Raw genomic sequence first — 57,671 nt, forward strand, 5'->3', positions numbered from 1 at the left:
CCATCGTCCCAACATTCACATGCGGCTTATCCCGCACAAAACGCTCCTTAGCCATGACGATTCTCCCCTCGTGTAGCAAGTTGTTGACACATACGTTCGGCGGGCCGGCCATCCCGCGCAGGACGACCGACCGCTCGTAGCGGCGGGCAGACTTGAACTGCCGACCTCTCGATTATGAGTCGAGCGCTCTTACCGACTGAGCTACGCCGCCAGGCATCACGGCAGGCGCGGACCACGTCCATCCACTTGCCGAGCCCCCTTCCGGATTCGAACCGGAGACCTCCTCCTTACCATGGAGGCGCTCTGGCCTACTGAGCTAAGGGGGCCTGGTCGGGCGGACGACCAACCGTCCGCGCCGGTGCCGGGAGAAGGATTCGAACCTCCGAAGGCATCGCCGGCAGATTTACAGTCTGCTCCCTTTGGCCGCTCGGGCATCCCGGCACGGGTGGCAGACGCCACCGGTTTCTGGCGCAAGAATGCTAGTCGCTCCGATCCGCCGCGGAAACAAGCACGCGGCGCCCGCCAATCAGATCCGGTAGTACATGTTCTCGAGCCGGCGAACCCTCTCCTCGATGGGCGGATGGGTCGAGAACATCCGGCCGGCTCCGGCAGGACGCCTCCGGCCGAACGCCTTTAGCGGGTCGGCGATGAACAGCTGGCTGACTGCCGGATTCACGTCCATCGGTATCCGTCCCGATGCGCTTCCGATCTTCTGCAAGGCCCGCGCCAGGCTGAGCGGCTGGCCGGTCATCTCGGCGCCCGAGCGATCGGCCTGGTACTCGCGAGCCCGCGAGATCGCCATCCGGATCACCATGCCGGCCAGCGGCGCCAGGATCATTGCGGCCAGGGCCACCACCAGGCCGATCGCGTTGTTGTTGCGACGGCCTCCGCCCCCGAACCAGAAGGCCATCCGGGCGAAGATGGACAGGGCGGCGGCGAGCATGGCGGCGATCGAAGAGATCAGGATGTCGCGGTTGCGGACATGGGAAAGCTCGTGGGCGATGACACCCTCGAGCTCGTCGTCCCGCATGATCTCGAGGATGCCCGTGGTGACGGCCACGGCGGCGTTCTTGGGATTGCGACCGGTGGCGAAGGCATTGGGCTGGGCGGAATCGATCAAGTGGATGGAGGGAACGGGCATGTTCGACGAGGCGGCCAGGCGGCGCACCATGCCGTAGACCTTGGGCAACTCCTGCTCGGTCACGGGCCGGGCCCGGCTCATGGCGAGGGCCATCTTGGCGGAGAAGAAGTAGGCGCCGAGGTTGAGCAGGGCTGCGAATCCCAAGCCGATGTATATGCCCTGGGAGCCACCGAACAGCGCCCATCCGAGCATCCAGACGAGCGCGCTCATCAGGCTCAGCAACGCGACCGTCTTGAGGTTGTTCATGGTGATCGGATCATAACGGTGTCAAGACCGCAATCGGGTGGCCACCAGGACCCGGAAGTCGCCGAAACCTCGCGGGTGGAGCAGGGTCTCGATCTCCTTCACCCTCGACCGCAGACGGAGCCGCTCCATCGGGTCCCCATCCCGCGCCTCCGCCAGCTCCCGTCGGCGGAACTCGGCCCTCCTGGCGTCCAGCCCCAGCTCGGACAGGAACTCGTCCTGGCGGCAGAGCCTGGTCTGCATTCCCCGGTCAGACGCCACCCTGGCCAGGGCGGAGAAGTCGACGTCGGCGGTTATGTCCATAGAGCCCGGCTCGTCGAGCGGATGCTGGGAGAGGTGGTGCGCGCGATAGGTTCGCAGCGTCCCACCCCTGCGGCGGCGGGGCAGGAGTCCCTCCGAAGTGTCCCCGTAGTCGATGACCACGACCGTGCCGGCCTCGATCAGGTCGATCATCCGCCCCATCCAGTTGCTAGCGGCCAGCTGGCACTCCACCACCCCACCCTCGGGAACGTCTGCGGCGTGCGCCTCCAGCCAGGCCAGGACCTCGGGACGGACCGGCGCCTCGACCAGCACCAGATCGGCGCCGTCGGACCCGACGCGGTGCTCGATCCAGCCCCCGTCCTCCGCACGTACCGCGATTGCCACGGGAAGGTTGTCCACGACCTCGTTGGCAATGACCACGCCCCGGAAGCGATCCGGTTCCCGGAGGTCGGGTACCACCTCGACAACCGGGAGCGCCTGGCGGAGTGCCTGTCGGGCGGCGGGCGAGACCTCCAGCGCCACGGTACGGGGCGTCCAGTCCAGCGCCCCCAGCAGCGGAGACAGCAGGGTGCCCGACCCGGCGCCCACCTCCAGCAGGGTGAACCCGGCCGGGCGGCCCAGCCGCCGGAACTCCTGGTCCACGAAGCGGGCGAGCGTGGCACCGAACTCGCCGCTCGTCTCGGGGCTGGTCAGGAAGTCCCCCTCGGCCCGGGACCGCAGCGGCCCCGAGGCGAAGTACCCGCCGTCGGGGTCATAGAGCGCCATCTCCATGAAGCGGTCGAACGGGATCGGCCCCTCACGGCGGATCAGGCGGCGGATCCGCTCCTTGAGCCCGCTTCGCTTCACTACGAACCCTCTAGTTGCTAGTTAACATAAAATTATACTGACTAGAAACTATCAACTAGAGACTACAAACTAGGAAGCAGGGCGTCGAAGAGCGCCCGGAGGTCTCCTGCCGCCCGGCCGGCGGTCTCGATGACCTCCTCGCCGGTGATCTTGCGGCCTGCCAACCCGGCGGCCCGGTTGGTGCACAGCGATATCCCCAGCACCTCCGCGCCCATGTGGCGGGCGGCGATGGCTTCCGGCACGGTGGACATCCCGATCAGGTCGGCGCCCAGAGTGATGGCCATCCTGATCTCGGCCGGGGTCTCGAACATCGGCCCGCGCCACCACATGTAGACACCTTCGTGCAGCGTGATCCCCACCGATGCGGCCGCTTCCTCAGCCCTCCGGCGCATCGCCGGGGAGTAGACGTCGGTCATGTCGGGGAACCGGGTTCCGAGACGCTCATCGTTGTCTCCCCGCAAGGGGCCGAGGGCGGTCGGGTTGATGTGGTCGGTCAGGAGCACGAGATCGCCCGGATCGACGCCGGGCGTACACCCGCCCGAGGCGTTGGTGAGCACCACCTTGCGGGCACCGGACATGATGGCCGCTCGCACCGGAAAGACGATCTCGGCCGGGCTGTAGCCCTCGAAGTGATGAACCCGGCCCGAGTAGAGCAACACCCGGTTGCCACCCATCTCGAGGGAGTAGGCCGTGCCGGCGTGGCCGGGCGCGGAGGGTTGCGGGAAGCCCGGTATCTCCGAGTAAGGGACCGCAACCGCCGCGTCGAGGGTGTCGGGATAGCCGCCGAGACCCGAGCCCAGTACGGCCACCACATCGTGGCCGTCGCGTCCGGTGAGCCGGTTGAGGACCTCCGCCGCCTCGGCGAGACGCTGGTACAGATCGCCCATCACCACCTCCGTGTCCGCGACCGAACGGCCCGATCAGCCGTCGATGAGGGCATCCAGTCCGATGTCGATCATCGCCTCCACCGCGTCGTAGACCACCTGACGGTGGGGATCGTAACCCCCCTCCTCCCTGTGTAGGGGATTCCCGTCCGCCACCAGCACGGCCCCGGTGGTCACCGAGTTGAGCGAGCCGTTGATGAACAGGGCGGCACACTCCATCTCGACCGCGATAGCGCCCGCCCGGTGCCAGAACTCCAGGTCGCCCCCGAGCACCTCGCCGGGATAGAACAGCGAGTGGGTGAGCACCACGCCCTCGTGGGAGCGGCGCTCGCCGGCGGCCACCGCCCGGCGGATCGCGGTGACCACGTCCACCGAGGCGAGCGCAGGGAAGGGCGCGGGGACCATGGCGTCGGTGACACCGTCGGCACGGATGGCGCCGGTGACGATCACGAGATCGCCGTCCTCGACCTCGACGGCGAGACCACCGCAGGTTCCGGTCCGGATGATCCGGCGGACCCCGGCGCGGCTCAGTTCCTCGAACACGATGACTGCTCCCGGCGATCCCACCCCGTGCGAAGCCACGGCCACATCGACTCCCCGATGCGTCCCACCGTATGTCACGTACTCGCGGAAGCTGCCCAGCAGGCGACGACCCTCGAGGCGCCGGGAGGCCAGCTCCGCCCGGGCGGGATCGCCCATGACCAGAACCCGCTCGGGTACTTCATCCGGATCCACGCGAAGGATCGGGGTCAGTTCGGCCATCCAAACACCTCCTCGACCGGCAGCCTATTCAGACCACCCGTTCGTTGCCTCCGTCCACGGGGACCTGCGCCCCTGTGGTCACCGCGAAGGCATCCCCGCACAGTTCGACCACCACCCTGGCGACGGCGGCCGAGGTCACCTCGGCTAACAGGAGGTTCCGGGTCCGGTACTCGGCCTCGCTGAGCCCGTAGGCGGTAGCCCGCTGAGCGATCAACTCCTCGTCCCAGAGGCCGGTGTCGAACACCCCGTCCGGGTGGACCAGGTTGACCCGGATGCCGTCATCGGCCCACTCGAGAGCCGCCACCCGGGCCAGCTGGGTGACGGCCGCCTTGGAGGCGGAGTAAGCGGCCGCGCCGCGGCCGGGAGCGGCAACGTTCTTGGAAGCGATCACCACCACCCGGCCTCCCACCGGGGAGTAGGCCAGGAAGGGATGGACGGAGGCGAGGAGGGTGGCCACGGCATCCGTGTTGACGGCCAGCGTCGCCCGCCACCGGTCTTCCTCCAGTTCGCCGACCGGCTGGGCCTTGCCGAACACCCCGGCCGCCGGCACCACGATGTCGATACCTCCGAACCGCTCCACCGCCGCATCGATCGCTGCCTGCTGGGCAGAGCCGTCAGTGACGTCCACCGCTATCCCCAGCCAGGCCGGACCATCGAAGGCGTCCACGACCGACCCGTCCAGGTCCAGACCGGCCACCGCGCATCCTTTCGACAGCAGAGCCGAAGCACAGGCCCGGCCGATGCCGGAGGCCGCTCCGGTCACCACGGCCACCATGCCGGCGAACTCCGGCGGCTGCCCGGCCCGGCGCAGCTTGGCCTGCTCCAGATCCCAGTACTCGCAGTCGAACAGATGGCCCGCCTCCAGCGCCACGTACCCGCCCAGGTGATCCTCGGAGCGTTCGAGGACCGCCATCGTGTGGTGGTAGATGTCGGCGGCGACGCGGGAGGCCTTGGCGGTCTCACCCACGGTCAGCAGGCCCAACTCCCTGTCCAGCACCACTCGGGGCGCCGGATCGAGCATGGTCAACTCGGTCCGGGCTCGGTCCCGGTTCTCCTCGAAGTAGCGGCGATAACCGTCCACGTAGGCGTCCACATCGGCGCCGACCATGGGAAACCGCTTGGTACGGATGACGTGGTCGGGAGTGAGCGGACCCCGGGTCGCCAGGCTCTCCAGGTCTGACCTGCCCACGAAGCGGGCCGCGGCTGCGTCCGTGTGGCGGGTCATGATCATCGGCTTGCCCGCCGCGGCCGAGATACGGCTGCGGAGCCGGGCCAGAGCGACCGGCGCCGCCGGAGGGAGAGCCGCCCCATCCCGGACCGGCGGTACCGGAGCGCGGGCGTCGAGCCAATCCTCGGCCCTGGAGATCAGCTCGACGTGTCGGCCGTAGGCCTCCCTGGTGCTGTCCCCGAAGGTGAACAGGCCATGGTTGAGCAACACCATTCCGGTGGCGTCCTGATGGTGCTGCTCGCGCCAGATCTCCACCACGAGCCGGGCAAGGTCGAAACCGGGCATGATGTAGGGCACCACCAGCACGTCCCTTCCGAAGACCTCCCTGATGCGCCCCTCCCCGTCAGCCAGATTGGTGAGGGTGACGATCACGTCCGCATGGCTGTGCTGGACGGCCGGGAAGGGCAGGAAGGCGTGCAGCAGGGTCTCCACCGAGGGCTGCGGGGCCGCCGGGTCGAGGCGGGCGGCGGACAGCTCCCGCATCATGTCCGGATCGGAGAGCCGGTCGAGCGCCAGCAGGTCGTGCAGCCGGCCGATGGGAAGGGGCGTGAACCCCGGCGCCTCGATGGTGGCCAGGTCCCACCCCGAACCCTTCACGTAGAGGGCGTCGACGGTGCGCCCGGTTATGTCGCGAAACGAGGCCTTGACGGATGTGTTGCCGCCGCCGTGGAGCACGAGGAAGGGATCGCTCCCGAGCAGGCGGGATCCGTAGACGCACTCTCCCAGCGAACCCTCGAATCCCGCCGCCTCAGCGTCGTCCCACCTGTCTTCCATCAGAATCTCCCAGGCCGTGCGGAGGCAAGACTAGAGACCGAGACCGAGACCGGTTGGCGGTCGTAGTCAGGCGATGCGGGTCATCCGGGTGACCACCACGGACTCGGTATGGTCCGCGATGGCGGCCAGGCCATCGGCGATGTGGGGTTCGTCGAGGTGAGCGTCGAGGTCGGCTTCGCTACGCCAGAGGGCGACGAAGCAGAAGAGCCCGGGTTCGCTGCCGACCACATGTAGCCGGTAGTCGAGGCAACCCTCCTCCTCACGGGTGGGCGCGACCATCGCGATGAGCGCATCCCGCACGGTTTCCTCCGAGCCGGGAACGGCCCGCACCCGTGCTACGGCTGTGAGAGCGACCGCCATGGATTTCAACTGTACCGCCCTTCCCGCCGGCGGACCGGGGTCGAACGAACAGGGTTCAATACCAGGTGTCGCCGCCGTCCACGTTGATGGCCTGTCCCCGGATTATGTGCGCTGCGTCCGACAGCAGGAAGGCGATCACCCGGCCCACCTCCAGCGGCGTGATGCGCCTACCCAACTGCGCCGGGCCCATCGATCCCAGCAACTCGTCGGCCGGGATGTCGAGCCGTGGCGAGAGCCACTCTGCCACCCCGGCCAGCATGGGGGTGTCGACCCCGCCCGGGCAGACCGCGTTGACGTTGATGCCGTGCTCGGCCCACTCCATCGACAGGGACCTGGTGAGGCCCAGGACCGCCGACTTGGAGGCGTTGTAGGCGGCCATGTTGCGGTAACCCACCTTGCCGCAGTTGGACGCCACGTTGACGATGCTGCCCCCACCACGGGCCTTGAGCCGCTTCCCCACAGCCTGCGCGACCAGGAACGACCCCGTGACGTTGATCTCGAGCTGGCGGTTCCAGTCCGGGCCGGTCGCCTCCCAGGCCTCGTCAAGGGTCACCACCCCGGCGTTGTTGACCGCGCCGTCGATGCGGCCGAAGTGCTCCACAGCGCCGTCCACCGCCCGTTCGACCTCGCCCGCATCGGAGACGTCCGCCCGGAAGGCGGCGATCGATGTCCCGGCCAACCCGACCCGGCGGGCCACCGCTCCGGCGCCATCCAGGTCGACATCCACCAGCGCCGGCATCCCGCCGGCTTCGAGGATGGCTCGAGTGATCCCTTCCCCGATCCCGCCGGCGGCCCCGGTCACCAGGAAGACGCGTCCCTCGAGCCTGGTCGCGCTCACGGGGATCGCCTCACCAGGTGGGATTGGCCATCACGCCGCCGTCCACCACCAGCTCCGCTCCGGTGATCCACCGGGCCAGGTCGGAGCAGAGGAAGACGCAGGCGTCCCCGATGTCCTCGGGGGTGCCGAGGCGCCCCAGCGGGCAGGCCGTCCCCCAGCGCCCCACCCCTTCGGGCCAGGCGTCTTCGATGCCGGGACGCGAGATCAGGCCGGGAGAGACCACGTTGACCCGAACCCCGGCGCTGCCGTAGGCCTGGGCCGCGGCCCGCGCATGCATGATCATCCCGGCCTTGGAAACGGAGTAGTGCCCGTGCCCGGGCGCCGGGTAGCTCCCCTCTATGGATGCAATGTGGACGATGGCGCCTCCCGAATCCTGGGCGGCCATGGCGGCCGCCGCGGCCTGTGTCAGCCGATGGGTGGCGGTGAGGTTGGTGTCGATCATCTCCGACCACTCGGGATCGGTCAGTTCGGCGAATCCGGCCACGGTCTGGACGGCGGCGTTGTTGACGAGGCCGTCGAGGCGGCCGTATCGCTCCAGGGTCATGTCCACGACCCGCCGGGGCCCGTCTGGGGTGGTCAGGTCGGCGGTCACCACCAGCGCGGGCTGTCCCGATCGGCCCTTGATGGGCTCGACCTGCGATGACCGTGTATGGGAGACCACCGTGGCGCCGGCCGCGGCCATCCTCGCGGCTATGCCGGCCCCGATGTTCCCCCCGGCGCCGGTCACGGCCACCACCCGGCCTTCCAGGGCGATCAGCTCGGCCGGCGACCGGCGATCCGAAGCCTGGGGGCCGGAGCTACTCCCTGACATAGCGGGCGATGAGGTAGGCGGCTTCCGGGTACAGATCTACCAGCTCGTCGAAGCTACCCAACTCGAATCCATCCTCACGGTAGGGCGGCGCCATGGTAGTTCCCACCAGCGACCAGTCTCCGGTGGTGCCGGCGCCCATCCACACTCCTCCGGGAACCGCCACGAAAGGACGCTCCCCCGCTTCCAGGTCGTCCCCGAGCAACAGGCGCCTCGCTCCACCGTCCGGTTCGAGCAGCAGCATCTCCACCGGATGTCCTGCGTAGTGGTGCCAGAGTTCCGGCCCGTCCAGGCGATGGAGGGCCGAGAAGTCCCCCGGCTGCATCAGGTAGTAGATGGCGGTGCCGTTCTCGTCCCGCCAGGTCTGGGCCCACATTCCCCCCTCGGAAAGCAACGGCGCCAGACCCAGCAGCTCGGCTACTTCGGGGCCGGTCATACGACACTTCTCACTTGGCCAGCCGCCGGGCGCGCTCCGTCACCTCCGCCCTCACCTCGTCAACGTCCACGGTGAGCACCCGGCCCTCGTCGACCACCTGCTCCCCGCCCACCCAGACGGAGCGGACCGCCCTGGGCGATCCCGACCACACCAGCCGCGATACCGGATCGTCCTCGTCGGGCACCACCGGATGCAGAGCCGACTCCGACGGCGAGATCTGCACCATGTCGGCCCGGCAACCCGGCTCGATCCGGCCCAGGTCGGAGCGCCCGATGGCGTCGGCGGCCCCGGCCGTGGTCATGTGGAGCGCCTCGTGGGGTGGCATGAAGGCTGCATCCCCCCGGTCCAGCCGGGCCAGCCGGATGGCGGTGCGCATCTCCTCGAACAGATCGAGCCGGTGGTGCGAGGCCGGACCGTCCGTGGCGATCCCCACCTTCATCCCGGCCCGGATCATCGCGTCCACCCTGGCCAGGCCCGAGCCGTGCTTGGTGTTGGAACACGGGCAATGCGCCGCCCCCACCCCGTGGCGGCCGAAGATCTCCATGTCCTCGTCCGACAGCCAGACGCAATGGGCGGCCAGCAACCTGGCCTCCAACATGCCGAGCGACTCCAGGTAGGCGGGCGCCGACCTGCCCCCGGACAGCTCCCGCACCGCCTTGTCCTCCCACTCCTGCTCGGCGACGTGGATGTGAACCAGCATGCCGTGCTCGCGGGCCAGCCGGGCCACCATCTCCAGGCATTCCCTCGACACCGACCAGGCGGCGTGAGGACCCAGGCCCACCTCGATCAACTCGCTGGAAGCCCACCGCTCACGGGTGGCGACCATCTCCTCCAGCTGTTCCTGCCAGGTGCCCATCCGGCCCAACTGGGCGTCCTCGATCACCGGAGCGGCCACCACACACCTGAGCCCCGCCTCGGCAGCCCCCCGAGCGACCGAATCCCCGAAGAAGTACATCTCCGATGACGTGGTGATGCCGTTGGAGAGAAGCTCGGCGGCGCCCATCAGCATGCCCACCCTCACGTCATCCGGGGTCAGGCGCCCCTCCCGGGGCCACATCACCTCGTGAAGCCACCTGTCCACCGGCAGCCTCTCTCCGGCGCCGCGCAGCAGGATCATCGGCGTATGGGCATGGAGGTTGACGAATCCGGGCATCAGGATGCCGTCTATCCGGTGTACCGGGGTCCCGGCCCGGTCGGGCGCATCCGAGGCGGCGCCGGCCCAGACCACCCATCCCCCCTCCACGTCCACCACGCCTTGCGAGATGGGGGTCCGGCCCTCGGACATGGTGATCAGCAGATCAGCTTGGTAGCGGTCCATCTACTCGCCCCCCGGTCAGCTGGGCTTGGCTGGTGGTCCGTCTGCGAAACATCCCGGCCACTCCGCACACGGACCACCCAGTAGCATAAATGTCATGCAGCTACTCGGTGACCGTCCGCTCGATTGGATCGACGACGGGGTCTCGATGGTCGATCAGACCAGACTCCCCGACTCGTACGAGGTGATGCGGATCGAGTCGGTCCCCGACATGGTGGCCGCCATCCGCCGCCTGTCGGTGCGGGGCGCCCCCGCCATCGGCGTAGCCGGGGCTCTCGGGGTGGCGCTGGCCATCAACGCCCACGGGACCTCCGGACCCGACTTCGACCGGGCGATCCACTCGCTACGGGAAGCCCGACCCACCGCAGTGAACCTGGCCCGGATGGTGGACAGGGTGGCCCCCCTCGCCGAGCAAGGTCTGGACCGCGTGCTCGACGAGGCGCTCGCCATACGCGACGAGGAGATCGCCGCATCCGTATCCATGGGAGAGTACGGGGCCGATCTCGTGACCGGGCTGGTCACCGAGCGGGCAGCAGCCCGGGCGATGACGATCTGCAACACCGGGGGGTTGGCGACCATCGAGCGCGGTACCGCACTGGCGGTGATACAGACCTTGCACGAGCGGGGCACGCTGGCGGAGGCTCTAGCGCTCGAGACCCGGCCGCTCCTCCAGGGCGCCCGCCTCACCGCCTGGGAGTTGGCCCGCATGGGCGCTCCCCACCGGATCCTGGTCGACTCGGCCGCCAACTTCATGCTGGCCCGGCGTCAAGCCGACGTGGTCCTCACCGGCGCCGACCGGATCGCCGCCAACGGCGACACGGCCAACAAGATCGGAACCTTCTCCCTGGCTCTCGGCGCCCGGTACGCCGGGGTCCCCTTCATCGTGGTCGCCCCGGAGTCGACCGTGGACATGGACACTCCCGGGGGGGACGCCATCCCCATCGAGGACCGGGACGCCGGAGAGGTGGTGTCCGTCCGGGATCGTGCTACCGCTCCTGCGAATACCGACGCCGCCAACCCGGCCTTCGACATCACGCCGCACGCCCTGATCACCGCGATCGTGACCGATCGGCGGGTGGTCAGGATTGATCGAGGTGATAGCCTCCGGTCGGTGCCGCTCGGGGAGCTTCGCCGACCGGCCACTGAGTAGTCATCACCGTGACAGACACACCAGCGGAACGTCCGCTCTGAGGGAGGAGAAACCCATGTCCAGACCCCTGAAGATCCTGGTGCTCATACTGGCGCTGGCCGTAGTGGGGGCCGCGTGCGGGGACTCCGGCGACGACGCGCCCGCCACCACAGCCGCGACCGCCACCACAGCCGCGCCGACCACCACGGCCGCGCCGACCACCACGATGGCGCCCGAGGATCCGATCAGCCTGATCTACGTGACCCCCAACCCGATGGGCGTCAACAGCTTCCTGATCCTGGGCGAGGTCGGTACCAGGCGGGCGGCGGAGCGCCACGGTGGTACCTGGAAGACCTTCGAATCGGTGGACGACACCACCCGGCGGGCCAACATAGAGGCGGCCATCGACGAGGCTCCGGACGTGATCGTGCTCACTACCTTCACGCTGACCGAGATGGCGGACGAGTACTCCAAGGCCAACCCGGACCAGCAGTTCATTCTCATCGACTCCTGCCCCGACGAACCGGCCCCCAACCTCCACTGCGGCGTGTTCCGCGAGCACGAGGGCGCCTACCTGCTAGGCGTTATGGCCGGCCACCTGTCGGAGGCGAAGAAGATCGGCTCCGTAGTGGCCCTCGATATCCCATTCTTCAAGCGCTGGTGGGAGAGCTTCTGGGTCGGCGCCCAGTCGGTGGATCCCTCGATCGAGAACTCGGCCGTGTTCATCGCCGGCGACAACCCGTTCTCCGACCCGGCCCGGGCCAAGGAACTGGCCCTCTCGCTGGCCGCGCAAGGACTGGACCACATCTTTGCCGTGGGCGCCGGTTCCAACGGTGGTGTGTTCGAAGCGGCGGCGGAAGCCGGATTCGTGTCCTACGGCGTGGACATAAACCAGTGTCCGGAAGCCCCCGGGTACATAGTCGACAACAACATGAAACTCGTGGACGCGGTGGTCGACCAGCTCATCGAGCAGGTGCTGGCCGGTACCGCCGGACCGATGGTCGCCTTCGGTCTGGCCGAGGGTGGCACCGGCGTGATGGCCCTCCACCCCGACCTTGCCACCAGCGAGTGCCTGATTGCCGATCATCCGGACATCGTCGCGGAGGTTGAGAAGGTCGCGGCGGGGATCATTGACGGCTCGATCGTGGTAACCGATCCGTTGTTCGGCTGATACCGGGTCCTGACCAACAACTGAAATGAGCCTGGCCCTCGAGTTCCGAGGCATAACCAAGCGATTCCCCGGTGTCCTGGCGAACGACGCCATCGACATGAGGGTGGAGGCCGGACACATCCACGCCGTGGTGGGCGAGAACGGCGCCGGCAAGACCACGCTGATGTCGATCCTGTTCGGGCTGTATCCGGCCGACGCCGGGGAGATCCTGGTGAACGGTGAACCGGCCAGGTTCTCCTCGGCGCTCGAGGCCATCCGGGCCGGACTCGGAATGGTCCACCAGGCTTTCCGGCTCTTCCCCACGCTGAGCGTGGCGGACAACGTCGTGTTCCGGGAGGAGCCGACCCGGCGGGGCATGATCGACCGGGCCGCCGGCGTGGAGCGCGTAGGCGCCCTGGCGGAGCGGTACGGCCTGGCGGTCGACCCTAAGGCCGTGGTCGAGACGCTCCCGGTAGGGGTGCTGCAGCGGGTTGAGATCCTCAAGGCCCTCTACCGGGATGCCCGGATCCTGATCCTCGACGAGCCCACCGCCGTCCTCACCCCTCAGGAGCGGGACAAGCTCTTCGAGGTCATCCGGCGCCTGCGTGACGCCGGCCGCACCATCCTGTTTATCACCCACAAGCTCGGCGAGGTGATGGCCGTCTCCGACCGGGTGACAGTGCTCAGGGATGGCCGGTCGGTGGCGGACCTCGTGACCGCCGACACCAACCCCACCGAGATTGCCCGGCACATGACCGGGAGGCAGGTCGATCTGGATCGCCGGGCATCCGCCCGCGAGGCGGGAGCCGACGTGCTGACGGTGACCGATCTCACCGTGACGGGCCAGCACGGGCGGGACGCGGTCAAGAACGTGTCGCTGGAGGTGCGGTCCGGTGAGATCGTGGGCGTGGCAGGGATCGCCGGCAACGGCCAGAGCGAACTCATCGAGGCCGTGACCGGTCTCCGGGACGTGCCCGAGGGCTCGATCCACCTGAACGGGGACGACATGACCGCCTCCGAGGTATCGACGCGGCGTCTTTCCGGGATGGCGTACATACCGGAGGATCGGTACGGGGTAGGTACCAGCCACCGGGCCACCGTATCGAACAACCTTCTCCTGGGCCACCAGCGAAGGGACGGGTTCCAGAGCAGGGGGTGGTTCGACCGCAAGGTGGTACGGGATCACGCCAGACGCCTGATCGAGACCTACGGCATCCGATCCGGACCCATCAGCTCCCCGGTATCGAACCTCTCGGGAGGGAACCTCCAGAAGGTGGTGGTGGCCCGGGAGATGTCCCATGGCGCCCCGCTGCTCATCGCCGAGCAACCCACCCGGGGCGTCGACATAGCGGCCATCGAGTTCATCCATGATCGCCTGATCACCTTCCGTGACGGGGGCGGGGCCGTACTGCTCATTTCGGCCGAACTGTCAGAGATCCTGGCCCTGAGCACGCGAATCCTGGTGATGTTCGACGGGCGGATCGTGGCCGAACTGGATCCCGCGGAGGTCGACGAGGCCGGCATCGGCTACTACATGACCGGCGCCCACGAGGAGGGGCTCGGTGGCTGAGCAGGCGCCGGGCGCCCCGGTCGGCCTCGGCTCGAAGATCGGGAACGTGGCGGGGCATCCCGCCCTGTTCTCGCTGGTTTTCGCCTTCGCCCTGGGCTGGGTGATCGTATCCTTGACAGGTGGGGATGCCTGGTTCGCCTACCGGGAGATGTTCGACGGCGCGATCACGGGCTCGGGGCTGCGCAACACCCTGGCCAGGGCCATACCGATCGTAGGAATGGCCCTAGCCGTGTCGGTGGCATTCCGCTCGGGCGTCATCAACCTGGGTGGCGAGGGCCAGATGGTGGTGGGCGGCCTCGCCGGAACCGTCGTGGCCATCTACATGCCGGGACCGGGCCAACTGGTCATCCCGGTGGCCATGCTGGTCGGCGGCCTGGCCGGGGCCATTTGGGCCATGCTTCCCGCCCTGGGACAGACCCGGCTCCGACTACCCATCCTGATCACCAGCCTGCTGCTCAACTACGTGGCCCGGGCCATGACCGGCTACCTGGTGCGGTTCCGGCTCCTGGACGACAGCGTGACCCTCACCTCCACCGAGCAGGTTCCCGACACCGCCCGCATGCCCAAGATGCCCGTGTTCGGGGGCGTGAGCTACTCCCTCTTGCTGGTGGTGATCCTGGTCATCGTCATCTGGGTGGTGTACGGACGCAGCGTGTCGGGCTACGAAACCCGGATGGCCGGCCTGAACGGGCGCTTCGCCCGCTACGGCGGGATCCAGGTGGAGCGCCAGACGGTCTACGTGATGGTGGTGGCCGGCGCCATCGGCGGGGTGATCGGCACCCACATGATCCTGGGCGATGCCTACCGCTATATCGACGGAGAGCTGGTACTGAGCGGGCTGGCCTGGACGGGACTCCTGGTGGCGCTCCTGGCCAACAACCATCCACTCCTGATCCTGGCGGCCGGTCTCCTCTTCTCGGGCCTTCAGATCGGAGGACTGGCCATGCAACGCAACGCCGAAGTCTCCTGGCGCCTCGCCCAGGTACTCCAGGCCCTGGTGATCGTGGCGGTGGCCAGCCGGCTCACCTTCACGTGGTTCAAGCGAAGAACCGGCCGGGACGTATCCGTCGGCGAGGTCGAGCCGGCCGGAGTCGGAGAGGTCTAGATGTTCGACCAGCTCTTCGACGCCGCTCTCTTCGACTCTGTGATCCGAGCCATGATCCCGATCCTGCTGGCCGCGCTCGGAGGGATGATCTGCGAGCGGGCGGGCGTGTTCCAGATCGCGATGGAAGGGATGATGCTGTCCGGCGCCTTCGCGGCGGTGGCCGGCTCCTACCTGGCGGTCTACAGCGGCCTGGGAGTGGTGTTCGCGGTGGGCGCCGGGGTGCTGATCTCGCTCATGCTGGCCTTCGGTGCGGTGAGCAGGCGCGGCGACCCCATCGTGCTGGGTATCGCCCTGAACCTGATGGCCATCGGGCTGACCGGCTTCCTCCTTCCACAGATCTTCGGGGTGCGGGGAGTGTTCCAGCACGAACGCATCGACGGGTTGGAGCGGCTGGCCATCCCCGGACTGTCCGACATCCCCTGGATCGGGCCTGTCCTGTTCAACCAGACGATCCTGGCGTACGTGGCCTTCCTGCTGGTGCCCTTCCTCTGGCTGGTCCTGTTCCGCACTCCCATCGGGCTGCGGCTGCGCGGGGTCGGGGAGCGTCCGTTGGCGGCCGAGTCCCTCGGGGTGAGCCCCATCGCCTACAAGTACGGGGCGGTGATCGCCTCCGGCGTGCTGTCCGGCCTGGCGGGCGCCCAGCTGGCGCTCGGGAACGTGGTGCAGTTCGCCGAGAACATGTCCAGCGGGCGAGGCTGGGTGGCGGTGGTGGCGGTCATGCTGGGCCGCGCCCATCCGTTCGCCGTGTTCGGCGCCAGCCTGCTGTTCGCGTTCGCTGAAGGGCTCGGGTTCCGGCTCCAGGGCAACGGGCTCCCGGTCCAGATCACCGACGCCCTACCGTTCCTGGTGACCCTGATCGCCCTGATCGCCGCCCGCAAGCGCTTCGCCCGCCTCCTGGACCTCACCACCGGCGGCTAGCCCCGAGTTTTCCGCCGGATCAAAGCTCTCCCGTGGGTTGCCGCCCCTGACCAACTCGATCAGGCGGGCAGCACGAGGATCGAGGTCCTCTCCCGACCTCCACACCGCTTCGATCGGCCGGATGGCCACCAGCGGTCCTTCCGTCAGGCCTGAGTCGTCCCCCGCGGTCGCCACCTGCCGGGGAAGCACTGTCCGGGCGTAACCGAGAACCGCCATCTGGCGGAGCACGGTGGGGTGAGCCGATTCGAGAGCCACCTCGGGATGGATGCCCATTCTGGCCAACCCGTCGTCGATGAGTTGGCGGGTGCGCGAACCGGACGGGTAGAGCGCCCAGCCCGCAGGCGTGGCAGGCCCCGATCCTGAGTCCGGAGAGCCGGCCATGTCATCCGGCAGCGAGTAGGCACGCATCTCCTCCTCGGCAATGGCCTCCGAGTTGTAACGGGAACCGGCCGGGCCGACCACGAGAGCCAGATCCACCCTGTATCGATCCAGCATGGACAGCAGTTCCGCCGACTCGCCGACCACCAGCTGGAGTTCGATCCCGGGCCGCTCCCGCTGCAAGCGGGACAGGCCGGGGGGAAGGGTGTAGAGACCGACGGTATCGATCAGCCCCACCCGGAGGGAGCCGACCTCCCCCCGCTGCCAGCTATCCAGCCACCGGAGCAGATCCCCGGTCTGGCCGATCACCTGATCCGCATAGCGCAGCACCCGCTGCCCGGCCTCGGTGAGCACTCGCCGCCGCCCGTCCTTCCTGAACAACGGCACCCCCAGCCGTTTGGAGAGTTCGGCCAATGAATGGGAAAGGGCCGGCTGGCTGATGCCCAGCACCCAAGCCGCCTCCGTGAATGTTCCTTGGCGCTCCACCTCCTGGAGGTAGCGCAGGCTCCGGAAGTTCAGTACAGGCACATCCATAACTCTTACCTATGGATTGTAGGGCCATCATTTATTTGACTGAATCAATCCGCACGCGAGACTTCAAGGGGTTCGAGCCGAGAGGAACCCTGTGAGCAAGATTCGGGTAGCGATCGTCGGGGTGGGCAACTGTGCATCCTCCCTAGTACAGGGTGTCGAGTTCTACCGCGACGCGGCCGCGGACGAGACCATTCCCGGCCTGATGCATCCGGTGCTGGGCGACTACAGCATCGACGACATCCAGTTCGTGGCCGCCTTCGACGTGGATGCCACCAAGGTGGGTCAGGACCTGTCCAAGGCAATCTCCGCCGGAGAGAACAACACCACGGCCTTCGCCGAAGTCCCCCAGATGGACGTGACCGTGCAACGTGGACCGACCCTGGACGGGATCGGCGCCTACCTGACCGGCGTGGTGGAGGAATCGGCGGCGCCCGAGGTAGACGTGGCCGAGGAGCTACGCAAGGCCCGCGCCGACGTGGTGGTCTCGTACCTGCCGGTCGGATCGCAGGAAGCCACCGAGTTCTATGCCCGCCAGGCCCTGGAAGCCGGCTGCGCCTTCGTCAACTGCATCCCGGTGTTCATCGCGCGCACCGAGGAATGGGCGGAACGCTTCCGCCGGGCCGGACTGCCGATCGTGGGCGACGACATCAAGTCACAGGTCGGCGCCACCATCCTGCACCGCACTCTCGTCAACCTCTTCCAGGATCGCGGAGTGAAGGTCGACCGGACCTACCAGCTCAATTTCGGCGGGAACACCGACTTCCTGAACATGCTGGAGCGGAGCCGCCTCGTCTCGAAGAAGGAGTCCAAGACCAAGGCGGTCACCAGCCAGATGGAGACCCGGCTTCCCGTCGAGGACATCCACGTGGGTCCCTCGGACCACGTCCCCTGGCTCACCGACCGCAAGTGGGCGCACATCCGCCTCGAGGGGACCGCCTTCGGGAACACCCCCCTCAATGCCGAGGTGAAGCTGGAGGTGTGGGACAGTCCCAACTCGGCCGGCGTGGTGATCGACGCCCTCCGCTGCGCCAAGATCGGTCTGGACCGAGGTATGGCTGGTCCGCTCTACGAGGCCAGCGCCTACTTCATGAAGTCACCACCCCGCCAGATGCGGGACGAGGTCGCCCGCGAGGCCCTCGAAGCCTTCATCGAGGGATAGACCGCCGGGAGAGGGCATCCTCCTCTGCCTTCTCCCCGGTACCGCTCGATTCACCTGGTCCTAGGTGGCCGGTGGCCAGTCGTGTTCGGTCAAAAGGCATGCATAGCCAGGCAAATCCACCAGCCAATGTGTTGTCTCGGGTTCGATGCCGAGCGGTTCCCCACACCCTCAAGCGGTGGAATCCATCCAACATGGCCTATCCGCGCGGCCTCTTGGATTCGGTCGGAGTCGATCAGTTTCGGTATTAGACCGCAGTTCTCGTAGCCCGGTCATGCCGTTTCTGATACGGTATTTCACGAGGTTTCGGCGGCGGGCCGCTCGGACCCGCCTGATTCAAAGGGAGGGGAGAGACGATGACGTACCGGCCGGAGCAGGGGCGGAAGAGCATCGCCCGCAAGCTTTTCATTGGTCTGTCCGTTCTGTTACTGGTGGCAGTCGCGTGCGGGGAGAGCGAGCCTGAGGCCACATCGGCTGCCACTACCGCGGCGCCCGCCACCACCGCCGCTCCGGATACCACCGCGGCGCCCGATACCACCGCCGCTCCGGACACGACCGCGGCGCCCGATACCACTGCCGCTCCGGATACCACCGCGGCGCCCGATACCACCGCCGCTCCCCCGGAGCGGGCCACGGTCAGGATTGCCCTCGACTTCATACCCAACACCAACCACGCCGGCATCTTCATCGCCCGTTCGATGGGCCTGTTCGAGCGTGAGAACCTGGATGTCGAGGTCGTTCCGTGGGCATTCACGGTCACGGGTGTTCTCGTCGAGGCAGGGGACGCCGACCTAGGTATCGCGTACCCACCCGATCTGCTCCGAGAGGTGGCACTCGGTTCGTCGCTGAAGATCGTGGCGGCCATCATCCAGGAGAACAACGTGGCACTGGTCGTTCCTGCTGACTCTCCGTACCAGACAGCGGCCGACCTGGGCGCGGCCGAGTCGTACGGTGGCTATGGCACGCCGCACGAGAGGCCGCTCGTCACCGAGATGCTCACCGCGGCCGGAGCTGCTACGCCAGGGGACTTCCAAGAAGTAGTGCTGCAAGGTGGAGCGATCGAGGCCCTGATCGAGGACCGCGTCGACTTCAGCGCGGTGTTCCAGGGGTGGAGCGAGATCGCCGCCCGGTTGCGCGGTACCGAACTCCGTCTCTTCCCCTACGTCGACTTCATTCCGGAGATTGTCTATCCGGACGTCGTCTTCATCGCCCGATCCGAGATGATCGAGCAGCAACCCGACGTACTCGCTAGGGCCCTGAAAGCTCTGGGTGAGGCATACACGTTCGCGGCGGAGAACCCCGACCAAGCGGCCGACATTCTCATCGGCGAGGTTACGGACCTCCAGCAGAGCGAGCCGCTGGTGAGGGAAAGCGCCCATTACCGGGCCGCCCAGTATCTCAATGACGACGGGGTCTGGGGCTGCGTGCAGACGTCTCACTTCGCTGGAATAGGTGGTCTACTCGAGCGGTCCGGCGTGCTTCTGGACGAGGAGGGCGAAGTGGTGACGGCACCCGAGTTCTCGGTGTACGCAACCAACGAACTCCTACCCGATTGTTGAGACCTCGGCTGGGAGTGACGGTCCCGACCGGCAAAATGGGCTGACGTGTGCTGAAATCAGCGGGGAAGGGAGCGGATGAGCAGGTCTCGGAAGCGGCCGGCGCTTCTCAGGAGTTCGGGAGTTCCGGGTCACCTGATACCAGGCCCTCTCTTGTGCGAATGGGTTGGCCGCCTCTGGTTACCGTGCTGCTTGTCCTATCGGCATGGGAGTTCTTCGTTCGCTGGCAGGACATACGGCCGGCGGTCCTGCCGACCCCCACGGATGTTCTGGATGCGATGTGGGACGACCGTGCCAACCTGTGGGGCGCCACCTGGATCACGCTGCAGACGGTGTTTCTCGGATTCGGGTCTGCGCTGGTCTTAGCGGTCGTAATCGGGGTCCTAGTCGATAGCTTCGGCTGGGTGAGGCGCAGTATCTATCCGGTGATAGTGGTGTCCCAGACCCTGCCGATAGTCGCCATCGCGCCCCTCGTCGTGATCTGGTTCGGGTTCGGGATCTCGTCCCATGCATTCGTGGTCGCCATGTACACCTTCTTCCCGGTGGCCGTCGCCCTCGCCCAGGGCTTGGCGTCCACGGACCAGGACGCTATGAACCTGCTGAGAACGATGGGGGCAGGCCGGGTCCGTCTCCTTCTGAAGGTGCGTTTTCCTAGCGCGCTCTCACAGCTGTTTACGGGTGCCAGGGTGGCTATGTCGTTCGCGGTGATTGCGGCGGTGATCGCCCAGTTCGTCGGAGCGGTCGAAGGCCTCGGGATCTACATGCTCACCATGAAGAACGCGTTACGGACGGACCTCGTCTTCGGGGCGGTGACGGTCAGCTCGGCTGTCACCCTTCTCCTGTTCGGAGGGGTGGTGGTCCTGCAGCGGCTCGTCATGCCGTGGTACCGGCCCAAGACGCAGGGAGATGCCCGGTGACCTTGGGAGGGGCGGGACAGGGAGGCCTGACGATCGAGGGTCTGACCAAGACCTTCCGTCCCAAGTCGGGTCCGGTCTTCGCCCTCGACGGTGTCGACATGTTGGTCGAGCCAGGGGAGTTCGTGACCTTGATCGGGCCTAGCGGGTGCGGAAAGAGCACCCTCTTCAACATCGTTGCCGGCCTCGAAGCGTTCGACTCGGGCCACATCCGGCTTGACGGCACCCCCAGCCATGATCGGCTGGGCGAGATCGCCTACATGTTCCAGAAGGACCTCCTCTTCCAGTGGCGGACCGTCATGGGCAATGCCGTCCTAGGCCTCGAGATGGACGGCCTCTCCCGTAGGGAGGCGAGAGAGCGCATCGGCCCGTACCTCGAGCGCTTCGGGCTGTCCGAGTTCGCCGACGCCTACCCCGACCAACTGTCCGGAGGCATGCGGCAACGCGTCGCCTTCCTGCGGACGATGGTCCAGGAGAGGTCAATCATGCTGCTTGACGAGCCGTTCGGCGCGCTGGACAGCTACACGAGGACCAACCTGCAGCAATGGCTGATGGGGGTCTGGGAGGAGATCCGCACCACCGTGCTGTTCATAACCCACGACGTCGCCGAGGCCGTGTACCTGTCGGACCGGGTGTACGTCATGACACCCCGCCCAGGTCGGATCCAGGCCGTGCTCGACATCGAACTACCGCGTCCACGGGAGGCCGGGATCGAGATTACGGACGCGTTCCTTCGCCTGGAACGCAACCTCAAAGCCGAGCTGCATCTGCATGGGAAAGAGGATCATGACGGTTGAAGCTGTCCTTGGAACAGGCAATGACTCCGTCATCCTGATCAGGAACGCGGCGGTCGTGACTCTGAACGAAGCGGGAGACATATTCCATGACGGCCATGTCCTGGTAAGGGACGGAGTGGTGGAGTCCTGTGGCGCGGGGCCGGCCCCGGATGTCGACGGAACCCGAATAATCGACGCGATGGGCCTGGCGGTCATGCCGGGTCTCGTCGACCTACATTTCCACACCGACATCGAACGTGGTGGCTACTCAGAGTCTCTCGAAGTCGAGGAGGCCCTCTTCGAGCACTGGTACCCGATGATGCGGAGTCTGGACGCCGAGACCGCATACGCGGGTGCCCTCCACAGCTATGTCCGGGCCCTTCGGGGCGGCATCACCATGGTCAATGACATGTTCCGGCATGTCGAGTCGCTCGCCCGGGCGGCACGGGAGGTCGGCATCCGCGCCACCCTCAGCAGCCTGGTGGCCCGGCCTGAGGATGGGTTGGACGTCCTCGAGGACAACAGGGCTGCGTTCCATGCTTGCTCGGGCGACGTGGACGACCTGGTCCAGGTGGTCATGGGCATCGAGTGGATCCCCCTGGCCACGCCCGCCATGCTGCGCGAGGCGGCGAGCCTGGCCAGCGAACTCGATACCGGACTGCACCTCCATCTCAGCGAGTCGCAGGCAGAGGTCGAGACGTGCCTCAGCAAGTTCGGGGCCAGGCCGACCCAGGTTGCCTACGACCACGGGCTGCTGGGACCCCGGACTGTCGCGGCTCACTGCGTGTGGCTGACCGCCGACGACATCGCCTTGATCGCGGAGACCCGAACACATGTGTCCCACAATCCGGCTGCCAACTCGAAACTGGGAGAGGGGATCGCTCCTGCCGTCCGCCTACTGGAGGCGGGTGTCAACGTCGGGCTCGGACACGACTCGACAGAAGGCAACAACACCATGGACATGTTCGACGTAATGCGGACCGCGGCGTATCTGCAACGGGCCCGATATGCAAACCCAAAGCTCATGCCAGCGGACCAGATACTGAGAATGGGCACGGCCAACGGGGCGCGAGCCCTCGGGATCGACAGCGGCACCATCGAGCCGGGGCGCAAGGCGGATCTGATCCTCGTGGAGGCCGAGATGGAGTTCTTCGACAGCCGGTCCCCCGCATACAGGGCCAACCTGGAACCCAGGCTGGTCTTCGCCACAAACGGGAACATGGTCCGTACAGTGATCGTAGATGGGCGCATCGTGATGGAGGACCGGGTCATCAAGACCGTCGACGAAGCGAAAGTAGCGGAGCGAGCCCGCGAGGCGGTTGCGCGATTGACCCGGGACAGGGGATCGAAGGGATCATCGTGAGTTGGACCCGACACATGATGGAGGAGACCGCGCCGCTCTTCGAGCGCATCTACGAGCATCCGTTCTTGGCGGAGCTACGGGCGGGAACCCTCGGCAATGACAGGTTGGCCTTCTACTTCGAACAGAACGTCCACTACATAGACGCAGTCCTGCGCTGTCGTGCAATCGTCGCCGCCAAGGCACAGAACGACGAAATCAGGGACTTCTTCCTTCGGAACACGCAGCTGATCCTCGACGAGTACTACCACCAGGAGGAAATGCTTCGCAAGCTGGGAGGTACCTTCGAGGCGCCGGTCGCACCGACCCTCTACGCCTACTCGCGGCACCTCTTCTATCTGGCCTTCGCTCGTGACCCGGTCGAGTATCTGGGATCCTTCCTACCCTGCCCCCTGAGTTACGATGCCATCGGCTTCCAACTCGCAGACGCCCCGCTCACTGAGTTCCAGGCTGACTGGTGGGAGTTCTACATGAGCGAGTCCCACCACACGCTCTGCCGGGACTACCGGGACTTCGTCGACCGCTACTCGCAAGGCCTGTCAGATGAGCGGCGCGCTCAGATGTTGGACAGCTTCCGCATCGGCGTGAACTACGAGTTCATGTTCTGGGACATGGCCTACACAAAGGAACGCTGGCCGCTCGGATGAACCCGCCGAGTCCCAGCGGGATGTCGGGGAGTTCGCCGATGTCCGAGCGAGCGGGCCTCGGGGGATTCCCTACGCGCCTTGTCCGCTCTGTAGGACTTCGACCTTCATAGGGGTGATGTGGTAGCTGTTGGTAGGCGCGAGCACATCCATCGGGCAAGTACTCATCGCCGCGAGCAGGTCTGTTTCGGCCCGAAAGGATATGCTGTCGCCTGGCCGGGTAACGGGCTGGTGTATACGCATCACCCGGGTCTCCGGGTCGGGCTGCGTGTTCATGAACACTCCGAGAGGGTCCGGGATCTCGGAGGGGGCCACCCCGTGAGGTCCGAGAGCCTGCTGGAGCAGTTCGAAGCAACCGTCCTGGGGGGTGACGCCGTACATCTCGTACATTCCACGGTTGCACATCCTCCCGTAGAGGTCGTGTATCCCCTTAAGAGGTGAGGTGTCCTCGACGACGGTGGCGAGGACGCGGTATCCGGTGGACCAGATGGTGTTGCCCGGAGCCAGCCCAAGGGGGGGCTCGTACGTCGCGGTGTTGCGGATGTTCCTGGTACGGGTCCACGAGATCGAGTTCCGCTCGCGGAGGTCTTCCCGCGCGAACAGGACTAGGTCTCCTACCTGGCCGCCCTCGATGTCGGTTATACGGATGATCTGGCCGACGTCTACCGTCCAAGCCGTCGCGGCTTTGGCCGGGATCGTCTCCGAATAGATCAACCGTGTGCCGCTCATTCCTCCTCCGTGACCACGGGTGGGACGCCGATAGGAGTATACGAGACATCCCGCGCTCGCCCCCCTCGGGCTGGCTCAGGCTTCCTGCTACAACCGGCGGGCCTACTCGTCTAGAAGGGTGACGATCTCGGGAGCGTCGAAGGCGTGGTGCGCCGGGGGCGGTCCCGGCCATCGCTCCACCCGCACCAGGCAGGTCTGGGCGATAGGCCCCTGAGCCAGGCTCGAGGTTCCGACGTCGGCGGTGAGCACGTTGGGGTTGCCGTGCAGGCAGGTGCCCTCCAGGCCGGGTCCGGCCCCCGGCGAGTACCAGGCCCCGGTCGCCAGCTGGACCACCCGGCGCCGGATCCGGTCGGTGATCGTCACACCGGCCAGGCAGGCGCCCCGCTCGTTGAACACGCGGACCACGTCGCCGTCCTCGATACCCCTCCGGGCGGCGTCATCGGGATGCATCCATAGCGGTTCGAGACCCGCGACCTTCGCTCCGCGGCTGTTCGACCCGTGGTCCAGCTGGCTGTGGAGCCGGGTGGAAGGCTGGTTGGAGATCATGTGCAGATCGGCCTCGCCGGTCGCCTCTCCCAGCCACTCGCCGGGGGGCATCCAGGCCGGATGCGGCGGGCAGTCCTGGTATCCGAAACCGGCGATCCGCCCGGAATAGAGCTCGATCCGGCCGGACGGCGTACCGAGCGGGTACCGGTCGGGATCCTCGCGGAACTCCTCCAGCAACACGCGCTTCGCCTCCCCACCCCCCAGCCCGCGGTCTATGAATCCGGCCTCCCAGAACTCCTCGAAGGTGGGGCTCCCGGGCTCGCTCCGCCGGTATTCCTCGTACAGGAACCGCACCCAGCCGTCCGCAGTCCGGCCCTCAGAGAACGCATCCCCGGTGCCGAGGCGGGCGGCTAGGGCGCTGAAGATGTCGTGGTCGTTCCTGGCGCCGCCGACGGGCTCGATGATCTTCTTCATGGCGAAGAAGTACGGGTCGTTGGGTTTCCCGCCGATGTCGTTGCGCTCCAGGGTGGTTGTAGTGGGCAACACGATGTCGGCGTGCTTGGCGGTGGCGGTCCAGAAGGGCTCGTGAACGATCACCGTCTCGGGACGCTGCCAGGCCTCGCGTAGGCGGTTGAGGTCCTGGTGGTGATGGAAGGGGTTGCCGCCCGCCCAGTAGACCAGGCGGATGTCGGGATAGGTGCGGGTTCCACCGTCGTACTCGTACTCCTCCCCCGGACCGGCCAGCATGTCGGTGATCCGGGCCACCGGGATGAAGGAATCGGCGACCGGCCGCCCGGGCTTGAAGCGGGGTAGCCACGCCCTCTCGAACCCGCTGCCGATCGCCGCCACCGCCCCGTAACCGATGCCGAAGCCGCCCCCGGGAAGGCCGATCTGCCCGATGGCGGCGGCGAGGGCGACGGCCGCCCACATGGCGTGCTCGCCATGGTGAGCCCGCTGGAGCGACCAGCTGGCGTTGATCATGGTGCGCCCCGCTACCAGCGCACCGGCCAGCGACCTGATCCGCTCCGGCGGGATGGTGGTGATCGGGCCGGCCCATTCCGCGTCCTTGGGGACCCCATCAGTCTCGCCGGTGACGTAGGCGGCCAGGGTCTCCCAGCCCACGCAGTACCGTCGGACGAAGTCGCGGTCGTAGGAACCGTCCTCGATCAGGGTGTGGATGAGGGCCAGCATCAGGGCGACGTCGGTGCCCGGCCGGATCGGCACCCATTCCGGGTCCACGTCGGCCACGACATCGCTATCGATGGGCGACACGTTCACGAAGCGGGCGCCCCGCTCGGCACACCTCCGCAACCAGCCCCGCAGTTCATGGCGACCCACACCGCCGTAGTCCACCTGGCTGTTCTTCGCCGGAATGCCCCCGAACGCCACCATCAGGTCGGTCTCGGCGGCGATCACGTCCCACGAGGTGTGGGCCTTCTCGAGAGCCCACCACCGGCTCCCGACCACGTGGGGAAGGATGACCTCGGCAGCCGCCAGGCTGTAGCTGTTGACCGAGCGGGTGTAGCCGCTGATGGAGTTCAGGAAGCGGTGAAGCTGGCTCTGGGCATGGTGGAAGCGCCCGGCGCTGGCCCAGCCGTAGGAACCCGCGTAGATGGCCTCGTTGCCATGCTCGTTCCGCACCCGTTCGAGTTCTCCGGCCACCAGGTCAAGGGCGTGATCCCAGCCGACCTCCACGAAGCGCTCCCTGCCGCGCAGGTGAGTGGCGGCTCCCGGGCCGGCCGCCAGCCAACTCTCCCTGACCGACGGCATACCCACCCGGCACTGGTCGATGTCGGCCAGGGAGTTCCCTATCGGAGACGGATCGGGATCGTGGCGAAAGGGCCGTACCGCCTGGATCGCGCCGCCCGCGGCTTCGATCTCGTAGGCGCCCCAGTGGGTCACCGTCAGGCTCGAGGCGCCGCTATTCACGTCGGGTGTGATCATGACCCCTGTGATTGTACGAGGTGAGAAGACCCGGGCCACCAAGGAGCCCTCGCGGTCGGATTGACTCGAACGTCCACAGCTTCGTCGCCTGTACTAGGATTATACTCCGATATAACACTCGGAGGTGTGGATGCGCTCTGCTGTGCTGCGCCAGGTCGGTGGCTCGGTCATGCTCGCCGTGCCCCCGGCGCTTCTTGACGTGCTGGAGGTCCGCTCCGGCTCGACGGTGGACCTCGATGTCGATGGCGGACGTCTGATCGTCGTGCCCAGGCGTTCTCCGAGATACACGCTTGAAGATCTAATCGCGCAGTGCGACCAGACGGCCCCGCCCGACGATGAAGATCGGGCCTGGATTGACGGCGCCGCTCTGGGCAAAGAGCTGCTTTGACCCGACGTGGGGAGATATGGCTCGTAGACCTCAACCCGACAGCAGGTCACGAACAGCGCGGTACGCGACCAGTCATGGTCGTATCGCCCGCAGCCTTCAATGAACTGACCGGGACGCCCATCGTGGTGCCCATCACCACCGGCGGTCATTTCGCCCGAATGCGTGGATTCACAGTCTCTCTCGAGGACGCGGAGACGCGAACGCGTGGAGTTATCCGCTGTGACCAACCCCGCGTCCTCGACCTGAGTGCCCGAAACGGCAGATTCCTCGAGACCGCGCCCACCGACACGGTGCAGGAGGTGCTCGCCCGCCTCTGGGCGATTCTCGGCTAGCCGTCCTTCTCCGGTCAGGGTAGGTTCGGGGTATGAGCGGGTACGACACGATCGTGGTCGGGGCGGGGTCGGCGGGCGCCGTCGTGGCGGCCCGGCTGAGCGAGGACCCCGATCGCCAAGTGTTACTGCTGGAAGCCGGATCCGACTACCGGTCTGACGAGACGCCGTGGCACATCCGCAGTCCCAACCCGGCGCAGATCATCTCCGACCCCCGCTACCACTGGCCGGAGTTGGAGGCCCGCCGCACCTCGGGGCAGGGACCGTCCCTCTACTGGCGGGGACGGGGCGTGGGAGGCAGTTCCGCCATCAACGGGCAGATAGCCATCCAGGCCATGCCGGAGGACTACGACCGGTGGGGGATCCCCGGCTGGTCGAGTGCGGATCTCCTGCCTGCCATCCGGCGCATGGAGACCGATCTCGACTTCGGGGACGCCCCCTATCACGGTGACTCGGGTCCCATTCCGGTGTACCGCACTCCCCCGGAAGATTGGGGCGCCGTCGACCGGGCGCTGCGCGACGCGGCGCTGGCCATGGGGCATCCGTGGCACCCCGATCACAACGCGCCGGGCTCGACCGGCGTCTCACCGTACGCCATCAACAGCCGGGGCGGCAAGCGGGTCACGACCAACGACGCCTATCTGGAACCGGCCCGCGGGCGCCCCAACCTGACCATCCGCGGCCGTGCCCGCGTGGACCGGGTGCTGGTATCGGGAAGCAGGGCCACGGGTGTCCGGGCGCGTATCGGGGACGAGACCCTCGAGGTGGCTGCCGCGGAGGTGATCTTGTGCGCCGGTGCCATCCACACCCCGGCCATCCTGCAGCGCTCGGGAGTCGGACCCGCCCGCCTGTTGTCATCCCTGGGCGTCGACCTGGTGGCCGACCTGCCCGTCGGACTGGGGTTGCAGGAACACCCCGCCATCTGGTTGATGCTCGACCTGCGCCGGCACGCCCGAGCGGCCTCGCCGGACGCCCGTCACACGAACTGCTGCGTGCGGTACAGCTCCGGAGTGGCAGGCGGGGTACCAAACGACATGCTGCTCCTCTCGATGAATCTCAGCGGATACGGCGATGAGGGCTTCGAGACCGGGCTGCTGGAGTTGTGCGTGTTCGAGAGCGACTCCCGGGGAGAGGTGGCCATACGCAACTCCGATCCGGACATCCAACCGAGGGTCGACTTCCGGATGCTCTCGGAACCCGGTGACCTGGCCCGTCTCAGGGACGGGGTCCGGCTTCTCGTCGAGATGGCGCGGACGGACCCGATCCGCGCAGTCGCCTCGGAAACCTGGCTCGGGCCCGACAGGCTGGAGATCGACTCGGTGGGGGACGAGGCCGCCGTCGATGCCTGGCTGATGCGCTCCTGCCTCGACGCCCAGCACGCCAGCGGCAGCTGCCGCATGGGGCTCTCGAACCGCCCGGAGACGGTCGTGGACGAGCAATGCCGGGTACTGGGTGTCGATGGGCTGCGGGTGGTCGACGCGTCGATCATGCCCCAGACCCCCAGGGCCAACACCCACCTGCCCACCGTCACCATCGCCGAACAAGCGGCGTATCTGATCCGGAACGGGTGACGTCGGTCCGCAGCCCGGCGCGGCGACCACGCCCGTGATACCCTGTCGCAGGACGGGTCGCGCCCACCCGCCTCTGGCTGGATGTGGCCCCAATGATCCCCGTTGTGGCGAGAATCCGGACGCACGAGTCGAGCCGGGTGGGAGGGAGGTCCCGATGTCGGACACGGAAGGAATCCTGGACAGGCAGATCTCGAGGCGGCAATTCATGGCCTACAGCGGCAAGTTCGGTGTGGCGGCCATGCTCGCCTCTCCGATGGTCGCGGCGGCATGCGGAGGCGAGACGGCCTCCGGCGTGATGCGCTTCGGGCACCTCAACATCTTCGACACCCCGAACCCCGTGGTGACCGTGTCCACGCCCGACATGCACTGGCTCGTCTACGACCGCCTGATGGAGTTCGACAACAACCTGTCACCGCAGCTTTCTCTGGCCACCAGCCGGGACCTGTCGAACGGAGGCGCCACCGTCACCTACAAGATCCGCTCCGGGGTCGAGTTCCACGACGGCGAGCCCCTCACCTCGGCGGACATCAAGTACTCCTTCGAGCTGTACCGGGACACCAAGAAGGGCCTCTTCGGAGGGTTCTTCGAGCCGCTCGAGACGGTCGAGGCGCCTGATGACGAGACGGTCGTGCTCCACTTCTCAGGCCCTCCGGCCCTCGATCCGAGTGTCGGGGCGCCCATAATCCCGGCGCACATCTGGCAGGGCATGTCCCCCGAGGACATCGACATCTTCGGCAACGACGAGATGATCGGATCGGGAGCGTTCAAGCTGAACGAGTACACCCCGGATACCCGTCTGGTGCTGGACCGCAACAGCGACTGGTGGGGTTGGTCGTCCAACGACGGTCCCAAGACCGGCACCTTGGAGCAGATCATCAAGGTGCAGTTGGCGAACGAGGAGACCATCGCCAACTCGCTGCGTAACGACGAGATCGACGTGACGGGCACCCTCTCGTCGCCGGACATCTGGGCAGGCCTGCAGGGCGAGCCGAACGTCGTGGTGGAGGAGTATCCGGGACTCGTGCTGGACCACTTCGGGATCAACGTCTACGAGGATCCCGACAATCCGGGACAGCCGCATCCGAACTCCGGCGGCAACCCGCTGCTCCTCGATCCGGTGATCCGAGAGGCGATGTCATGGGCTATGGACCGTCAGCGCCTGGTGGATCTGGTTCTCGGTGGTCGGGGCGAAAAAGGAACGGTGGTCCTACCGCCCGGTCTCGGCGACGCGTTCCTTGAGATCCCCGAGGGCGAGCAGGCCAACGGGAACCCCGCCAAGGCGCGGGAGATACTCGACGCGGCCGGCTATGTCGATCGGGACGGCGACGGTGTCAGGGAGAGCCCGGACGGCGAGAAGCTGAGCTTCCGGCTGTTCGCCTCCACGGTGATCGACCGGCTGCCCCTCTACGCCGAGCTCATCAAGCCGATGCTCGAGGACGTCGGCATGGAGATACAGGGCGTGTTCGGCGAGGACGACCCGACGCTGATCCAGCGGGTGTTCGTCGACGCCGACTGGGACATGTACACGTGGGTGTGGCAAACCCCGCCCGATGCGACCTTCATGCTGTCGGTGCAGTCGTGCGATCAGTTCGGGAACCTCTCGGACACCTACTACTGCGACGCCGAGTACGAGGCTTTGTTCAAGGCGCAGCAGACCGAGGGGAATCCCGCCCAACGACTGGACATGGTCAAGCAGGCGCAGCAGATCTTCTACGACTCGTTCGCCTACTGCGTGATGGCCTATCCCACCAAGCTCCAGGCCTATCGGGACGACAATCTGACCGGTTGGCCGTTCGTGAACAACGGGATCACCACCAACTGGTCGACGGAGACCTTCCTGATCGTCAGCGAAGCCTGATCGTCCGGACCACCGCGCCGGAGGTGACCGCTCGAGACGGACGCGGATGTGACATCGTCACCTGAGCCGGGGACGGACACCGGCTCGGAACCGGTCGACGTCACGGCCTCGCGGACGGTTCGTTGGCGGTGGCTGCGCAGCTACCCGGCACGCCGCGTGCTGCAGGGGCTCATCACGCTGTTCGTGGTCGCCACCTTCAACTTCTGGCTCTTCCGGATGCTCCCCGGTGACCCGGCCCGGCTGATCGCCCGTGAGAGCCGGCTGAGCCCGGAGGCGTTCGAGCAGCTGCGGGAGTCGTTCGGCCTCAACGAACCGGCTTGGTCGCAGTACCTGACGTATCTCACCAAGATCGTCCGGTTCGACACGGGTATCTCGTTCAAGGCTCGCATGCCGGTGACCGACCTGCTGAAGCCCGCCCTCACCAACACGCTGATCCTGACCGGAGCCGCGCTGGTGCTGATATTCGTGTTCGGCCTGGCCTTCGGCATCGTCGCCGGCTGGCGGAGGGGAACCCGGACGGACACGTCCCTGACGCTGACCGCGTTGACGCTGTGGAGCCTTCCCACCTTCTGGGTCGGTCTGATGCTGGTGCTGCTTTTCAGCATCAGCCTCGGCCTGCTTCCAGTGGCCGGGATACGGTCGGTAGCGGCCATCTACCGGACCCCCTTCGACGAGGTACGGGACGTGCTGGAACACCTGGTGCTTCCCGCCGCCACCATCGCCATCGTCAGCGTGGGCTCGATCGCGCTCATCATGCGGAACTCGCTGGCCGAGGTGGCGGACGAGGACTACATGCTGGCGGCCCGGGCCCGGGGCCTGCGGCCACGGACCATCCTGTGGCGCTACGGCGTGCGAAACGCCTTCCTGCCCACGTTCACACTCATGGCCCTCACGCTGGGCCTGCTCATGGCGGGAACCATCCAGACCGAGGTGGTCTTCTCGTGGCCTGGTCTGGGGCTGCTCATGTACGAGGCGGTCCAGGACCGCGATCTGCCGGTGTTGGAGGCGGCCTTCTTCGTGATCGCGGTCATCGTGGTGATCGCCACCACCATCGCCGACCTGTTCTACTCACGCCTCGACCCGCGGATCAGGTCGTCATGAGCGCCGAAGGCATCGTGCCGGACGCAGCCCCGACCGCGCAGGACCGCCCTGCCAATCAGACGACCGCTGTCTTGGGACAGCTATGGAGAACCGGCCGGGGAAAGATCGGCCTTATCCTGCTCGCCGTCTTCCTCGTCTACGGGGTAGCCGGGTACCTCGCCTACGAGAACCCGCCGGTGGCCGGGCAGACCGTCGAGGACCGGTTCCGGGCGCCGTCGGTCGATTACCTGCTCGGAACCGACAATCTGGGCCGTTCCGTTTGGGAGCAGCTGGCGGTGGGCGCCGGCATCTCCCTGGCCGTCGGGGTGGCGGCCACCGCCATCGCAATCCTCATGGGGAGCATCGTCGGGATAACCAGCGGCTACATCGGCGGCCGGTTCGACCAGTTCGCCATGGGCATCACCGACATGTTCATCACCATCCCGGCGCTGCCGCTGATCATCGTCCTGGCCGCGGTGCTCTCCAGAGGACTGCCGACCATCATCGTGGTGATCGGGGTGACCAGCTGGGCGGTACCGGCCCGGCTCATCCGGGCAGAGGTCCTGAGCCAGCGGGAACGCACCTTCATCCTGCGGGCCAAGGCGATCGGGATGCGCCCGCTGCACATCATGTGGACCCACGTGCTGCCCAACGTGGCGGGGATCGTGCTGGCCAACGCCATCCTGCTGACCGCCGCCGCCATCCTCACGGAGGCGGTGCTGGCCTTCCTCGGCCTCGGGGATCCGTCACTGATCTCGTGGGGGAAGATGCTCCAGAATGCGTTCAGTTCCGGGGCGACCTCGCTCGGATACTGGTGGGTGCTGATCCCGCCCGGCCTGCTCATCACGCTGCTCGTCCTGTCGTTCACGCTCGTGGGCAACGCCCTGACCGATGTCATCGATCCCCGGCGCCGGGCGGAGTAGGAAGCCATGGCGCTCCTGAGCATCAGCGACCTCACCGTCGACTACCGGCGAGCGGGGCGGACCATAAGGGCCGCCGACGGGGTGAGCTTCGACATCGAGAGGGGCAGCGTGGTCGGCCTGGTCGGGGAGAGCGGCTCGGGCAAGTCGACCCTTGCCCTGGCGATGATGGGCCTGCTGCCGTCCAACGGCGCGGTGACCGGCGGATCGATCCGCTTCGACGGCGCCGAGATGACGGGGTTGGACGAGGTGCAGTGGCGCTCGGTTAGGGGCCGCCGGATGGGCATGGTGTTCCAGGGCGCGATGAACTCGCTGAACCCGGTGCGGAGGGTGCTGGACCAGGTCTCGGAGCCGATACGCACCCATGATCCCGGCATCGACAAGGCGAAGGCCTCCGACCAGGCTCACGACCTGCTTTCGCTGGTGGGTATCCCCGCCGATCGCCACAGGGCGTACCCGTACGAGTATTCCGGAGGAATGCGACAGCGGGCCGGGATCGCCATGGCCCTGAGCGGCGGGCCGGCGCTGCTGATCGCCGACGAGCCGGTCACAGCCCTCGACGTGATCGTCCAGGCCCGCATCCTCCGGTTGCTCGAGGACCTGCGCGAAGCCCTGGACCTCACGATCCTGTTCATCACCCACGACCTCGGTGTCGTGGCCCGCCTCTGTGACCGGGTGGTGGTGCTCTACGCGGCGCGGGCGGTGGAGGAGGGAACGGTCGACGAAATCTACGGACATCCGAAGCATCCGTACACGCGGGCCCTGCTCCAGTCGGTTCCCAACTTCGCGCGGGGCAGGGGAAAGTCCCGGGGGATTCCCGGGACCCCGCCATCTCTGGTGAGCCCTCCTTCGGGCTGCCGCTTCCATCCCCGATGCCCCGACGCCATGGAGATCTGCGCGACCCGGTCCCCCGGATGGACGCGGTTCGCGGGTGAGCAGGTGGCGACCTGCCATCTGTACGGCGAGGAGGGCCCCTCGAATGCCTGACGCCGGTAACGGTTCGCCCCTCGTAGCGGTCCGCGAGCTGAATGTGCATTTCAAGCGTTCCCGGCGGGCCGGCCAGCCGGTCAGGGCCGTTGACGGCGTCGATCTCGACGTCTTCGCCGGGGAAACGCTGTGCATCGTGGGTGAATCGGGCTCGGGAAAGACGACCCTCGTTAGGGCGATCGGCCATCTGGCGCCCATCACATCGGGTTCGGTCCGGTTCGGCGATGTCGACGTGGCTCACTTGCGCAGGAGTGAATTGCGGACCATGCGGCGCCGGGTGCAGTACGTGTTCCAGGATCCGTTCGAGTCGTTCGACCGCCGGCAGTCGATCTTCTCGATCGTGGCCCAACCGCTGCGGGTGCACCAGCTCGCCGGTTCCCAGTCCGAACTCGAGGCTCGGGTTCACGAAGCCTTGGAGGAGTGCGGCCTCGAGCCGGCGGGCGAGTTCGCCAGGCTCTACCCGCACCAGCTGTCGGGGGGCCAGCGGCAGAGGGTTTCGATAGCAGCGGCGTTGGTGCTGCGACCCGAGTTGCTGGTCGCCGACGAGCCGGTCTCCATGCTCGACGTATCGGTTCGTTCCGACATCCTCTCCCTGTTCGTGCGGCTCAAGCAGAGCCACCAGATGACGCTGCTGTTCGTCACCCACGACCTGTCCGTCGCCTGGGAGATAGCCGATCGTATCGCGGTCATGTATCTGGGCAAGGTGGTGGAGGAGGGCTCCGCCGACCAGGTGATAGGCCGTCCCGCCAACCCGTATACGCACGCATTGGTCGGCGCCATTCCGGTACCGGATCCTCACGACGTGGCGCCGGAGCCGGGCGTCCGGGGGGACATCGGGGACATCGTCGGCATCCCGGAGGGTTGCCGTTTCCATCCCCGCTGCCCGTACGCGGACGAGCGCTGTCCGGCGGTGATTCCACCCCTCAGCCGGGTGGGCGAGGGCCACAGGAGCGCATGCGTCCGCAACGACGAACTCGACCTGGTGGCGCCCCACCGCCTCGCCACCGGATCGACCGGCTGACGGGAGGTCGGTGTGGGATCGGATGCCAAGGCGCTGGCGCAGGGGGTGGTCAATGCCTCCCGGCAGGACCTGGTCGCCTTGAGCCACACCATCCACGGATACTCCGAGACGGCGTTCGAGGAGGCACGATCGGCGGCTCACGTGGCCGGATCCCTGGAAGAGGCAGGATTTGCCGTCGAGGTGGGCTACGGGGGGCTACCGACTGCGGTCCGGGCGGTGGCCGGTAGCGGACCGCTCCGGGTGGTGATCTGTGCCGAATACGACGCCTTGCCCGGGATCGGCCATGCATGCGGCCACAACGTGATCGCCGCGGCGGCGGTGGGCGCCGGATTGGGGCTGGCCCCGGTAGCGGACGACGTCGGGCTCGAGGTGACGATACTGGGGACCCCCGCCGAGGAGGCGGGAGGGGGCAAGGTGCTGCTACTGGACGCCGGCGCCTTCGACTCCGTACATCTGGCCATGATGGTCCATCCTGCTCCCTTCGATGTGGCTGCACCTCCCGTGGTTGCCATCGAGTGGCTGGAGGTCTCCTACCAGGGCAAGGAAGCTCACGCCTCCGCGTTCCCGGAACAGGGAGTCAACGCGGCCGATGCCCTGGTGGTGGCACAGGTGGCGATCGGGCTGCTCCGCCAGCACGTGGCCGCAACCGACCGGGTTCATGGAATCGTGACCGAGGCGGGCACCGCCGCCAACATCATCCCGGCCCGGGGCGTGGCTTCGTACATGGTCCGGACTCCCCACATCGGCCAACTGGAGGCGCTGCGCCGCCGGGTGGAGGCATGCTTCGAGGCGGGCGCTCTGGCGACCGGGGCGGAGCTGACCATCGCCCGGCCGAATCCGCCCTACAGCCACCTGGAGCATCACGCCGGGCTGGCCGAGCGCTACCGGCGCAATGCGGAACGCCTGGGTAGGACCTTCCACGACGGCGATGTCCCTCCCGTGTCGACCGACATGGGGAACGTATCGCTCGAGGTCCCGACCATCCATCCCTTCATAGGCATCGACTCGCTGCCCGCGGTGAACCATCAGCCGGGGTTCACGGACGCCGCCGCCCGCCCGCCTGCCGACCGGGCGGTGATCGACGGTGCCATCTCCCTCGCCTGGACGGCGATCGACGCGGCGACGGATGAGCAGTTGGCGGGAGAACTCATGGCTGCTGATGGCCGGCGATAGGTCGGCGGTCTTCTACCGGAGCCCCGGCGACGAGTACCCGCTGTTCGTCCGCGCCAGAGGTTGCCGGCTCTGGGACGACACCGGTCACGAGCTGGTGGACCTGACCAGCGGTGTCTCGGGAGCGGCCATCATCGGCCAGGGCCGGGAGGACGTCGCCCGAGCGATGGCCGAGCAGGTGAGGCGCGTCTCCTACATGCACACCGTGGCCGGGACCAACCTCGCGCAGGAGCAGCTGGCGGCCAGGCTGGCGGACCTGGCTCCCGAGGGCACGGACAGGGTCATGTTCAGTTCGGGGGGTAGCGAGGCCAACGAGATCGCCCTACGTATCGCCCGCCAGTATCACCTGGCGCGCGGCGAACCCTCCAGGTGGAAGGTCGTGAGCCTGGCGCCGAGCTATCACGGCGCCACCGCCGGCGCCCTGTCGATGACCGGTCGTTGGGACATCAGCCGGAGCTACGCGCCCTACCTGTTCAGGACCTGCAAGGTCCCCGCCCCGGTCACGTACCGGGGTCCCTACCGCGATCTGGCGCCCGAGGAGGCGGCGGCCCGGGCGGCCGGCGCGCTGGCCTCCGCCATCGAGAGCGAGGGACCCGACTCCGTCTCCGCCTTCATCGCCGAGCCGATCGCTCTCTCCACCGGAATGGCGGTCCCGCCGGACGGCTACTGGCACCTCGTCCGCGACGTGTGCGACCGCTACGGCGTCCTCTTCATCGCGGACGAGATCGTGACCGGCATGTGGCGCACCGGTCGCTTTCTGGCACTCGACCATGCCGGCGTGTCGGCAGACATCACCACCCTGGCCAAGGGCTTGGGAGGAGGCTACGCCCCGCTGGGCGCCACCCTGATCAAGGGCTCGGTTGCCGACACCATCGCTGCGGAGAACCGCCGGATGGCCGAGGTCCACACCTACAGCGGGAGCGCCCAGTCCTGCGCGGTGGGCCTGGCGGTACTGGACATCATCGAAGAGGACGGGTTGGTGGAGCAGGGCGCGAAGAAGGGCGGGCTGCTGGCGGACCTGCTGTCCGACGAGATTGAGGATCTCCCCTGGGTGGGTGACGTGCGCGGCCGCGGGCTCCTTCGGGGGATCGAACTGGTGGCTGACAGGCAACGGCGAACTCCCCTACAGGACCGGGCCGCGGTCGGCACGGCACTCCCGGAGGCCATGTGGCGGCGCGGATACCTCTCGCGGGCGATGCGACACGGAAGCGCCCTGGTCGGTGACGTGATCACCGTCGCGCCGGCGCTCACGATCGAAGTCGATGAACTCGAGAGGGGTATCCTCGCCCTACGCTCCTCGGTCCTGGAGCTCGGACCCACCTGGGATGATCTGGTCCCCGACGAATCATGAGCACCTTCGACAAGTCGGCTATCGACAAGGACGCACGGCAGTACGCCACCCGGATCAGGCGTGGAGACGTGGGCCGCTACGTGCTCCTACCGGGAGACCCGGCCCGGGTCGATCGGATCGCGAACCATCTCGACGATGTAGAACCGGTGGCGGACAGCCGGGAGTTCCGGACGATCACGGGCAGGTACCGGGACATCAAGGTCAGCGCCACCTCCACCGGCGTCGGGTGCCCCTCCGCCTCCATTGCCGTCGAAGAACTGGTGAACGTCGGGGCCACCCACTTGATCAGGGTGGGCAGCACCGCAGGTATCCAGCCCGGAATCAGGACGGGAGGCATCGTCATCAACACCGGAGTGCTCCGCAACGACGGCACCTCTCGGGCCTACGTACCGGACACCTACCCGGCGATCGCCGACCACTTCCTGGTCCACGCTCTGATCGGGGCGGCGCAGGAGCGGCGGCAGCAGGCCGGTTTCGGGTTGCACATCGGCCTCGGCGCCTGTGACGACGCCTTCTACGCGGAGACACCCGAGTGGATCGAGCGCCACGCGAGGCTCGGGCTGCTGAACATCGAGATGGAGAGCTCCGCAATCCTCACGGTTGCCCAGCTCCGCGGGGTCCATGCGGCGATGGTGTGCGGCGTGTCCGGGAGCCTGGTGGAGGCCGACTTCGACTATGACCGGGGCGAGCACGGCAACCAGCGCCTCGTGGAGGCCTGGGAGAACGCGATCACTATCGCTCTGGAGGCGATCGTCCGCCACGACACGGAACACTCCGATCCGTCGACCGCAGGATGAACGAGGGACCGGCGTCCGGCCCCCTTGACCGCTTGATCGCGGGGATGCCCAAGGCCGAGTTGCACATCCACCTTGAGGGGTCCGTCCAACCGGCCACGGCTGTCGAGTTGGCCCGGCGCCACGACCTCGTCCACACGCTTCCTACCACCGACCCGGCCCGGCTCGCCGACTGGTTCGAGTTCACGGACTTCGCGGACTTCATCCGGGTGATCACGGCCGTCCAGAAACTGATCCGGACAGCCGATGACTTCGCGCTGGTCGCCTACCAGGCGGGCGCCGCAATGGCGGAACAGAACATCCGCTACAGCGAGTTGACGGTTTCCCCCTACAACCACACGCACATCTTCGACAAGGGACTGAGCATCGGCGCGATCCTCACCGGACTGGAGGAGGGGCGGAGGAGCGCCAAGGCGGACTTCGGCGTCGAGATGCGTTGGGTGTTCGACATCGCCAGGAACTTCTGCTTCTCCGGCCCGGGCGGCGTCTACGACCCCCATCCGGCCGAGACCACGCTCCGTTACGCGCTCGAGGGACAGGAAAACGGTGTGGTGGCGCTGGGAATCGGAGGCAACGAGGAGGGGCGCCCTCCGGAACCGTTCGCGCATGCCTTCCGCGAGGCCGGACGGCAGGGCCTCGGACGCGTCCCCCACGCCGGAGAGTCGCTGGCGCCCTGGGCTGCCGGACACGTTCGTGGATCGATCGAAGCACTCGGGGCGGATCGCATCGGTCATGGCATCGGGGTGATCAAGGACCCCCACCTCCTCGCCATGTTGCTGGACCGCGCCATACCACTCGAGGTATGTCCCACCAGCAACCTGAGAACCCGGGTCTGCGAGCGCCTCGCGCTACACCCCTTCCCGCACCTCGACGGGATGGGCTTGAAGATCACGCTCAACAGCGACGATCCGCCCATGTTCGGGAACACCCTGAACGACGAGTACCGGCTGTTGTCCACCGGATTCGGCTACGGACCGGCGGACCTGGCCCGGATCGCCCGCAACGCCTTCACGGCCGCCCTGCGCGAGCCCGCTCTACGCCGGTCGTTTCTCGATGAGTTCGACGCATGGGCCCGCACGCACGGCATCGAGGCAACCTCAGCAAGTTGATGGCCCGCGAGGCCCTATCAAGACAAGCGGTCGTTGACGAGGCGGGCCGTGTCCCGGGCTATCAGGGATTCCTCGTCGGTGGGGATCACCAGGATGTCAACAGGGCCGGCGTCGGTGGAGATGCGCCTCTCCCCCTCGCCACGGTTACGGGCGGGATCCACGACCAGGCCCAGCGTCTCCAGACCGCTCAGGATGAGGTGGCGAACCTCATGGCTGTTCTCCCCGATGCCGCCGGATAAGACCACCCCGTCGCACGGCGCCACCTGAACCAGGAAGGCGCCTAGGTACCGGCGGACCCGGTGGGCGAAGGTCTCCACGGCCAGAGCGGCAGCCGGATCGCCGGCCCGGGCGCGGCGGGCAACCCGGCGAAAGTCGGACGATGTCCCGCTCAGGCCGAGTAGACCTCCCTCCCTCTGGAGCCCTCGCCGGATCTCGGAGACAGGCAACCCGGCCTCCAGGAGGTGGAACACCACCGCCGGATCGATGTCGCCGCTCCGGGTGCCCATTACCAGCCCCTCCAACGGCGTCATCCCCATGGAAGTGTCGACTGCCTTCCCGTCCCGGATGGCGCATGCCGAGGCTCCGGCGCCGAGATGCAGGGTCACAAGGTTGGGTCGGGAGTTTTCCAGCAACCGGCCGGCTCGCTCCGCCAGGTACCGGTGGCTGATCCCGTGGAACCCGTAACGCCTCACCCCGAAGTCCCGCCACCAGCGCTCGGGGACCGCGTACCGGTAGGCGTGCGGGGGGAGCGTGGAGAAGAAGGCGGTGTCGAATACCGCCACGCCCACCGCTCCCGGCAGGAGCTCGCGGGCGGCCCGGATACCCGCCAGGTTGGCCGGGTTGTGGAGCGGGGCGAGTGTGCCCAGGGACTCGACCTCCGCGATGACCGAGCGGTCGATGACCACGGACTCGGCAAAACGGTCACCTCCGTGCACGACCCGGTGGCCCACCCCCACGATCTCGGCCGGGTCGCCGATCGCCGGTGGAGACCCCCACCCGGCCAGGGCCTCCACGATCGCCGCCACCCCCTGCCGGTAGTCCCCGACCTCCAGTTCGACCTCATACTCCCGGTCCCCCGCAGTGTGGAGGTGTCTCGGCAGATCCCCACCGACGCCATCGATGATCCCACCCGCGAGGAGATCCTCCGGCCCCTGCCCGTACAGCTTGTACTTGATCGACGAGCTACCGCAGTTGATAACCAGTACTGGCATCTGATTCCTTGCGGCGCTCCCTAGACGGGCGTCCTCAGGAGGGTTATCCGGCCGTCAACGCGTCGAGGATGGCGGGAAAGGCCGCTTCGGCGAGAGCCCCCATCTCCTCGTCGGTCCGCTGCTGGATCGGATGGTCGGTGAGCACCCGGAGGGGGTGCATGCCCAGAGCCTTGCCTTGCGCGTCGGCCGCCTGCGCGAAGCGGTCGGAAGCCACGAAAACGCCCGGCACGCCCAGGTCTTCCAGATCGACTATGTCGTGCACACTGCACGACGCGCAGGAGCCTCAGTCGGCCAGGGCTTCGATCACCGCCCCGCATTCGGCGGCGATCTGCCGGCGAAGGTCGAGCGGCGCCGGCTTGGAGAAGGTGGGCTTGCGATAGTGCCGCACCGCCACCCCCATCTCGGTCAGCAGTTCGTCCAGCCTCCTGAGGAACACGTCACCACGAGGCTTGGAGATATCCAGCAGGCCGACCGTTCCGGTCGCGATGTCGGCGGGACGAGGGCTGATGGGCCGCTCCCCGGTGGTTCTCTCGCTGGTCGGATCCAACAGTGTCGTCATGAAGCACCCCTAATGGTCGATCGCCACGGTGGTTATCTCCGAGCCGGCCCTGCCACCGACCCAGCCCGAGATTATCGCCGAGAATCCTCCCGCGTCCCCGCCCGCATGGACGAACCACAGACCTTCGGGGCCGAACTTCGGAATCTCCTCCCGCCGGTCCGCCAGCCAGGGCGGCATGCCCTCGGCTGCCCCGCCCGCCCCGGCCACCATCTCCGAGGTCGGCAGCGTGAGCAGCGAGTGGATCTCCTCGCCCAGACGGGCCTTCGTCCAACCCGCCCGCCGAAAGAGCCGGGCATGTTCGGGGGAGACTACGACGATCGCTTCGGACATTCCCGCCAGCTTCGGGTGCGCGACCATCCGCAGCTGCAGCGCCAGGGTCCTGGCGAGCGACTCGGGAGTGCGGGACTTCTGGTCGACCACCTCGATCGGTCCGTGGGCGGCGAAGAGCGTAACCGTGGACTCCTCGGGCGCGAAGCCCCGCTGGACGGCCAGAGACTCCCAGGGAGAGCCTTCCTCGTCCTCCGGGAAACAGAACGCGAGCTTGCTCGGGCTGCCGAAGGTCGCCTGATCGACTCCACCGGGACGGGCGCCGCCGACGTTGCGGACCACCAGGTTGAGAGCCCGCCCGATGGTGAGGTTGGCCCGGTTGCCCTGGCCGAGCACGTTGACTCCCGAGTTCATCCCGATCTGCCTCCGCACCGGCCCGTTGACGATCAGCACCGGCCCTGAGAAATAGGTGGTGGCCGACACCCCGTGGATGTTGAAACCGCGCCCGGCCGCCGCCTCCACCGCGGCCAGCACCACCGGCAGGTATTCGGGCCGGCAGCCGGCCATCACCGCGTTGATAGCCACCTTCTCCACCGTGCATTCGGCCAGATCGGGTGGGAGGGTGCATAGCACCTGGTCGGGAGGAAGATCGGTGCCCTCCAGCATCCGCGCCACCCGCTCCTCGGTCGGAGGAACGACAGGAAGGCCGTCCGTCCATCCCCGGGCGAAGGCGGCCTCCACGGGATCCTCGGCAGTCCCGAGTTCGATGCGCTGCGACAACATGGCATGGGGCGAATGGCGCCGGAGAAGCCTCTGGTAGTTGTCGGGCAGCATCGTGTCCGAGCCGCATCCAGGCCGCTGTTCCGGAAGTCCGGCCCCCAGGCCGATCGCTCCGGTTACGCGTTCCCATCCGGAGCGGTACCACCCGGCCTGCTCGTCGGCCACCTCACCGTCCTCGATCCGGTACACGGTGGGGGTCGTCTCGGTATCGAGACGCCACGAGATGTCCAACTCCCCGTCGTGGACCACCTCGAAACCCTCGGGAAAGCCGGCTTGATCCTGGGAGACGATCACCACGCCGTCCTCCCGCCCGGCGATTTCAGCCAGCACGGGCACCACCAGATGGCAGGTCTCGCAGTCATCCTTGACCACCACCAGCAATCCGTCAGCGATAGGCAGGCTCATAGATTATCCCGTGGGTTGCGATCAGCCCAGCGTACCCGCGCTCCCGGCAGCGGATACCTTGCCGGGGTCTGAGGCCGAGCGTCCCGTCCTTAGAATGGCCTACGGCTCAGGTTTCGAGATCGACCTCGTGGAGAGGAAGAGTCACCACCATGATGAAGCGAGCTATCCCACTCCTCAGCGTGCTGGTACTGGCGGTCCTTGCTTGCTCAGGCGACGGGGAAGCCACCACGACGCCGGCCGAGACCACAGCCACGTCCGCGGGAGAGGTGGCGACAACGGTCGCGGAGGTGACCGTGGCAACACCGCCCACCGGAGGCACCCTGGCCCGGGTTCAGAACCGCGGCGCCTTGCGTTGCGGGGTTGGCGACAGCGCGATCGGTTTCGCGGAGCCCCAGGAGGACGGCTCGTACAACGGCTTTGACGCCGACTTCTGCCGTACGGTAGCCGCCGCGATATTCGGCGACGCCGACGCCGTGGAGTTCGTCGGCACCACCTCCGCCGAGCGGTTCACCGTGCTGGCCGCCGGCGGGGTCGACGTGCTGTTCCGTACCACCACCTGGACCCAGAGCAGGGACACGGAGCTGGGCGGCGACTTCGGCCCCACCACCTTCTACGACGGCCAGCGGATCATGGGCAAGGCCGAACTCGGGTTCACCGACGCATCGACGGTGGCTGACGTGGACGGCGCCCGGGTCTGCGCCAACGCCGGTACGACAACCGAGAAGAACATCACCGAAGGCGCCCGGGTTGCCGGCGCCGAGATCGAGCTGGTGACCACCGAAGGAACTCCCGAGGCGATGGAACTGTTCCGCGGAGGTTCGTGCGACCTCATCACCTCGGACGGGTCACGGCTGTTCGGTGAGCGCTTCTCGGCCGTAGCGAACGGGGAGATCAGCGAGGGCGAATGGATCATCTTCCCGAAATCCCCGATCTCGAAGGAACCCCTCGGTCCCATGTACCGCCAGAACGACAGCCAGTGGGCGGACATCATCAACTGGACGGTGTACGCGCTGGTGATCGCCGACGAGAAGGGCATCACCTCGGCCAACGTCGAAGAGATGGTGGCGAATCCGCCCGATCCGGAGGCGGGCCGGCTACTCGGCGTGGGCGAGGACGAGCTGCAGACAAAGATGGGGCTTCCGGCCGATGCCTTCGCACAGGCCATTCGCGCGGTCGGCAACTACGACGAGATCCATGTGCGGAACCTGGGGCCTCTGGGCATCACCCGAGCCGGTTCGATCAATGCCCGGTGGACCGAGGGCGGCCTGATCTACGCACCGCCCGCCCGCTGAGGGCGTCTCTCTAACGGAGAACCATCGTCCGCCACGCGGTTGTCAGCAAATTATATCTGTAAAATCTGTATCAGTCTGTTTTATGTCACACTCATGCTATAGTATACGAACAAATATACGGATACCTACTCGACTTCGCGGACGACGACACAGCCCAACCCGCCGGGGCGCACATCGCCTCGCCAGGCAGGTCGCATGTCAGTGAGTTGATGTCGCGTTACCAGAGGGAGCGGCAACGCGTCTACGACCGCGCCGACCACATGCTCTCGAGCTCGCGCTACGCGCATGCGGAAGTCGAGTGTGCCAAGGCCGAGGCCGCACTTGTCCGCGGCGAGGCCCAGATTAGCCGGGCCCGGGGGGACCAGCTGCGGTGGCTCAAGGCCATGTTGTGGCGCCACGGCCCGGCCCGTTACGGGTACCGGAACCCGGTCGATATGGTGGTTTCCCGCCTGGATGTGCACCGTGACCTCGCCCGCGAACTGGTCTATCTGGCGCAGCGGTTGGACGATGAGCGCATTGAGCGGATGCGCCAGGGTGCGGTCTCCTTTGTGCGGGTGCTCGAAGAGACCCGGCTCCAGGATGCGGGAGCGTCTGTGGAGGAGATCGCCCGGACCCGGGACTTGGGACTCGACGAGGTCAGGCGCATCCTCCAGCAGTATCAGCGCACGACGAGCGCAGACGAGAAGCGAGTATTCGACAGCCAATACGTGGCGTTCCAACCTTCGCTCGACGGAACTCATGTGAGAATGAACGGACGGCTGGGCCCGATGGAGGCGGAGATCTGCCGCCAGGGTCTCGACCGCCGCGGCGAACGAGTCATACCTGCCGGGGCGGAGCGTCCTGACACAGGACAGCGGCGGGCGCTGGCCCTAACCACCCTCTGCCAGGACGAACTCGACCGGGAGCCCACCAGCACCGGGACCACCGCCGAGAAGGTCCGAGCGGCCCGCAACCGGCGCGAACCCGTCCTAATGGTCGTCGCCAACAACTCCCTCGCGGAGATGTCTGGCTTCGAGCAGGGCACAGCGATGCTGGCCGGTGGAAGGGTCGGACCGAGCACCGTCGACCTCGTCGGATGCGTCGGCCGCATCGAGGCCATCACCGTAGACGGACAAGACATCGTCCGGCACGGGTCGAGATCCGGTACCCCACCGGCGCTGCGCCGGGCTGTATTGGCCCGCGACAACGGATGCACCATCGACGCCTGCAACTCGGTCTACCGGCTGGAGGTTCATCACATCGTCCCGAAGTCCAAGGGCGGCGATAACACCCCCGAGAACCTCACCACCCTCTGCTGGTGGCACCACCACGTAGCCATCCACCGCCAAGGCATGCAGATCGACCCCCAATCCCCACCCCGACGCCGACGGCTCCTACCCACCCCCACCAGCTGCGGCCACCAACCACCCGAACCCGACCCCTATACGTTGGCGATACTGCGAGCCCTCCACGCCGCCACCAACCGAGCCCCTCCGTAATCCCGGTCCCCGTCCCAGGGACCGGACCCCGGTAAACCACCCCGAAAGCCCCGAAGGCCCGCCCCGCGGCGTGGCCAACGCACGTCGTCCTGGCCGGCTCCCCCCAGGCAGCCCGATCAGGTCGGTACGTCGCGCCGTGGACACCGGAAACACGGAGACGCCGCCCGATCTCGCCGCAGATCGGACAGAACCTCCCTGCTCGTTGACACAGATATGCCACACGGCTACGGTCATCCCATCCGATGGCAAACCCGCCTGGAAGGTCATTATCAATGGGTGATACCGAAACACGACTTATAAGCCTCGTAAACAGAAACATAGAGGTGGATGGCCAAGCCCTTGACATTCCAAGTGACCTGAAAGTCAGCCTTGTGAACGCCGGCGTATCGTCGATGGATATCATCGCTCTGGCCAAGCTTGTCTCCCTGGAGTTCAACGTTGAGTTCACCGTTGAGGAGTGCGTCTCGCTCAGGACGCTGAGAGAGGTTGTGGACTTCCTTGACAGCAAGGCAGCCTCAGCCACAAGTTCGTAATACTCGCGCTTGTGTGGGGTCATCGGGAAGTACCTCTCCGATAGCCGCTTGGGGGCGGCGCAACAGCGAGCAGCTTGCTGGTTCGTATCGGTAGTCGAATCGGCTTCTGACCGCTCTTCATTCGGTATCGGACTCGTACCAGGATGCTCTGAAACGCCCTGGTCGCAGTCCTAGCGGCGAGAAGTAGCCTCTGGCCGAGCGCTTGCCAGGGAGATAACGATCGAGCAGCCCGAGAACGAGCTCTATACCCACGGGTACCACGAGGCCATTGTCAGCACCTTTGCGCGCCGCACGGCCGAGGAGTGCGCCGCTTTCCTGCTACCGCACCTGCGTGCGGGCGCAGTGGTGCTCGACATGGGTTCGGGGCCGGGGACCATAACCGCCGGGCTGGCCCGACGGGTGGGGCGCGTGATCGGCTTGGACGCCTCCGAGGAGATGGTGGAGGCGGGCCGGAGCCTGGTGGAGGACCGAGGGATCGACAACGCCACCTTCCGGCTCGGTTCGGCCTATGACCTTCCCTGGAGGAACGGCTACTTCGACGTGGTCTACGCCCACCAGTTGCTCCAGCATCTGGCCGAACCCGTGCGGGCCTTGCGAGAGGCCCGGCGGGTCCTCAAGCCCGGAGGCCTGCTGGCGGTACGCGAGGCCGACTACGGAACGATGGTCCACTCCCCCACGGATCCGGTTCTCATCCGGTGGCGCGATCTGTATCACCAGGTGACCTCGGCCAACGGGGGCGAGGCCGACGCCGGGCGCTTCCTGCTGTCCTGGGTCATGAGGGCGGGGTTCGCCGACCCGGTCGTCACGACGCGGACCACGACCTACGCCACTCCTGACGAACGCATCGCCTGGGGCGGCCTGTGGGAGGTGCGAATCATCGAGAGCGACTTCGCCGAGCACGCAACCAGACACGGGTTGGCGACGCGCGCCGAACTGGTCGAGATATCCGCCGCGTTCCGGCGCTGGACCGGCCGACCGGACGCCTTCTGGGCATTCCTCCACGCCGAGGTGCTGGCCGGCAACCCGTGACCATCCTCGTGTAGGGCGGGATCGGGACTCTCCTAACCCGTATCGCCGAAGAGTTCTCGCTCGAGGTGGTCAAGGAACCCGGCCGGATCCTTGCGCAGGGAGGCGATCAACTTCCTGTCCGCGGCCACGCGCCAGGTTCCCTCATCCCCCACCAGCACGGCCGGTAGGGACCCGGCCGTAGCCAGCTGTGACTCGGTCGCCACGTCCCGGTGGATCAACTCGATCGGCACGGCGCTCGACCGGCAGGCTTCGCGCCATGATCGCTTGCCGAAGGCGTTCCAACCGTGGGTCAGCTCGCACAATCCGCAGTCGCTCCGGCCCAGGACCTTGTCCACGGCGTAACGCAGCTCACCCGACAGCCCGCCGTCCGCGTTGTAGATTCCGACGACCCTCACTTGGCACCTCTTGAAACGCAGGTCTTGAACCTGCCCCTGTCCTCGAAACGATAGGCGCCACTGTGGCTATGAATTGCAACACCTGGCCATGCCACCTCACGAACTTCGAGGCGCGACCAGGCCTCCCGGGCATAGAATCGCGACATGGCCGGCAGGGGATCCGCGTCGCTTTGCTGACCGTCAGCGTCCGTGAATCAGCAAACGTGAAGGAGGAGAGGATGGACCCGAAATGGCCCGGTGGCAAGGCTGTGGCCGCCTTCTTCTCGTTCGACCTCGACGGCGAGTCGTGGCTGCTCTCCGTTGACCGGCGCAATGCCGGCCTCCCGATCACCATGTCACAGGCCGCGTACGGCCCCAAGGTCGGCGTCTACCGTATCCTCGACGTCCTGGCCGAACTCGAGGTCCCGTCCACCTTCTTCGTACCCACGTGGGTGGCCGAGCGTTATCCGGCTGCGGTTGAAGCGATCCTCTCAGGTGGACACGAACTCGGCTTGCACGGCCACGTGCACGAGCGTCCGGACCTCCTGTCCGAAGAGGAGGAGATCGAGGTCGTGGAACTCAGCATCCGGATCCTCACGGAGATGTCGGGCCGAGCGCCCATCGGCCACCGCGCGCCGGTGGCCGAGATCAGCCCGGCAACCAACCGCATCCTCGCCGAGAGGGGCGTCGAGTACACGTCGAACTACATGGACTCGGTCATTCCGTACTTCCACGACATCGACGGTCTCTCGCTTCTCGAACTGCCGATGCACTGGGCAGCCGACGACTGGGGATTCGCGATGGTCTCACCCAATGCCTACCCCGCACCGCACGTCAATCCGGTCACGACCAATGACCACGTCGTGTCCGTGTGGTCGTGCGAACTCGAAGGGATCCGGGAGGTGGGTGGACTGTTCACCCTCGTCAACCACCCCCAGGTCACAGGCCGTCCATACCGGATCGACACGTTGCGGCGGACCATCATGCTCGCCCGCGAGATGGACGCATGGATCGCAAACGGGGAAGAGATCAACGCTCATTGGAGGTCGCTGCCAGCGCCGGGGTAAGCGCTACCTTTCTCCTCTTGTGACGTTGGCGACAGCGATCGCTGATCCGCCTTTCGCTACGGGCCGGCAATCGGCATCTCAGTGATCCGGTCCTTGTGGACGGCGAACATGAACGGTCCTGATCGCTCACAGGCCTTAGTGATTCGTGGGAGGTTCCTTAGGTATCTTGCGGCCATCTCCTCACCGGTGAGGCTCTGGTTGGCGATATAGAAGCAGCGAACTCCGTGGGTTATCAGCGCTTGCCGGTTCTCACGGACCAGCCGGATTCGCTTGTCCTTGGTCAATGCAACCCAGCCGCTATCTCCAGCGAGTTCTAGCCACTCAGGATCGGTTACCTCCTCATCTCGCGGCCTGCCGTAGTGTTCGACCAACGTAATCAGGCACAAACCAGCCTCGCGGAGGATCCCGGGGACCTTGACCGAGCCCAGGCTACGATCGAGAAAGAGCCTAGGCAGCCCGTCTGGATGCGACACGTAATGCATCCTCCAAGTGAGAGGTCGGCACCCCGAACTCGGCCGTGAGTTCGCTGAGGGATTCCCCGGCCTGGAAGCGCTGGAGTACATCCTCAACCCGACATCCCCCGCGCGCGAAGATGGGAGCACCCGATGAACGCATCGGGTCAACGACGACCTCGGCCTCCCGATAGACGGGGACTCGGAAGAGTTCGACGTAGCCATCGGGCGCATAACTGAAGCCGCGGAGGTACTCCTCAATCACCTTCGCGAATAGGCACTGGCCACTTCGTATGACGACCAGTTCTCGTGCGGCTTGAGCGGCCTCAGCGTCGGGATGGCGCTCCGAGTAGTCGTATAGCAGTTCGGCTCCATCCGTGTACAGCTTCCTGGAAGCGAGAGCGTGGTGGATACCGAGTCCCTTCTGTAACTCCCGGAGCGCGGGGCGGATACGTTGCATGGGAACCCCGCTCTTGCGGATAGCGGCTAGAACCGTCGCCTCGGTCAGGCCGACAAAGGGTATAGAAGGGCGTCTCGGCCCATAAACATCCAGGTACGTAATGATGGGCTCTCCCCTAACCACCGGACGTTTTGGAGGCCTCCTTACGTAGCCTCGGGCCCACGTAGACAGCGTCGAGACTGGCACATCAATGATGCGCGCAGCCTCGGCGATGGTGTACAGGGGGTCTTCAAACCTGTAGAGATCAAGAGTGGTGATGGGTCCCCTCCGTCGTCGGCCCTATTCAAGCATCGACGAGGTGCCTTTCCCGGCAAGGTCGTCGGATCGCATGTCCGCCCGATCGGTACTGGACTCGTCAGAACGCCCAGAGGCGGGGAATGAAGATAGAGGACAGGATCCAGAAGAGGATGTTGAGCGGCATCCCGGCGCGCAGGAAGTCGGTGTACTTATATCCCCCGGGGTTGTAGATCATGGTGTTGGTCTGGTAGCCGACCGGCGTGGAGAACCCGGTGGAGGCGGCAAACGTGATGGCCATGAGGAACGGCCGGGGATCCACTCCGATCTGCTCGGCGGTGGAGATGGCGATCGGAGCCAGTAGCACCGCCGCGGCCGCGTTGCTCATCGTCTCGGTCATGAGGGCGGCCAGCAGGTAGATGGCCGCCAGGACCGCCACGGGTCCCAGATCCCCCACCAACCCGACTGCGAATTCGGCCATGACGCCCGCCACCCCGCTGGTGTTCATGGCGATGCCCAAAGGGAGTACTCCGGCCAGAAGGAAGATGACCTGCCAGTTGATGGCGTGGTAGACCTCCTCCGGGCGGAGAATGCGGGTCATCACCAGGGCGACACAGCCGAGAAGGGCGGCGGCCAGGATCGGGAGGACATCGAAGGCGGCCAGACCTACGACCGCCACGAGTATCCCGATGGCCAGCGGGGCCTTGCGCCGCAGGACCGAGCCGGGCACTTCGTTGAGGACGATGAAGTCGCTGCTGTTGCGCATCTCCCGTATCGCCGTTTCCTGCGCCTGTACCAGCAAGGAGTCACCCACGTCGAGTTTGATCGATCTGAGCTTGTCGTTGATGGTCTCGCCCTTGCGCTGCATCGCCAGCACCAGCGCCCGGTAGCGGCTTCGGAAGTCCAGGTCCTTGAGCGTGCGCCCTATCAGTGCCGAATCAGGTGCTACCAGGACTTGGACGAGGCGCAGGTCCTCGGTCTGGAGGGTCTCGTCGCGCAAGGTGAAGTCAGCGTCTATCCGCAGCCCCATCGTGCCGCGGAGGCGTATCAGGTCCGGCAGGGAACAATGCACGAGCAGCACGTCCTCGGGCTGGATGACTCGGCGGAGGGGAGCCCATCCTTCCTCGCCCGCATCAAGGACCCGCAGGACCGTTATGTCGTGGTCCTCGCCCAGCTTGCTGTCAAGCACCGAGCGGCCCACCAGCGGGGAATTGTGTCGGACCCTCAGCTCTGTCACGTACTCGCCCAGGTGATACGCGTCCGCCAGTTCCTTCACCTGGCGGTCGGGCAACAACCACCGTCCGAAGAGCAGGAAGAAGGCAACTCCCGCCACGAAGAGGATCAGCCCCATCCGGGTGAACTCGAACATGCTGAACGACCCGTACCCGGCCTGCTCGGAGATCGAACTGACCAGGAGATTGGTGGAGGTGCCGATCAGAGTGCACACCCCGCCGAACTGGGAGGCGTAGGAGAGGGGTATCAGGAGCTTGGAGGCCGATAGCCGCCGGCGGTTGGCGAGGAGGGTCACCAGGGGTATGAACACGGCAACCGCGGCCGTGTTGTTCACGAAGGCCGACATGATGGTGATCGTCACCATGATGACCACCAGAGCCGTGTAGTGGTTCCGGCTGAACCGCACCATGAGCCGTCCCACCGCTGCGGTGGCGCCCGTTTTCTGCACCCCGGCGCCCAGGACGAACATGCAGGCCACGGTCAGGGTCGCCGGGTTGCTGAAGCCGGAGAATCCCTCCTGGAGCGTCACCAGACCGAGGACCAGCAGCACTCCCAGCCCGAGCATGGCCACGATGTCCAGGGGGTACTTCTCGGAGATGAACAGCGCCACGATCCCGACGAGAATGACCACCACCAAGATGCCCTCGACGGTCATGTCAGCCCATCACTGGAGACGGTGGCAGGAGTTGAAGCGCGTACATCAGATGCCGGTGGTTACCACCTTGGCCAGGTCGGCGAAGACTCCGGCGAACTCGAACGGGAGGATGCCGGCCACCACCACGAAGATCGCCGAGATGCCCAGGGCCAGGGCCAGCGAGCCGCTCAGCGGGCGAGTGGCTGTGTCGGTCCCCTCGGGTACGTGATCCATCCACATGGTCTTGCCGATCCGGGCGTAGTAGACGAGGGCGATCACCGCGTTGACCGCCGCGATCACCGCCAGGGTGGTAGCCCAGGCATTGCCGGGGCGCAGGATGGCGAGGAACATGGCGAACTTGGCGTACCAGCCGGCCAGGGGCGGGATGCCGGCCAGGGAGAAGAAGAACATGGCGCCCAGCACGGCGAGGCGGGGGGCGTAGCGCCACATCCCGGCCCAGTCGTCGATCATGGTGCTGCCGGTGCGGCGGGCGCCCGCGATCACCACCCCGAAGGCCCCCAGGTTCATGAATGCGTAGATGATCACGTAGACGATGGTCGCCGACGCCGCCTCCTGGATCACCGCCGGATCGTTGCTCACGGCCGCGGCCGCGAACGGCACCAGGATGAAGCCCCCCTGGGCGATCGACGAGTAGGCCAGCATGCGCACCACGTTGTCCTGGCGTAGCGCCGTCAGGTTGCCCAGCGTCATCGACAGCGCGGCCAGCACCCAGAGGGCCGGGCCCCATATCTCGGTCACCGACGGCAGCGCCTTGTAGCAGAGCAGCAACAGCCCGACGAAGCCGGCCGCCTTCGAGCCCACCGACAGGTAGGCCGTAACGGGCGTGGGAGCGCCCTCGTAGGTGTCCGGCGCCCAGAAATGGAAGGGCACCGCCGTCACCTTGAAGCCGAAGCCCACCAGGGTGAAGAGCACGGCCAGCCGGAAGGCCCCGCTGTCTAACAGGTCGGCCCCGGCCTCCCGGATGCCCTCGTAGGTGACCGAGCCGGTCAGTCCGTAGAGGAACGACATGCCGTACAGCAGGATGGCGGTGGACAGCACCCCGAGGATGAAGAACTTCAGTGAAGCCTCGTTGGATTTGGCGTCGCCCTTTCGCCATCCGGCCAGCAGGAACAGGGGCCCGGTGACCAGCTCGAGACCGACGAACAAGGTGATCAGATCTCTTGAAGATGCCATCACCAGCGAGCCCAGGATCGAGGTGAGCATCAGCAGGTAGTACTCGCCCTGGTAGTAGCGGTCGCTCTCGATATAGGACACCGACATCAAGAGCACCAGGTAGCCGCCCACGATGAACACCGCCTTGAGGACCAGGGCGAACCCGTCCACCACGTAGAGCCCCCCCAACATCGACCTGGTCTCGGGACCGTCACCGAAGGCCAGCGTCAGGAGCGGCACCGCCGCCAGCGCCAGGCCCAGCACCCCGGCGAAGGCGGTCCAGTACTTGCGGGGACGCGGCAGCGCCACGTCGAGCGCCAGCACCACCAGGATGGTGGCGGCTACGACCAGCTCAGGCGCGAGCGCGTGGTAGTCGAGGTCCATCCATCAGCCCCCGAAAGCGGTCCGGGCCAGGTTGACAACGGCGTCAGTGGTGGCCCCCAAAACGATCCGCGGGTAGACGCCGATGGCGACGATGGCCACGATCAGCGGCGCCCAGGCCAACCACTCGGTGGGCCCCACATCGTTGAACTCGTGGTCGGACCACTCGGCCTTGGGCTCGCCCAGGTTGACCCGCTGGAGCATCCATAGCATGTACCCGGCGGTGAGGACGGTTCCCATGGCGCCGATCACCATGTAGGTCTGGAACTGGCTCAGGCTGAGCCCGGCGAGGGGACGGTAGGCGCCCAGGAGCGACATGAACTCGCCCCAGAACCCGGCCAGGCCGGGCAGTCCCAGCGAGGCCATGGCGGTGAAGGCGAAGATGCCGCCCATCCAGGGCATGAGCTTCTGGTTGCCGCCCAGGCGGGCGATCTCGCGGGTGTGGTAACGGTGATGCATCGAGCCGGCCAGGAAGAAGAGCAGGCCGGTGATCAGGCCGTGGGCGACCATGCCGATCAGCGAGGCGTTGAAGCCCACATCGGTCATGGTGGCTATGCCCAGCATGACGAAGCCCATGTGCCCCACCGAGGAGAAGGCGATCAGGCGCTTCACGTCGGTCTGGGCCAGGCAGGCCAGGGAGCCGTAGATGATGCCGATCACCGCCAGCAGGCCGATGAAGGGCGCCCACTCCCGCGCCATGTCGGGGAGGATCGGGATGCTGATCCGGAGGAAGGCGTAGGAACCGAGCTTCAGCAGGATCGCCGCCAGGAGCACCGAGCCGACCGTCGGCGCGGCCGTGTGGGCGTCGGGGAGCCAGGTGTGGAAGGGCCACATGGGCACCTTCACGGCGAAGCCCAGGAACATCGCCCCGAACACCAGGAAGGCGAACGTGCCGCTCCCGAAGGCGTTCCGCGATCCGAGCTCGATCAGGGTCGGGATGTCGAACGTGTTGTGCCCGAGGAAGTCGCCGGACCGGAAGTAGAGGGCGAGGAAGCCGAGCAGCATGAAGGCCGAGCCGAACAGGGTGAAGATGAAGAACTTGATGGCCGCGTAGAGCCGCATCGTCACCGTCCGGCCCAGCACCGGGATGCGGCGCTTGGCGCTGTCCCCCCAGATCCCGATCATGAAGTACATGGGCAGCAGGACCAGTTCGAAGAAGATGAAGAAGAGAACCAGGTCGAGCGCCACGAACGTACCGTTCATGCCGGTGGCCAGGAGCAGTATCAGGGCGAGGAAGCCCCGGACGTTGCGGGGCTCGTCCCAGTGGTCCCACGAGTAGATGACAGCCAGCACGGTCACCACCGCCGACAGGACCAGGAGCGGCAGGCTGATGCCGTCCACCCCGATGTGGTACCGGGCGCCTATGGCCGGGATCCAGCTCTGGGAGACCTCGAACTGGAACTTCTCCGACCCTCCGTAGTTGAAGTTGGCGGCCACCGCGACGGCCAGCACCGCGGTCAGTCCGGTGGTGAGGAGGGCCAACCACTTCTGGGCGTCCTCCCGGGCCTTCGGCACGGCGAACAGGGCTAGCGCGCCCGCAGCGGGCAGGAACACGATGAGGCTGAGCCCCGCGGATTCGAACCAGTCCATGTCGCTCGTCCTTCCTCTGTCTTCTCTCGAGTTCCCTTACCGCCTAGGTGACAAGCACGAAGGCCACTACCAGCAGCAGGGCGCCCACCACGAAGGCTCCTGCGTATTGCTGCACCTTGCCGCTCTGGAGGAGCCGCAGCTTCCCGCCGACACCTCCCGTCCCGCCCGCCGCGGCGTTGAGCAACAGGTCGATGCCCTGCTGGTCCAGGCGGCCGTAAACCAGCCCTCCCAGCCAGGCGGTGACCGCGCCGACGCCGTTGATGACCGCGTCGATGACGTAGCCGTTCACCCAGTCGACGGCCCGGGCCAGAGGACCCTTGATCGGGTTGACCACACCTTTCATGTAAAGGTCGTCGATGTAGTACTTGTTGTGGAGGAGCGGGTACAGCACCGGGATCCGGAGCCGGTCCCGCGCCTGCTGGGTCTCAGCGTCCGGAGCGAACAGCCTCCAGCCCAGGGCTATGCCCGCCACCGCCGCGATCAGGCCGTAGGCGGCCAGATCCCACTCGATCGCCTTGGGGTGGTAGTCCCCCATGGGGACGATGCGGGCGCCCACCCAGTCCGTGAAGTTGCGGATCGGACCCCACGACACGCCGGGGATGTTGAGCAGGCCGGCGATCACGCTGGGAACCGCCAGGGCCACCAGCGGGGCGGTCATGACCGGGGGGGACTCGTGGGGATGGCCATGGCCCTTGTAGGTGCCGAAGAAGGTCAGGGCGACGGTGCGGGTCATGTAGAAGGCGGTCACGAACGCGCCCAGAATCGCCACCCACATGAACGCGGTGTACCCCTCGTGGCCGAGCGTGGCGAGGATCTCGTCCTTGGACCAGAAGCCGGCCAGCGGTATCACGCCGGCCAGCGACAGCGAGCCCACCACGAAGGTCCAGAAGGTGACCGGCATCTCCTTGCGCAATCCCCCCATGTCGCTCATGTTGTTGGAGTGGACCGCGTGGATCACCGAACCGGCACCCAGGAAGAGCAAAGCCTTGAAGAAGGCGTGGGTGAACAGGTGGAACAGGCCGGCCGTGTACCCGCCGACCGCCACCGCCGCCATCATGTAGCCCAGCTGGGAGACGGTGGAATAGGCCAGCACCCGCTTCAGGTCGTCGGCCACGAGGGCCAGGAAGCCGAGCACGAACAGGGTGATCACCGCGATGGTCACCATCCAGGGCCGGGCCTCGGTCGCCATCTGCTGGTAGAGAGGGAAGGTCCGGGCCATCAGGTAGATGCCGGCGGTGACCATGGTGGCGGCATGCATCAGGGCCGAGACGGGGGTGGGGCCGGCCATGGCGTCCGGTAGCCAGACATGCAGGGGAAACTGGGCCGACTTGCCCATCGCCCCGAAGAAGAGCAGCAGGGCGCCGGCCACCGCTACCCCTCCCAGCAGGTCGCTGTGGGCATCGGCCGCCGCGCTGAGCGCCGAGAAGCGGAACGTGCCCAGCGCCGGCACCAGGAGGATCGTCCCGAGGATCAGACCCACGTCGGCCACTTTGTTGGTCAGGAAGGCCTTCACCGCCGCGTCGCTGTTCTCCTTCTCCTCCCAGTAGTGGCCGATCAGCAGGTAGCTCGCCAGACCGACCCCCTCCCAGCCGATGATCAACTGGATCAGGTTGGGCGCTCCCACCAGGACCAGCATCGAGCCGGCGAACAGCGACAGGGAGGCGAAGAACCACGGCACCCGGATGTCGCCCTTCATGTAGCCGTGTGCGTAGACGAAGACCAGGAAGCCCACGAAGGCCACCACCCAGTACATCATGATCGACAGGCCGTCCACCACGAACCCCAGCTCGAACGACAGGTTGCGATCGGTGATCCCGAGGGTGCCGATCTCCGCGATGGTGAGGTTCACCTCGCGGTAGATGCCTCCGGTCATGTTCTGGACGAACAGCACGCTGGCCCACAGGAGGTTGACCCCCATGGCGCCGATGGCCAGCTCGGCGCCGAGTCCCTTCATGCGCTTGCCCACCAGGATGATCGCCAGGAAGGCCGCGAAGGGCAGCACCAGCATGATCCAGGCGGTCTCGGCGAAGAAACCGCCGGACGACAGGTCGCCCGCTCCGCCGTCCCCGGCGGCCAGGATCAGGGGTGCCGAGGCCACCGCGCTCACCATCGCATCAGGTCCAGTTGGTCGATGTTGCCCGAGGCGCGGTTACGGAACACCAGGAGGATGATGGCCAGGCCGATCCCGACCTCGGCGGCGGCGATGGTGATGACGAAGATGGCGAAGATCTGGCCGTGGGCGGCGGCCGTGTTCCAGAACGCCTCGAACGCGATCAGGTTGATGTTCACCGCAGCCAGCATGAGCTCGACCGCCAGCAGGACCGTCACGGCGTTGCGGCGCGACAGCAGGCCGTACACCCCGATCGAGAACAGGAGCGCCCCCAGGACCAGGAACTGGGTCAGGACCATGCCGGGCTCCGGCGGATCGGGGTCATACCCGGGCTCCCTCCTCCTCCTCGGCGGGGGTGAGGTCCTTGCGGGCAAGGGTGATCCCGCCGATGAGGGCCGCCAGCAGGACGAAGCCGACCGCCTCGAACGGGATCAGGTAGCGGTTGATGAACCCCTCGCCCAGGATCCCGGTGGCGGTGGCCCGGCCCACCGCGGGGAGCGGGTCGCTGAAGCCGCCCATCTGAGTGGCGACCGCGTTGATGAGCCAGAAGGTCACCGCGAACACCCCGAGCGCGGCGACCGCAGCGGGCCAGCGGGTGTCGTGGCTGAGGTTGGTCTCCCGCCCGATCGGAGCCCGGGTGATCATGATGCCGAACAGGAAGAGCACCACCACCGCGCCGATGTAGACCAGGACCAGCACCCAGGCCACGAACTCGGCCGACAGGAGGATGAACAGCCCGGCCGAGGCGGCCAGGGCCAGGACCAGGAACAGGGCGGCGTGGACCACGTTCCGGCTGGTCACAACCCGGAGCGCCGCTATCACCATTGGGATCGCCATGGCCAGGAAGGCCCAGTTGACGGGTTCGGCGATCCACTCGGAAAAGGTCATCCGACCCGTCCTGCCGTTTGGCCGTCACGGGCCGGCGCCGCGGTCACGACTGGGCCCCCAGGCCCTTGGGCACCGTCTCCATCCAGTCCTGGAGGCGATCCATGTCGTGCATCATCGGCCCCATGTCGTACTCCGAGTACTCGTACTCGGGAGTCCAGAACAGGGCGTCGAAGGGGCAGACCTCCACGCAGATACCGCAGTACATGCAGAGGGCGTAGTCGATGTCGAAGCGGTCCAGGGTGGCCCGGGCTCTAGGCCTCCCGCCGGGACGGGACGGTGGCTTGATCTCCTTGTGGCCCTCGATGTAGATACACCAGTCGGGGCAGGACCGGGCGCACAGCATGCACACCGTGCAGGCTTCCTGCTCCAGGGCGATGACCCCCCGTGCGCGGGGAACGGGGGTCTCCTTGACCTTGGGGTAGTTGACGGTGGACCGCAGGCCCACTCGCCCGCCGGACAGGTTGAATGCCCAGGTCCGGAGCATGGTCGTGAAGGTGACCCGCAGGCCGGCCAGCATGCCGAGCTTGGGCACCTTGGTGAGCGAGGGCAACCGGGGGAGTTTCATTTATAGCACCACCTTCAGTACCGCGGTCACGATGATGTTCACGATCGCTATCGGAATCAACCACTTCCAGGCCAGGGTCTGGAACTGGTCCTCCCTCAGCCTGGGGAGGGTCCACCGCAACCAGATCATCAGG

55 protein-coding genes and 3 tRNA genes (1 of these 58 running past the window's edge) are annotated in these 57,671 nt (G+C 66.8%); 28 read left to right on the forward strand and 30 right to left on the reverse strand.

The window, feature by feature from the left end:
• Positions 1–137: 137 nt before the first annotated feature.
• The 13 genes from OXM57_12660 to OXM57_12720 all read right to left on the reverse strand — a co-directional run bounded on the left by OXM57_12660 (position 138) and on the right by OXM57_12720 (position 9,899).
• Positions 138–211, reverse strand: a tRNA-Met gene (locus tag OXM57_12660).
• Between the two features lie 41 nt (positions 212–252).
• A tRNA-Thr gene (locus OXM57_12665) sits at positions 253–326 on the reverse strand.
• A 33-nt stretch (positions 327–359) separates the two neighbouring features.
• Positions 360–441, reverse strand: a tRNA-Tyr gene (locus OXM57_12670).
• 85 nt (positions 442–526) lie between these two features.
• Positions 527–1,387, reverse strand: coding sequence for a zinc metalloprotease HtpX (locus OXM57_12675; GenBank protein MDE0353529.1), 861 nt, complete (start codon positions 1,385–1,387; stop codon positions 527–529).
• 21 nt (positions 1,388–1,408) lie between these two features.
• Positions 1,409–2,491 (reverse strand): SAM-dependent methyltransferase, encoded by a 1,083-nt coding sequence (locus OXM57_12680; protein ID MDE0353530.1) that lies wholly within the window; start codon positions 2,489–2,491, stop codon positions 1,409–1,411.
• Positions 2,492–2,553: 62 nt separating this feature from the next.
• Positions 2,554–3,378, reverse strand: a complete 825-nt coding sequence (locus tag OXM57_12685) for a purine-nucleoside phosphorylase (GenBank protein MDE0353531.1) — start codon at positions 3,376–3,378, stop codon at positions 2,554–2,556.
• A gap of 33 nt (positions 3,379–3,411) precedes the next feature.
• The gene (locus OXM57_12690; GenBank protein ID MDE0353532.1) at positions 3,412–4,137 is read right to left on the reverse strand and encodes a nucleoside phosphorylase; all 726 of its coding nucleotides are present in this window, start codon (positions 4,135–4,137) and stop codon (positions 3,412–3,414) included.
• 28 nt (positions 4,138–4,165) lie between these two features.
• The gene (locus tag OXM57_12695) at positions 4,166–6,139 is read right to left on the reverse strand and encodes a bifunctional aldolase/short-chain dehydrogenase (GenBank protein MDE0353533.1); all 1,974 of its coding nucleotides are present in this window, start codon (positions 6,137–6,139) and stop codon (positions 4,166–4,168) included.
• A gap of 66 nt (positions 6,140–6,205) precedes the next feature.
• Positions 6,206–6,499 (reverse strand): putative quinol monooxygenase, encoded by a 294-nt coding sequence (locus tag OXM57_12700; GenBank protein ID MDE0353534.1) that lies wholly within the window; start codon positions 6,497–6,499, stop codon positions 6,206–6,208.
• Positions 6,500–6,554: 55 nt separating this feature from the next.
• Positions 6,555–7,337: an SDR family NAD(P)-dependent oxidoreductase gene (locus OXM57_12705; GenBank protein ID MDE0353535.1), complete on the reverse strand. Its 783-nt coding sequence runs from the start codon at positions 7,335–7,337 to the stop codon at positions 6,555–6,557.
• A gap of 10 nt (positions 7,338–7,347) precedes the next feature.
• Positions 7,348–8,148, reverse strand: coding sequence for an SDR family oxidoreductase (locus OXM57_12710; protein MDE0353536.1), 801 nt, complete (start codon positions 8,146–8,148; stop codon positions 7,348–7,350).
• Entirely contained in the window at positions 8,135–8,581 is a 447-nt protein-coding gene (locus tag OXM57_12715) for a cupin domain-containing protein (GenBank protein MDE0353537.1), read from the reverse strand. Before OXM57_12715 ends, OXM57_12710 begins: the two co-directional genes overlap by 14 nt.
• A 10-nt stretch (positions 8,582–8,591) precedes the next feature.
• Positions 8,592–9,899 (reverse strand): amidohydrolase, encoded by a 1,308-nt coding sequence (locus OXM57_12720; protein ID MDE0353538.1) that lies wholly within the window; start codon positions 9,897–9,899, stop codon positions 8,592–8,594.
• 94 nt (positions 9,900–9,993) lie between these two features.
• On the opposite strand from OXM57_12720, the gene mtnA reads away from it, so the two are divergent.
• From mtnA to OXM57_12745, 5 genes are read left to right on the forward strand one after another with little or no spacing between them, the layout of a single operon-like run.
• Positions 9,994–11,046 carry an S-methyl-5-thioribose-1-phosphate isomerase gene (gene mtnA / locus OXM57_12725; protein MDE0353539.1) on the forward strand — a complete coding sequence of 351 codons (1,053 nt, stop codon included), beginning with the start codon at positions 9,994–9,996 and terminating at the stop codon, positions 11,044–11,046.
• Between the two features lie 55 nt (positions 11,047–11,101).
• Complete coding sequence (locus OXM57_12730; protein ID MDE0353540.1) at positions 11,102–12,196, forward strand: BMP family ABC transporter substrate-binding protein; 1,095 nt, start codon at positions 11,102–11,104, stop codon at positions 12,194–12,196.
• A gap of 25 nt (positions 12,197–12,221) precedes the next feature.
• Positions 12,222–13,745, forward strand: a complete 1,524-nt coding sequence (locus OXM57_12735) for an ABC transporter ATP-binding protein (protein ID MDE0353541.1) — start codon at positions 12,222–12,224, stop codon at positions 13,743–13,745.
• Positions 13,738–14,850 carry an ABC transporter permease gene (locus OXM57_12740; GenBank protein ID MDE0353542.1) on the forward strand — a complete coding sequence of 371 codons (1,113 nt, stop codon included), beginning with the start codon at positions 13,738–13,740 and terminating at the stop codon, positions 14,848–14,850. Before OXM57_12735 ends, OXM57_12740 begins: the two co-directional genes overlap by 8 nt.
• Complete coding sequence (locus OXM57_12745; protein ID MDE0353543.1) at positions 14,851–15,768, forward strand: ABC transporter permease; 918 nt, start codon at positions 14,851–14,853, stop codon at positions 15,766–15,768.
• Here the strand turns inward: OXM57_12745 and OXM57_12750 are convergent.
• On the reverse strand, positions 15,685–16,680 hold the full coding sequence (locus OXM57_12750; GenBank protein MDE0353544.1) for a LysR family transcriptional regulator: 996 nt from the start codon (positions 16,678–16,680) through the stop codon (positions 15,685–15,687). The two genes, OXM57_12745 and OXM57_12750, sit on opposite strands and share 84 nt — an antisense overlap.
• A gap of 91 nt (positions 16,681–16,771) precedes the next feature.
• Between OXM57_12750 and OXM57_12755 the strand changes: the two genes are divergently transcribed.
• From OXM57_12755 to OXM57_12780, 6 genes are all read left to right on the forward strand, one after another.
• Positions 16,772–17,839 (forward strand): inositol-3-phosphate synthase, encoded by a 1,068-nt coding sequence (locus OXM57_12755; protein MDE0353545.1) that lies wholly within the window; start codon positions 16,772–16,774, stop codon positions 17,837–17,839.
• 353 nt (positions 17,840–18,192) lie between these two features.
• Complete coding sequence (locus OXM57_12760) at positions 18,193–19,395, forward strand: ABC transporter substrate-binding protein (GenBank protein MDE0353546.1); 1,203 nt, start codon at positions 18,193–18,195, stop codon at positions 19,393–19,395.
• A gap of 158 nt (positions 19,396–19,553) precedes the next feature.
• Positions 19,554–20,309, forward strand: coding sequence for an ABC transporter permease (locus OXM57_12765; GenBank protein MDE0353547.1), 756 nt, complete (start codon positions 19,554–19,556; stop codon positions 20,307–20,309).
• The gene (locus OXM57_12770; GenBank protein ID MDE0353548.1) at positions 20,306–21,103 is read left to right on the forward strand and encodes an ABC transporter ATP-binding protein; all 798 of its coding nucleotides are present in this window, start codon (positions 20,306–20,308) and stop codon (positions 21,101–21,103) included. Before OXM57_12765 ends, OXM57_12770 begins: the two co-directional genes overlap by 4 nt.
• Positions 21,093–22,445 (forward strand): amidohydrolase, encoded by a 1,353-nt coding sequence (locus OXM57_12775; protein MDE0353549.1) that lies wholly within the window; start codon positions 21,093–21,095, stop codon positions 22,443–22,445. Before OXM57_12770 ends, OXM57_12775 begins: the two co-directional genes overlap by 11 nt.
• Positions 22,442–23,089 (forward strand): hypothetical protein, encoded by a 648-nt coding sequence (locus OXM57_12780; GenBank protein MDE0353550.1) that lies wholly within the window; start codon positions 22,442–22,444, stop codon positions 23,087–23,089. The genes OXM57_12775 and OXM57_12780 overlap by 4 nt, the downstream gene beginning before the upstream one ends.
• Before the next feature lie 69 nt (positions 23,090–23,158).
• On the opposite strand, the gene OXM57_12785 is transcribed toward OXM57_12780, so the two are convergent.
• Both OXM57_12785 and OXM57_12790 read right to left on the reverse strand, forming a co-directional pair.
• Positions 23,159–23,815, reverse strand: coding sequence for an urea carboxylase-associated family protein (locus OXM57_12785; GenBank protein MDE0353551.1), 657 nt, complete (start codon positions 23,813–23,815; stop codon positions 23,159–23,161).
• A 102-nt stretch (positions 23,816–23,917) separates the two neighbouring features.
• Complete coding sequence (locus tag OXM57_12790) at positions 23,918–26,245, reverse strand: molybdopterin-dependent oxidoreductase (GenBank protein ID MDE0353552.1); 2,328 nt, start codon at positions 26,243–26,245, stop codon at positions 23,918–23,920.
• Between the two features lie 130 nt (positions 26,246–26,375).
• Here OXM57_12790 and OXM57_12795 point away from each other — a divergent pair, with 130 nt between their 5' ends.
• The 12 genes from OXM57_12795 (at position 26,376) to add (ending at position 38,823) form a co-directional block, all read left to right on the forward strand.
• Complete coding sequence (locus OXM57_12795) at positions 26,376–26,633, forward strand: antitoxin (GenBank protein ID MDE0353553.1); 258 nt, start codon at positions 26,376–26,378, stop codon at positions 26,631–26,633.
• Positions 26,630–26,965 carry a type II toxin-antitoxin system PemK/MazF family toxin gene (locus OXM57_12800; GenBank protein MDE0353554.1) on the forward strand — a complete coding sequence of 112 codons (336 nt, stop codon included), beginning with the start codon at positions 26,630–26,632 and terminating at the stop codon, positions 26,963–26,965. Before OXM57_12795 ends, OXM57_12800 begins: the two co-directional genes overlap by 4 nt.
• A gap of 32 nt (positions 26,966–26,997) precedes the next feature.
• Positions 26,998–28,533, forward strand: coding sequence for a GMC family oxidoreductase N-terminal domain-containing protein (locus tag OXM57_12805; GenBank protein ID MDE0353555.1), 1,536 nt, complete (start codon positions 26,998–27,000; stop codon positions 28,531–28,533).
• A gap of 154 nt (positions 28,534–28,687) precedes the next feature.
• Positions 28,688–30,391, forward strand: coding sequence for an ABC transporter substrate-binding protein (locus OXM57_12810; protein MDE0353556.1), 1,704 nt, complete (start codon positions 28,688–28,690; stop codon positions 30,389–30,391).
• Positions 30,392–30,439: 48 nt separating this feature from the next.
• Positions 30,440–31,492, forward strand: a complete 1,053-nt coding sequence (locus OXM57_12815) for an ABC transporter permease (protein ID MDE0353557.1) — start codon at positions 30,440–30,442, stop codon at positions 31,490–31,492.
• Positions 31,489–32,394: an ABC transporter permease gene (locus OXM57_12820; GenBank protein ID MDE0353558.1), complete on the forward strand. Its 906-nt coding sequence runs from the start codon at positions 31,489–31,491 to the stop codon at positions 32,392–32,394. Before OXM57_12815 ends, OXM57_12820 begins: the two co-directional genes overlap by 4 nt.
• 6 nt (positions 32,395–32,400) lie before the next feature.
• On the forward strand, positions 32,401–33,378 hold the full coding sequence (locus OXM57_12825; protein MDE0353559.1) for an ABC transporter ATP-binding protein: 978 nt from the start codon (positions 32,401–32,403) through the stop codon (positions 33,376–33,378).
• Positions 33,371–34,399, forward strand: a complete 1,029-nt coding sequence (locus OXM57_12830) for an ABC transporter ATP-binding protein (protein MDE0353560.1) — start codon at positions 33,371–33,373, stop codon at positions 34,397–34,399. The genes OXM57_12825 and OXM57_12830 overlap by 8 nt, the downstream gene beginning before the upstream one ends.
• Before the next feature lie 12 nt (positions 34,400–34,411).
• Complete coding sequence (locus OXM57_12835) at positions 34,412–35,572, forward strand: amidohydrolase (protein ID MDE0353561.1); 1,161 nt, start codon at positions 34,412–34,414, stop codon at positions 35,570–35,572.
• Positions 35,526–36,920 carry an aminotransferase class III-fold pyridoxal phosphate-dependent enzyme gene (locus OXM57_12840; protein ID MDE0353562.1) on the forward strand — a complete coding sequence of 465 codons (1,395 nt, stop codon included), beginning with the start codon at positions 35,526–35,528 and terminating at the stop codon, positions 36,918–36,920. Before OXM57_12835 ends, OXM57_12840 begins: the two co-directional genes overlap by 47 nt.
• Entirely contained in the window at positions 36,917–37,717 is an 801-nt protein-coding gene (locus OXM57_12845) for a nucleoside phosphorylase (GenBank protein ID MDE0353563.1), read from the forward strand. The genes OXM57_12840 and OXM57_12845 overlap by 4 nt, the downstream gene beginning before the upstream one ends.
• Positions 37,714–38,823: an adenosine deaminase gene (gene add / locus OXM57_12850; GenBank protein MDE0353564.1), complete on the forward strand. Its 1,110-nt coding sequence runs from the start codon at positions 37,714–37,716 to the stop codon at positions 38,821–38,823. The genes OXM57_12845 and add overlap by 4 nt, the downstream gene beginning before the upstream one ends.
• A gap of 17 nt (positions 38,824–38,840) precedes the next feature.
• Here add and OXM57_12855 read toward each other — a convergent pair whose 3' ends face one another.
• The 3 genes from OXM57_12855 to OXM57_12865 are packed head-to-tail and all read right to left on the reverse strand — an operon-like array spanning position 38,841 to position 42,045.
• Positions 38,841–40,034, reverse strand: coding sequence for an acetate kinase (locus tag OXM57_12855; GenBank protein MDE0353565.1), 1,194 nt, complete (start codon positions 40,032–40,034; stop codon positions 38,841–38,843).
• A 43-nt stretch (positions 40,035–40,077) separates the two neighbouring features.
• Positions 40,078–40,593: a UGSC family (seleno)protein gene (locus OXM57_12860; protein ID MDE0353566.1), complete on the reverse strand. Its 516-nt coding sequence runs from the start codon at positions 40,591–40,593 to the stop codon at positions 40,078–40,080.
• A gap of 9 nt (positions 40,594–40,602) precedes the next feature.
• Complete coding sequence (locus OXM57_12865) at positions 40,603–42,045, reverse strand: thioredoxin family protein (GenBank protein MDE0353567.1); 1,443 nt, start codon at positions 42,043–42,045, stop codon at positions 40,603–40,605.
• A gap of 149 nt (positions 42,046–42,194) precedes the next feature.
• On the opposite strand from OXM57_12865, the gene OXM57_12870 reads away from it, so the two are divergent.
• The 4 genes from OXM57_12870 (at position 42,195) to OXM57_12885 (ending at position 46,377) form a co-directional block, all read left to right on the forward strand.
• The gene (locus OXM57_12870) at positions 42,195–43,337 is read left to right on the forward strand and encodes an amino acid ABC transporter substrate-binding protein (protein ID MDE0353568.1); all 1,143 of its coding nucleotides are present in this window, start codon (positions 42,195–42,197) and stop codon (positions 43,335–43,337) included.
• Between the two features lie 209 nt (positions 43,338–43,546).
• Entirely contained in the window at positions 43,547–44,815 is a 1,269-nt protein-coding gene (locus OXM57_12875) for an HNH endonuclease signature motif containing protein (GenBank protein MDE0353569.1), read from the forward strand.
• A gap of 272 nt (positions 44,816–45,087) precedes the next feature.
• Positions 45,088–45,348, forward strand: coding sequence for a phosphopantetheine-binding protein (locus OXM57_12880; protein ID MDE0353570.1), 261 nt, complete (start codon positions 45,088–45,090; stop codon positions 45,346–45,348).
• A gap of 267 nt (positions 45,349–45,615) precedes the next feature.
• Positions 45,616–46,377 (forward strand): methyltransferase domain-containing protein, encoded by a 762-nt coding sequence (locus OXM57_12885; protein ID MDE0353571.1) that lies wholly within the window; start codon positions 45,616–45,618, stop codon positions 46,375–46,377.
• A gap of 32 nt (positions 46,378–46,409) precedes the next feature.
• Here OXM57_12885 and OXM57_12890 read toward each other — a convergent pair whose 3' ends face one another.
• Positions 46,410–46,772 carry a hypothetical protein gene (locus tag OXM57_12890; protein ID MDE0353572.1) on the reverse strand — a complete coding sequence of 121 codons (363 nt, stop codon included), beginning with the start codon at positions 46,770–46,772 and terminating at the stop codon, positions 46,410–46,412.
• A gap of 218 nt (positions 46,773–46,990) precedes the next feature.
• On the opposite strand from OXM57_12890, the gene OXM57_12895 reads away from it, so the two are divergent.
• On the forward strand, positions 46,991–47,818 hold the full coding sequence (locus OXM57_12895; GenBank protein ID MDE0353573.1) for a polysaccharide deacetylase family protein: 828 nt from the start codon (positions 46,991–46,993) through the stop codon (positions 47,816–47,818).
• Between the two features lie 56 nt (positions 47,819–47,874).
• Here the strand turns inward: OXM57_12895 and OXM57_12900 are convergent, their stop codons facing one another.
• The 10 genes from OXM57_12900 to nuoH all read right to left on the reverse strand — a co-directional run.
• Positions 47,875–48,291, reverse strand: a complete 417-nt coding sequence (locus OXM57_12900; protein ID MDE0353574.1) for a hypothetical protein — start codon at positions 48,289–48,291, stop codon at positions 47,875–47,877.
• A complete protein-coding gene (locus tag OXM57_12905) occupies positions 48,266–48,730 on the reverse strand; it encodes a DUF433 domain-containing protein (GenBank protein MDE0353575.1) in 465 nt (154 codons plus the stop codon). The genes OXM57_12900 and OXM57_12905 overlap by 26 nt, the downstream gene beginning before the upstream one ends.
• 355 nt (positions 48,731–49,085) lie before the next feature.
• Complete coding sequence (locus OXM57_12910) at positions 49,086–50,852, reverse strand: SLC13 family permease (protein MDE0353576.1); 1,767 nt, start codon at positions 50,850–50,852, stop codon at positions 49,086–49,088.
• Positions 50,853–50,897: 45 nt separating this feature from the next.
• Positions 50,898–52,388: an NADH-quinone oxidoreductase subunit N gene (locus OXM57_12915; GenBank protein ID MDE0353577.1), complete on the reverse strand. Its 1,491-nt coding sequence runs from the start codon at positions 52,386–52,388 to the stop codon at positions 50,898–50,900.
• A 3-nt stretch (positions 52,389–52,391) separates the two neighbouring features.
• Positions 52,392–53,975, reverse strand: a complete 1,584-nt coding sequence (locus tag OXM57_12920; GenBank protein ID MDE0353578.1) for an NADH-quinone oxidoreductase subunit M — start codon at positions 53,973–53,975, stop codon at positions 52,392–52,394.
• A 43-nt stretch (positions 53,976–54,018) separates the two neighbouring features.
• Positions 54,019–56,073, reverse strand: coding sequence for an NADH-quinone oxidoreductase subunit L (gene nuoL / locus OXM57_12925; GenBank protein MDE0353579.1), 2,055 nt, complete (start codon positions 56,071–56,073; stop codon positions 54,019–54,021).
• A 5-nt stretch (positions 56,074–56,078) separates the two neighbouring features.
• The gene (gene nuoK, locus OXM57_12930) at positions 56,079–56,384 is read right to left on the reverse strand and encodes an NADH-quinone oxidoreductase subunit NuoK (GenBank protein ID MDE0353580.1); all 306 of its coding nucleotides are present in this window, start codon (positions 56,382–56,384) and stop codon (positions 56,079–56,081) included.
• A 22-nt stretch (positions 56,385–56,406) separates the two neighbouring features.
• On the reverse strand, positions 56,407–56,973 hold the full coding sequence (locus OXM57_12935; GenBank protein MDE0353581.1) for an NADH-quinone oxidoreductase subunit J: 567 nt from the start codon (positions 56,971–56,973) through the stop codon (positions 56,407–56,409).
• A 43-nt stretch (positions 56,974–57,016) separates the two neighbouring features.
• Entirely contained in the window at positions 57,017–57,538 is a 522-nt protein-coding gene (locus OXM57_12940) for a 4Fe-4S binding protein (GenBank protein MDE0353582.1), read from the reverse strand.
• On the reverse strand, positions 57,539–57,671 hold the final stretch of the coding sequence (nuoH, locus tag OXM57_12945) for an NADH-quinone oxidoreductase subunit NuoH (protein ID MDE0353583.1). It continues 863 nt past the right edge of the window; only the last 133 of its 996 coding nucleotides appear in the window; its start codon lies beyond the right edge, outside the window; the stop codon is at positions 57,539–57,541.

This window comes from bacterium, from assembly GCA_028820935.1.
Taxonomy (GTDB): Bacteria; Actinomycetota; Acidimicrobiia; order Spongiisociales; family Spongiisociaceae; genus Spongiisocius.

Bases quoted from the DNA above. Each gene is read 5' to 3' on its own strand.
- OXM57_12675 (MDE0353529.1), bottom strand. From the start codon at position 1,387: ATGAACAACCTCAAGACGGTCGCGTTGCTGAGCCTGATGAGCGCGCTC.
- OXM57_12685 (MDE0353531.1), bottom strand. From the start codon at position 3,378: ATGGGCGATCTGTACCAGCGTCTCGCCGAGGCGGCGGAGGTCCTCAAC.
- OXM57_12690 (MDE0353532.1), bottom strand. From the start codon at position 4,137: ATGGCCGAACTGACCCCGATCCTTCGCGTGGATCCGGATGAAGTACCC.
- OXM57_12695 (MDE0353533.1), bottom strand. From the start codon at position 6,139: ATGGAAGACAGGTGGGACGACGCTGAGGCGGCGGGATTCGAGGGTTCG.
- OXM57_12700 (MDE0353534.1), bottom strand. From the start codon at position 6,499: ATGGCGGTCGCTCTCACAGCCGTAGCACGGGTGCGGGCCGTTCCCGGC.
- OXM57_12710 (MDE0353536.1), bottom strand. From the start codon at position 8,148: ATGTCAGGGAGTAGCTCCGGCCCCCAGGCTTCGGATCGCCGGTCGCCG.
- OXM57_12715 (MDE0353537.1), bottom strand. From the start codon at position 8,581: ATGACCGGCCCCGAAGTAGCCGAGCTGCTGGGTCTGGCGCCGTTGCTT.
- OXM57_12720 (MDE0353538.1), bottom strand. From the start codon at position 9,899: ATGGACCGCTACCAAGCTGATCTGCTGATCACCATGTCCGAGGGCCGG.
- mtnA (MDE0353539.1), top strand. From the start codon at position 9,994: ATGCAGCTACTCGGTGACCGTCCGCTCGATTGGATCGACGACGGGGTC.
- OXM57_12730 (MDE0353540.1), top strand. From the start codon at position 11,102: ATGTCCAGACCCCTGAAGATCCTGGTGCTCATACTGGCGCTGGCCGTA.
- OXM57_12735 (MDE0353541.1), top strand. From the start codon at position 12,222: ATGAGCCTGGCCCTCGAGTTCCGAGGCATAACCAAGCGATTCCCCGGT.
- OXM57_12745 (MDE0353543.1), top strand. From the start codon at position 14,851: ATGTTCGACCAGCTCTTCGACGCCGCTCTCTTCGACTCTGTGATCCGA.
- OXM57_12750 (MDE0353544.1), bottom strand. From the start codon at position 16,680: ATGGATGTGCCTGTACTGAACTTCCGGAGCCTGCGCTACCTCCAGGAG.
- OXM57_12760 (MDE0353546.1), top strand. From the start codon at position 18,193: ATGACGTACCGGCCGGAGCAGGGGCGGAAGAGCATCGCCCGCAAGCTT.
- OXM57_12765 (MDE0353547.1), top strand. From the start codon at position 19,554: ATGGGTTGGCCGCCTCTGGTTACCGTGCTGCTTGTCCTATCGGCATGG.
- OXM57_12775 (MDE0353549.1), top strand. From the start codon at position 21,093: ATGACGGTTGAAGCTGTCCTTGGAACAGGCAATGACTCCGTCATCCTG.
- OXM57_12785 (MDE0353551.1), bottom strand. From the start codon at position 23,815: ATGAGCGGCACACGGTTGATCTATTCGGAGACGATCCCGGCCAAAGCC.
- OXM57_12790 (MDE0353552.1), bottom strand. From the start codon at position 26,245: ATGATCACACCCGACGTGAATAGCGGCGCCTCGAGCCTGACGGTGACC.
- OXM57_12795 (MDE0353553.1), top strand. From the start codon at position 26,376: ATGCGCTCTGCTGTGCTGCGCCAGGTCGGTGGCTCGGTCATGCTCGCC.
- OXM57_12805 (MDE0353555.1), top strand. From the start codon at position 26,998: ATGAGCGGGTACGACACGATCGTGGTCGGGGCGGGGTCGGCGGGCGCC.
- OXM57_12810 (MDE0353556.1), top strand. From the start codon at position 28,688: ATGTCGGACACGGAAGGAATCCTGGACAGGCAGATCTCGAGGCGGCAA.
- OXM57_12820 (MDE0353558.1), top strand. From the start codon at position 31,489: ATGAGCGCCGAAGGCATCGTGCCGGACGCAGCCCCGACCGCGCAGGAC.
- OXM57_12825 (MDE0353559.1), top strand. From the start codon at position 32,401: ATGGCGCTCCTGAGCATCAGCGACCTCACCGTCGACTACCGGCGAGCG.
- OXM57_12830 (MDE0353560.1), top strand. From the start codon at position 33,371: ATGCCTGACGCCGGTAACGGTTCGCCCCTCGTAGCGGTCCGCGAGCTG.
- OXM57_12840 (MDE0353562.1), top strand. From the start codon at position 35,526: ATGAGCAGTTGGCGGGAGAACTCATGGCTGCTGATGGCCGGCGATAGG.
- OXM57_12845 (MDE0353563.1), top strand. From the start codon at position 36,917: ATGAGCACCTTCGACAAGTCGGCTATCGACAAGGACGCACGGCAGTAC.
- add (MDE0353564.1), top strand. From the start codon at position 37,714: ATGAACGAGGGACCGGCGTCCGGCCCCCTTGACCGCTTGATCGCGGGG.
- OXM57_12855 (MDE0353565.1), bottom strand. From the start codon at position 40,034: ATGCCAGTACTGGTTATCAACTGCGGTAGCTCGTCGATCAAGTACAAG.
- OXM57_12865 (MDE0353567.1), bottom strand. From the start codon at position 42,045: ATGAGCCTGCCTATCGCTGACGGATTGCTGGTGGTGGTCAAGGATGAC.
- OXM57_12870 (MDE0353568.1), top strand. From the start codon at position 42,195: ATGATGAAGCGAGCTATCCCACTCCTCAGCGTGCTGGTACTGGCGGTC.
- OXM57_12875 (MDE0353569.1), top strand. From the start codon at position 43,547: ATGTCGCGTTACCAGAGGGAGCGGCAACGCGTCTACGACCGCGCCGAC.
- OXM57_12880 (MDE0353570.1), top strand. From the start codon at position 45,088: ATGGGTGATACCGAAACACGACTTATAAGCCTCGTAAACAGAAACATA.
- OXM57_12895 (MDE0353573.1), top strand. From the start codon at position 46,991: ATGGACCCGAAATGGCCCGGTGGCAAGGCTGTGGCCGCCTTCTTCTCG.
- OXM57_12905 (MDE0353575.1), bottom strand. From the start codon at position 48,730: ATGCAACGTATCCGCCCCGCGCTCCGGGAGTTACAGAAGGGACTCGGT.
- OXM57_12910 (MDE0353576.1), bottom strand. From the start codon at position 50,852: ATGACCGTCGAGGGCATCTTGGTGGTGGTCATTCTCGTCGGGATCGTG.
- OXM57_12915 (MDE0353577.1), bottom strand. From the start codon at position 52,388: ATGGACCTCGACTACCACGCGCTCGCGCCTGAGCTGGTCGTAGCCGCC.
- OXM57_12920 (MDE0353578.1), bottom strand. From the start codon at position 53,975: ATGGACTGGTTCGAATCCGCGGGGCTCAGCCTCATCGTGTTCCTGCCC.
- nuoK (MDE0353580.1), bottom strand. From the start codon at position 56,384: ATGGTCCTGACCCAGTTCCTGGTCCTGGGGGCGCTCCTGTTCTCGATC.
- OXM57_12935 (MDE0353581.1), bottom strand. From the start codon at position 56,973: ATGACCTTTTCCGAGTGGATCGCCGAACCCGTCAACTGGGCCTTCCTG.
- OXM57_12940 (MDE0353582.1), bottom strand. From the start codon at position 57,538: ATGAAACTCCCCCGGTTGCCCTCGCTCACCAAGGTGCCCAAGCTCGGC.